This window comes from Methylorubrum sp. SL192, assembly GCF_026672325.1.
Classification (GTDB): Bacteria; Pseudomonadota; Alphaproteobacteria; order Rhizobiales; family Beijerinckiaceae; genus Methylobacterium; species Methylobacterium extorquens.
This window is the reverse complement of sequence record NZ_JAPPQV010000003.1, coordinates 967,330-1,022,711: the sequence shown is the minus strand read 5'-3', so window position 1 is coordinate 1,022,711 and position 55,382 is coordinate 967,330. Positions and strand designations below refer to the sequence as shown.

Sequence of the window (55,382 nt, the reverse complement as noted above, 5' to 3'; positions counted from 1 at the left end):
TTCGAGGCGGCCGACTTCTCCATGAAGGTCGGGTTGGAGCCGGGAACCGCGAGTTCCGAGCGGTGCAGGCGCGGGGTGGCCTGCTGGATCAGGGTGAAGCTCATCGGAAATCCTCCGTTCTGTGAGACCGTCTTGTCGTGCGCGCGGTCACGCGTGGGAGTCGCGTGCCGCACTTGAAAAGCATCGTCCTTTTCCGAAAGCCGGCGGCCACCTTTCGGGACGATGTTCTATCTCGCGCGTCCGAGCCGGCCGTCCAGCCGGTCCCGGAACACGTCGCCGAGATTGTATGCATTATCCAGTCGCGCCGAAGCCGACGGCGATGCAGTTGATCGACAGCAGCAGCGCGGACTTCACCGCCTCGCGCTTGTCCTCGTCGGTCTCGCTGCGGTAGCGGCGCAGCAGCTCGACCTGCTCGCGGCTGACCTGATTGATGGTCGGCAGCCGCCCGCGCAGGCGTTCGCTGAATTGCGGGAAGCGCTGGGCGAGTTCGCTGTCGCCCGACACCCGCAGCACCATCTCCCGCGTCAGCGCGTATTCCGCCTCGATCAACCCGAAGATGCGCGCGCGGATGCCCGCGTCCTCGACGAGGCCGGCATAGTCGCGGGCGATCTCGAGATCGACCATCAGCAGCGTCTTCTCGACCTCGTCGAGGACGAGGCGGAACACTCGGCAATCCCGGAACAGGCGCCTCAGCAGGGCTTCGCCCGCCTCGCCGCGCACGTCGATGAAGCTCTTCAGCCCCGAGCCGACGCCGTACCAACCGGTGATGACGTGCCGGTTCTGCGACCACGCGAACACCCAGGGGATCGCGCGCAGATCCGAGAGCGACTTGGCGCCGAAGCGCCGGGCCGGGCGCGAGCCGATATTGAGCAGCGAGATCTCGTCGAGCGGGCTCGCCGCCTGGAAGTAATCGACGAGGCCCTCGGCCTGGAGCAGGTTGACATAGGCCGCCCGCGAGGCGCCCGACAGCGCCTCCAGCGCGTCGTCGAATTCGGCGCGCGAGCCGTTGCCGTTGCCCTCCGAGAGCAGGGCGTGCTCGAACACCGAGGCCGCCAGCAGCTCCATCTGGTAGGCGGCGGTGCCGCGGTTGGCGTATTTGAACGAGACGACCTCGCCCTGCTCGGTGATGCGGAAGCGGCCCTGGATCGAGCCCGGCGGCTGGGCGGCGATGCCGCGATGGGTCGGGACGCCGCCGCGGCTCACCGAACCGCCGCGGCCGTGGAAGAAGGCGATCGGCACGCCGAGATGGTTGCCGAGCGTGGTCAGCCGCACCTGCGCCTTGTAGAGTTCCCAGTTCGAGGCGATGAAGCCGCCGTCCTTGTTGGAATCGGAGTAGCCGATCATCACTTCCTGCACCCCGCCCTGCCAGCGGGTGGAGCGGCGCACCACGGGGATGCCGAGCAGTTCCTTCATGATCGCCGGGGCGGCGCGCAGGTCGTCGATGGTCTCGAACAGCGGCACGATCGGCAGCGGGCAGATCTCGGTGCCGGTCGTGTCGAGGAAGATGCCGGCCTCCTTGGCCAGAAGGTAGGCGCCGAGCACGTCGACGGTGGAGCGCGTCATCGACAGGATGAAGGCGCCGAAAGCCTCGCGGTCGAGGGTGTCGCGCATCTCGCCGACCAGCGCGAAGGTGGCGAGCGTCTCGCGCGCGTCGTCGGGCAGACGGTCGGCGAAATCCTCGAACGAGGTTTCGGGCGTGCGCGGCCTAGCCAGCTCGGTGAGCAGCCAATCCTTCCAGGCCGGCGAATCCAGCGCCGGCGGCTCGCGGTCGCCGTTGCGCAGCTTCCACAGCGCGTGCAGCGTCTTGGTGGTGCGGGTCGAATTCTCGCGCAGATCGAGCCGCACGGTGGAGAAGCGGAAGATCTCGACCATCCGCCGCACGGGCCGCACGATGTCGGTGGCGAGCGCGCCGCATTTGGCGTCGGCCAGCCCCTTCTCCAGGGTGCGCAGATCGTTGATGAGCCCGTCGGCGCTCGGATAATCCGGCCCGACCGAGCGGGCGCCCTTGTTGCGGGCGATCGTCGCCTCGAGCTTGCGCAGCACGCAGGAGAGGAACTGGCGATAGGCCTCGCCGGGATTGCGGTTGGCGATGGCGCGCGCGTCGCCGGACTCGGCCAGCATGTGCGCGAGTTCGCTGCGGAAGGTCTCGGGCACCGGCAGCGAGCGCTCGGTGATCGAGAGCACCCGGCCGAGATGGGTGATGCCGTCGCGGTAGCGGCGGAGCGACGCCAGCGCGTTGCGCTGAAGCGTCTCGCGGGTCACACTCGCGGTGACGTAGGGGTTGCCGTCGCGGTCGCCGCCGATCCAGCTTCCGAACTGGAAGAACGGCGGCACCTCGAAGGTTTCGTCGGGATAGTACTGCGCGAGGCTCTCTTCGAGCGAGAGCAGCATCTCGGGCAGCATCTCGAACAGGGTCTCGTCGAAGAAGTGCAGGCCCCAGGCGACCTCGCGCTCGACGGTGGCCTTCTCCAGATGCAGCTCGCCCGTCATCCAGATCAGCTCGATCTGGTCACGCAGCTCGTTCATCAGGCCGTTGCGCTCGCGCTCGGTCCAGCGCGGCAGCTCCAGCTCACGCAGCACGAGGTAGATCCGGCGCAGCTTCTCCAGCACCGTGACGCGCTTGCCCTCGGTGGGATGCGCGGTGATGGTCGGGCGGATGCGCAGATCCTTGAGCAGCGTGTGGATCTGCTGCGGGCCGATGCCCCGGGCGGAGGCCTCGGCCAGAACCTTGGCGAAGGAGCCGTTCAGCGCCTCGCGGCCCTGGTCGCGCTCGACGTGGCGACGGCGGCGCATGGCCGCGTTCTGCTCGGCGATCGAGACGAGCTGGAACCAGATGCCCTGCACCTGAAGCGCGCGCGCCAGCATCTCCGGCGTGAAGGAGGAGATGTCGGCGCGGCCATGCAGCACGTCCTCCAGCTCGGGATCGTGGCGGCGGGCCACGTCGAGCAGGGCGTGAAACAGAATCTCGAGGGCGTCCTCGGTGGCCGTGCCGGTGATGACCGGCGGCGCGAAGGTCGTGTCGGTCGCGGCTGACGGCCGGGCGTGCAGCGTCTTGGTCATGGGATCCCCCCTGGCGAGGTTCTCTTTTCGGAGTTCCGCAGGCTGATGCCTTCGGGCGGGCAGATGGATTCGATCGTCGGGGCGCTTCCTCCCCGCAGGCCGGAATGGAGACCTCGTGCTCGTTTGCCCCAACCCTCACCCTCATCGTGAGGTGCTGGAGCGAAGCGGAAGCCTCGAAGGATCTTCCAGGAATCGCACGCGATCTGGAGGACCCTTCGAGGCCGCGTCGCGGCACCTCAGGGTGAGGCGTCGGATAGGAGAAGCGCCGCCGACGGAGAGTGCCTCAGGCCGCGCGGGCGAGCACGTCGGCCACGGTGCTGCCGAAGGAGCCCGGATCGGGCGCCACGGTCAGGCCGTAGGAGCGCATGATCTCGGCCTTCTCCGCGGCGCTGTCGCCGGTCGCCGAGATGATCGCGCCGGCATGCCCCATGCGGCGGCCCTTGGGGGCAGTCAGGCCCGCCACGAAGCCGATCACGGGCTTGGAAAAGTTCTCCTTGATCCAGGCCGAGGCCTCGGCCTCCTGCGGACCGCCGATCTCACCGATCATCAGCACGGCTTCCGTCTCCGGGTCCTGCTCGAACAGAGCGAGGTGGTCGAGGAAGGAGGAGCCGTTGATCGGATCGCCGCCGATGCCGACGGAGGTCGAGATGCCGATGCCGAGCTCCTTCATCTGCGCGGCGGCCTCGTAGCCGAGGGTTCCGGAGCGGGAGATCACGCCGACCTTGCCGGGCAGGTAGATGTGGCCTGGCATGATGCCGAGCATCGACTTGCCGGGCGAGATGATGCCCGCGCAGTTCGGGCCCACCACCATCGTGCGCTTCTCCTTCGGATAGCGCCGGAGGTAGCGCTTCACCCGCATCATGTCCTGAGCGGGGATGCCATCGGTGATCGAGCAGACGAGCTTGAGGCCGGCATCGGCCGCCTCCATGATCGCGTCCGCCGCGAAGGGGGGCGCCACGAAGGTGATCGAGGTGGTGGCGCCGGTCGCCTCCACGGCCTCTTTGACGGTGTTGAACACCGGCACGCCGCAATGGGTCTTGCCGCCCTTGCCCGGGGTGACGCCGCCGACGACGTTGGAGCCGTAGGCGATCATTTCCTTGGCGTGGAAGGTGCCCTTGTCGCCCGTGATGCCCTGGACCAGGATCGGGGTCTTCTCGTCGATGAGAATGCTCATGGCGTGATTCCTCCCCCGTTCGTCAGTGCTTGGCGCCGTGGCAGGCTTCGACAGCCTTGCGCGCGGCTTCCGTAAGGGTGTCGGCGGTGATGAGGTCGAGCCCGCTCTCGGCGAGGATCTTCTTGCCTTCATCGACGTTCGTGCCGGCGAGCCGCACGATCAGCGGCACGTCGATCTTCACCTCGCGCGCGGCCTTGACCACGCCCTCCGCGACCCAGTCGCAGCGGTTGATGCCGGCGAAGATGTTGACGAGGATCGCCTTCACATTGCGGTCCGAGAGGACGAGGCGGAAGGCCGTGGCGACGCGATCCGGGCTGGCGCCGCCGCCCACATCCAGGAAGTTTGCCGGCTCGCCGCCCGCGTGCTTGATCATGTCCATGGTCGCCATGGCCAGACCCGCGCCGTTGACGATGCAGCCGATTTCGCCCTCAAGGCCGATATAGCTGAGATTGTGCTCGGCAGCCTGGGCCTCGCGGGGATCGCCCTGCGACGGGTCGTGCATGTCCGCGATGTTGCGGCGGCGGAACAGGGCGTTGTCGTCGAAGGACATCTTCGCGTCGAGCGCCAGAACCCGGTCGTCCTTGGTGACGACGAGCGGGTTGATCTCCAGCATGGTGCCGTCGCAGTCGCGGAACGCCCGGTAGGCGTTCATGATGGTCTTCACCGCGGCCGAGACCTGCTTGATGTTGAGGCCGAGCTGGAACGCGATCTCGCGGGCCTGGAACTGCTGCAGGCCGACGGCCGGCTCGACCACGACCTGGATCAGCGCCTCGGGCTCCTTGGCGGCGATCTCTTCGATATCCATGCCGCCGCGCTGGGAGGCGATGACACGGACGCGCTCGGCCTTCCGATCGAGGACGTAGCCGAGATAGAGTTCGCGCTCGAACGGGTCGGCGGTCTCGACGTAGACGCGCTGCACCGGCTTGCCCTCGGGGCCGGTCTGGAGCGTCACGAGGCGCTTTCCCAGCAGGTCGCGGGCGGCGTCGCGCACTTCGTTATAGGTGCGGCAGAGCTTGATCCCGCCCGCTTTGCCGCGGGCGCCGGCATGGATCTGGGCCTTCACCGCCCAGAACGAGCCGCCGAGCTCGGTCGCCGCATAGACCGCTTGATCCGGGCTGAAAGCCACGGCGCCCTTCGGGACGGCGACCCCGAAGCTCGCGAGCAGCTCCTTGGCTTGGTACTCGTGAACGTCCATCGAGACCTCCTTCGCGTTTCCGTCGTTTTTGTTGGGCCGACCTTCGCGGAAAAATTACTTTTCGGGAAGCGGGTCAGCTCTCAATTTTTTCTTTTGTAGTGCTTCAGTTTGCTTGCCCGTCAGTGACTTAGAGCCGTATCCAACCTGATTGCATCAGGCCGGCGCCTCTCGGTCTTTGTTTTGGCGCGCATTCGTTCGACGAACCGGTGACCACTTCGTCGGAATGCGCTCGAGCGGGCTTCTCAACTGCGAATCGTCCGGTGCGGGGACGGAGCATAGCAACGCTCGTCCGATCCGCCTCCTCATCCTGAGGTGCCGGAGCGGAGCGGAGGCCTCGAAGGATCCTCCAGCCGGCCGCGCGATCTCTGGACGATCCTTCGAGGCCGCTTCGCGGCACCTCAGGATGGGGGAGAGGGTGGGACGACAGCCATCCGCTCCCCGCCTTTGCGAGGCGGAGCCGCAGCAATGCAAGGCTCGCCCCGTCCGGAACAGTCGCGCTCGGGAATGGCTTCGCGTCCGCTCGCGCCGACGGCGGGCGGCGCGAAGGTCTCAGTTCACCTTGGACTTCACGGTCTCGTAGATCCGCTCGTTGAGCGCGCCCGCCTCGGCCAGCAGGCCTTCCAGCTCCTTGAGCCGCTCCTCGGCGAAGGCGCGGTCGTCGAGGCCCTTGGCGTTGACGTAGACGTTGAGGGCCGCCGAGCGCAGGCCGGCATAGGCCGAGAGCACGGCGACGCCGGCATCCGAGATGACGTTGAGATTGCCCTTCTCGGCGACGATCTCGGCCAGGTCGATCACCTCGCGGCAGACGCGGCAGCAGGCGAGCGGCACGTCGGTCGCGGTCTTGAGCGCCTCTTGAATCTTGGCGGCGCGGGCGGCCTTCTCTTCGTCGGTGTTCTTCGGCAGCCCGTAGGCGCCCATCACCGCGTCGAAAGCCTCGACGTCGTCGGCGATCATGCCGGTGAGCGTGCGGCGCAGGCCTTCCGACTTCTCCAGCACCTGCTTCAGGTCGGCCTCGACCTCGACATACTTCTTCTTGCCGATGGTGAGGTTGCACACCATCGAGACCAGCGCCGCGCCCATGGCGCCGGAGATCGCGGCGGCACCGCCGCCGCCGGGGGTCGGGGCCGAGCTCGCCAGGCCGTCGAGGAATGTTTCGATCGTCTCGTTGCCGGCCATGGGTCCCTCCCCTGTCAGTTCTTGTTGATTCGCTGGGGCGGCGCCGAAGGCCGGCGCCGCCCATTGAGCTGTGACCCTTTGGGCCGTGAGCCGTCAGGCCATTTCCTTGGCCAGCTTGTAGATCTCCTCGGCGTCGAAGACGCCTTCGCTCGACTCGAACAGCTTGGCGATGCAGGCGCGGTGCAGCTTGAGCTTCAAGCCGCCGATGCCGAGCGCACCGAAGGCGCGCTTTCCGCCGTATTCCTTGCCTTTGTCGGTCGCATCGATCCCGCCGATGCCGAGCGGCGGCTGGGCGTTGTAGTCGGCCACGATCTCGATCGAACTCTCGTTCTGCCAGGCTGCCTGCGGCAGCAGTTCAAGGCCGATCGCACCGGCGGTGAAGACGAAATGGGCGCCCTTCACGGCCTCGGCGCGCGAAGCGTCGTCCGCGGTCTCGGCCGCGGTGACGTTCACCTTGAAGCGCTTGTTCACGGAATCGGCCGCGGCCTGCGCCTTGTCGAGCTTGCGCCCGCACAGCACGACCTCGGCGCCCTCGCCGGCGAGCAGCGCCGCCGAGCGCATGCCGACCGGGCCGGTGCCCGCGAGCACGACGGCCTTCTTGCCCTTGACCGAGCCGCCCGCCGCCTTGACGACGAGCGCCACGCCCGCCGCGGCGGTCGTGTTGGAGCCGTTCGAATCCAGCATGCAGGACACGCGGAACGGGCCGAAGAAGCGCTTCTTCACCGCCTCGAACACCCGCTCGCCGGCCGCCATGTCGCCGCCGCCGACGAAGATCGCCGTCGACTGCTTCTCCTTGCCGCCGCGGGTGTAGATCGTGCCGTCGACATAGGCGCCGACGTTGTCGGGCGTGACGTTGCCGTAGCCGGTGATGTGGTCGGCACCGCCGTCGTAGCCGACGACGACGTCGAAGACGCTCGGCGTGGCATCGGTGTCGAACTGGAAGAGCAGCTTCTTGGACATGATTCCTCTGGCCGGTTGTTCATGGACCGCGGTGACGGATCACGCGGTGCGTCTGCATGGAGGATGCGTCCGGGGCCTTCCGGTCCCGGTCGCCCTCGAGAGTCTTTTCGTAACGCGGCCCCACTCCGAGGCCGGTGCGTTTCTTACGCCTCGACGACGTTCTGCGGCTTGCCCGCGACGAAGGCCTCGACGTTGTCCACGAGCTGGTCGGCGAGGATCTGCATCGCCTCCTTGCTCGCCCAGGCCACGTGCGGGGTGACGATTAGGTTCGGCAGGTCGGCGTCGCAGAGGATGTTGCCGTCCTTCGGGGGCTCCTGGGCCACGACGTCGAAGCCGGCGCCGCCGATGGTGCCGTCCTTGAGCGCCTGGAGCAGGGCCGCCTCGTCCACCAGCCCGCCGCGGGCGGTGTTGATGAGGATCGCGGACCGCTTCATCTTCTTGAGCTGCTCGGCCCCGATCATGTTCTTGGTGTCGGGGGTCAGCGGCACGTGCAGCGTGATGACGTCGGACTGGGTCAGGATCGTCTCGAGATCCACGAGCCCGTCCTGCGGGAACACGTCGAAGGCGAGCACCTTCATGCCGAGGGCCTCGGCCCGCTTGGCGATCGACTTGCCGAGCGCGCCGTAGCCGATGATGCCGAGCGTCGAGCCGGCGATGTCGTAGATCGGGTAATCGAAGTAGCAGAATTGCTTCGACTTGTTCCAATCGCCCCGGCGCACCGAGTTGGCGTAAGGCACGATCGCCCGGCGCAGGGCGAACATCAGGCCGACCACGTGCTCGGGCACGGTGTTGAAGGCGTAGTTGCGGATGTTGACGACCGTGATGCCCTGCGCCTTGGCCGCAGCCTTGTCGACGACGTCCGTGCCGGTGGCAGCCACCGCGATCAGCTTCAGATCGGGAAGCTGCTTCAGCGTGTCGGCGCGCATCGGCACCTTGTTGATCATCGCGATCTCGGCGCCCTGAAGGCGCTCGACGATCTCCTCCGGCGTCCAGGTCGACTCGTATTCCTTGTACTCGTGCGGGAAGTTGAATTCGCGCACGGTCGCGTCGAGCGACTCGCGATCGAGGAAGACGACTTTCTTTGTCATTCTGGACCCCTTCCGGATCGACCGGCGGGCAATCGTGTCGCTCACAAACCCCCTGCCGCCCCGTCGTCGCCGGAGCGAGAACGGTCGGTGACCGGGAGTTTCATGAGGCACCGACGCCGGCCCCGTTTCCTCACCTGTCTCGAAGCGTCTCCCGCGGAACGCCGGCAAGCCGGACGTTCTACGGGGCGCCTTTCTCATGTAGCGGAAGCGGCGCCGTTGGAACCGGCGTCGCCCCCAAAAATCAGGCCAAAGAATGAGCCCCCAAGATCAGGCCTTGGCGAGCGGGTTCTCGCGCAGGTAGCTGGAAGCGGCGGCAACACCCGAACCGGGGGTCACCTTCACGCCGTTGTCGATGAGCGACATCTCGGCACCGGCGATGGCGCCGAGCAGCGAGAGTTCGTTCAGGTCGCCGACATGGCCGATGCGGAACACCTTGCCCGCGACCTGGGACAGGCCGGCGCCGAGCGCGAGGTTGTAGCGCACATAGGCGTGCTTGATGATCTTGGCCGCGTCCACACCCTCGGGCGCCAGGATGGCGGTGACGGTGTCGGAGTTCCACTCCGGCGACTTGGCGCAGGTCTTCAGGCCCCAGGCTGCGACGGCCTGACGGGTCGCCTCACCGAGCACGGCGTGGCGGTGGTAGACGTTCTCCAGGCCTTCCTCGAACAGGCAGGCGAGCGCCTCGCGCAGGCCGTAGAGCAGCGGCAGCGGCGGGGTGTAGGGGAAGTAGCCGGTCGGGTTCTGCTTCTTCTGGTCTTCCCAGTCGAAGTAGACGCGGGCGAGCCGGTCGTTGCGGCCGGACTGGCCCTCGGCGGCCTTGAGCGCCTTCTGGCTGACGCAGATCACGCCGAGGCCGGCGGGCAGCATCAGGCCCTTCTGGGAGCCGGCGATGGCGCAGTCGACCTTCCACTCGTCGGCCTTGAAGGGCAGCGAGCCGATGGAGGACACGCCGTCGACGAACAGCAGGGCCGGGTGGCCGGCGGCGTCGATCGCCTTGCGCACGGCGCCGATGTTGGAGGTCACGCCGGTCGCGGTCTCGTTATGGACCACCATGACGGCCTTGATCTCATGGTTCTTGTCGGCGCGCAGGGCCTCCTCGATCTTCTCGGGCTTGGCGCCGGTGCCCCACTCCTCCTCCTGGACGACGACGTCCAGGCCGAGGCGCTGGGCCATGTCGATCCAGAGATGGCTGAACTGGCCGAAGCGGGCGGCCAGCACCTTGTCGCCGCGGGCGAGCGTGTTGGACAGCGCCGATTCCCAGATGCCCGTGCCGGAGGCCGGGAACAGGAAGATCGTGCCTTCGGTCGAGCCGAACACCTTCTTGGTGTCCTCGAACAGCGGCTTCGTCAGCGACGGGAAATCGACCGAGCGGTGATCCTCGGACTGCACCATCATGGCGCGCATCACCCGGTCCGGGATGTTGGTCGGGCCGGGAACGAACAGGTGGTTGCGTCCCGGACGTCTCGTTGCCGCCATGAGAATTTCCTCCAATTAAGTCGTTCTGGGCAGAGCGGCCCTTCGCGGCCGCGATCCCGCCCGATCCTGATGGCGAGCGCAAGCCCGCCGCGAAACGTCGTTCAGTCCCACCGCCGGTCCCAGCGCAAAGCCGCGCGCAACAGGCCTTCCGCCGACCGGGACCGTACCTCTGCGATGTCGGATCGTTGACCGTCCCGGAGCGGCGAAGCGGCCATCATGCCGCCCGCGTCGCGGCGCGTGCAGCCGCGCCGGTCGCCTCCAAAGGACCGAACCCTCGATGCGTCAGCCCGGCGCCGCATTCAAGCGCGCTCCTGCTGCGTGTCCAGCGCTCCCATCCATCGCGGCCATTCCCACACCTCTGCCGGGTGCTGCTGCGCATGCCGGGGCACGCGCGGCGGATGACCTTGGCTGCCGTTATGCCTCCCCCGCCGGGGAATGGAAAACGGAAAAAACTGAACTGAAAAACAAAAAGATTTTCGTATGCACCGGCCGCGGGCAGGGTCTGCGGCGAGCCATGGGCGGGCGCGGTGCCGGAAACCGGGGAGACCGCCCGCAGCGCCGAAGCGGGGCAGAACGATGCACCCCGCCGTCATCAAACTGAGATCGGAATGCGATTTGGCTCTTCCCCGTCGCGGTGCGGTTGTGAAGAGCCGAGGGCGCCAGTGTCACAGGATCCGGAATCGACCATCCGCGTTCGGACGCTCTTCCTGTCCGATCTGCATCTCGGCACCAAGGGTTGCCAAGCGGCCCTGTTGCTCGACTTCCTGCGCGACGTCGATGCCGACACGATCTACCTCGTGGGCGACATCGTCGACGGCTGGCAGCTCCGCTCGGGCTGGTACTGGCCGCAGGCGCATAACGACGTGGTGCAGAAGCTGCTGCGCAAGGTGCGGAAAGGGGCGCATGTCGTCTACGTGCCCGGCAACCACGACGAGTTCCTGCGCGACTATATCGGCATGACCTTCGGCGGCATCGAGATCGCCGACAGCCGGATCCACGTCGCGGCCGACGGCAAGCGCTACCTCGTCATCCACGGCGACCAGTTCGACATGGTGGTGCGCCACTCCAAGTGGCTCGCGCATCTGGGCGACTGGGCCTACACCACGGCGCTCGCGGTCAACACCGTGGTCAACCGGATACGCCGCCGCCTCGGCCTCGCCTACTGGTCGCTCTCGGCCTGGGCAAAGCTCAAGGTGAAGAACGCGGTCAACTTCATCGGGCAGTTCGAGACCTTCCTCGCCACGGAAGCCCGGCGCCAGGGCGCGGACGGGGTGATCTGCGGCCACATCCACCATGCGGCCCACCGCGAGGTCGAGGGGCTGATCTACCTCAACACCGGCGATTGGGTGGAATCCTGCACCGGCATCGTCGAGCATTACGACGGCCGCATGGAGGTGCTGCACTACCCGACCCTGCTGCGCGAGCGCCGCGGGGCCGAGACCTTCGAGCCCGAGATCCGCCGCGCCGTCGCCTAGAGCCCCGCCCCTCACGGACAGACGAGGCCCGCATGAGGCTGCTGCTCGCCACCGATGCGTGGCACCCGCAGGTCAACGGTGTGGTGCGCTCCGTCGAGCGCATGGCCGAGGCTGCCGCCGGCCTCGGCGTCGAGCCGCTGATGCTGACGCCGGCCGACTTCCCCTCCCTGCCGATGCCGGGCTACCGCGAGATCCGGCTCTCGCTGGTCACCCGCGGCCGGGTGCTGTCGCGCTGGGAGCGACTCGCGCCGACCCATGTGCACATCGCCACGGAAGGGCCGATCGGCCACGCAGTGCGCGCCGCCTGCCTGTCGCGGGGGCAGGCCTTCACCACGAGCTACCACACCCGCTTTCCCGAATATCTCGCCGCCCGCGCGCCGGTGCCGGAGGCCTGGAGCTATGCGTGGCTGCGCCGCTTCCACGCCGCAGCGAGCGGCACCATGGTCAGCACGCCCTCCCTGGAACGGGAGCTGGCGGGGCGCGGCTTCACCCACCTGATGCGTTGGACGCGCGGCGTCGACACCGACCTCTTCCGCCCCCGTGACAGCGACGACGGGGCGAATCCGTTTCCCGATCTGCCGCGGCCGATCTTCCTCTCGGTCGGCCGGCTCGCGGTCGAGAAGAACCTTGCCGCCTTTCTCAGCCTCGATCTGCCGGGCTCCAAGGTCGTGGTCGGCGACGGGCCGGACCGGGCGCGGCTCCAGGCGCTGGCGCCGGACGCGCACTTCCTCGGCGCGCTGACCGGCGAGGCGCTGGCGCGGGTCTATGCGCGTGCCGACGCCTTCGTGTTCCCGAGCCTGACCGACACCTTCGGCATCGTGCTGCTCGAAGCGCTCGCCTCGGGCCTGCCAGTGGCGGCCTATCCCGTGACCGGCCCCCTCGATGTGATCGGCGGCACCGGCGCGGGCGCCCTCGATGCGGATCTGCGCGCGGCGGCACTCGCCGCGCTCACGATCCCGCGGGAGCGCTGCCGGGCGGAGGCGATGCGCTACACCTGGGCCGAGAGCGCGCGCCAGTTCTACGACAACATCGCAACCGCCCACGCGCTCGGATCGGTTCAGCGCTCCGCCCGCCATCCGAGCAGCGCCCCGCTGCCGCGCCCCGGCTGAGCGAGGCCGGTAATCCGGCGGGATCGATCGGATATCGCCGGACTCATGGTCGGGTCGCCCCCTTGTCCGCGGGGTTTTGACCCGCCCCGGGATGACGGGGGAGCGCGGGGATGCCAGGGTCCGCGCCATGGCCCCTCGAGCAAAATCCGTCAAAGCCCCGCGCCCGTTCGATCCTGCGCTTGCCGCCACCTATCCGGCGGTGATCGGCTGCGACGAGGTCGGGCGCGGTGCCCTGTGCGGTCCGGTGATGGTGGCGGCCGTGTGGTTCGACCCCGTCGCCTTCCCGCCGGAGATCCTGGCCCGGCTCGACGACAGCAAGCGCCTCGACCGTGCCGCGCGCGAGGCGCTGACCCCGCTGATCCGGGCGCATGCGCGGGTTTCGCTCGCGGCGGGCTCGCGGGCGCTGGTGGACCGGGTGAACGTGCGCGGCGCGACCCTCGACGCCATGCGCCGGGCGGTCCTGGGCCTCGGGCTCGACGCGACCGTGCTGGTGGACGGGCGCGATCCGATTCCCGGCCTGACGCAGGGCTGCCGCGCGGTGATCGGCGGCGACCGCCTCGTGCCGCAGATCGCCGCCGCCTCCATTGTCGCCAAGACGTTTCGCGATGAGATCATGCGTCGGCTCGCCCCGCGCCACCCGGCCTATGCCTGGGAGCGCAATGCCGGCTACGGCACCGCCGCCCACCTCGCCGGCCTCACAGCGCAAGGCCGCAGCCCGCACCACAGGCTCAGCTTCACGGGACGGTTCGAGGCCGCGCGGGGCATCCCGGATGCGTGACGGGTTGCCGGTGGGATCCTCGCCGGTGCCGTCGAGTCCCCCTCTCCCCCGCAGCCACGGCCGTCCAGGGAAACTCGGAAGCCGACGGTTAGCCGAGTCGGATTCTCGGAAGCCCTCGCGACGATCCCCTGTCCCCTTTGGCGCGAGCCGTGGGACCGGATCGGGCTTCTCCTATCATCCGCATGACCCGCCCGCTTAACCGCCCGTTAACCCAAACTTGACTTGATCGATCTCGAGACTGCGCGCTCCCTGCGTGCCTCGATCCGATGCCGCTTCCACCGAGGGAAGCGCCTGCGCGCCGGGCCAGCCCGGGCGGGCATAGGGGCGGGCAAGGGAGCCGGTAGGGAGACCGACATGCCGCACGATCCCATCCGAACGGGGGGCACGACCCGCCGCGCCGCCCTGCTCGGCCTCTCGGCCGGGCTGTCCGGCGGCCTCCTGGCCGGGGCCGCCCCCGCTCTGGCCTATCAGGACGACGGCGTGCGCCCGGACTCGTTCCGCGCCGCCGAGGTGGTCGAGAACGGGCACCGCTTCTTCGGCAGCGTGTCCCGCGGCCTCGCGCTGACCGTCGAGGAGGCGACCCGGCGCTGGGGCGAGCCCAACGGCTACATCCTCGGACAGGAGGCGTCCGGCGCCATCGTCGGCGGCCTGCGCTTCGGCGAGGGCACGCTCTATACCCGCAATGCCGGGCAGCGCCGGATCTACTGGCAGGGGCCGACGCTCGGCTTCGATGTCGGCGGCGACGGCGCGCGCACCATGATGCTCGTCTACAACCTGCCCGCCGTGCGCGACCTCTACCGCCGCTTCGGCGGTGTCGACGGCTCGGCCTACTTCATCGGCGGCTTCGGCATGACGGCGGTGACCGACGGCGGCATCATCGTGGTGCCGATCCGCTCCGGCGTCGGCGCCCGGCTCGGCATCAATATCGGCTACCTGAAATTCACCGGCCGCCCGACCTGGAACCCGTTCTGACCGTTTCACGAACGATTCCGGCCACCGCCTGACGCCGCGCAATCGCCCGGAGAGGGCGGGCTGGGGGCCCTCTGCGACAAGCGCCCGCGGGTGCGATCGCCGACGCTTAAGGCCGGAGGGAAGACACGGCGCTTGCCTCCGCGCGGGCAAGACGGGCAAAAGACGCAGCGGCCGGACCTGCCCGGCCGAGGCGGCGTGAGGGCCCCTTCGTGATCGAGACCGTGATGATCTTCGGGCTCGGCTTCCTCCTGGCGAGCCTGTGCGCCCTGACGATCCTGCCGACCGTGAGCGCCCGCGCGAGCCGTCTCGCCCGACGGCGGATCGAGGCGACCCTGCCGGTGAGCGTGTCCGAGGTCGTGGCCGAGCGCGACCATCTGCGCGCGGAGTTCGCCGTCGTGCAGCGGCGGCTGGAGCGGAAGGCCGAGGCGATCGCCGCCCGGCGCCACGCCGACATGGCCGCCATCGGGACCCGCACCATGGAGACCGAGGCTGCGGTCGCCGCCCGGATCCGCAGCGAGGCCGAGGTGGCACGCGCCCTCGAACGCATCGCCGGGCTCGACCGCGACCTTGCCTCGGCGCGGGCCGAGGGTGAGACGGGGCTCGCCACCCTGCATGCCCTGGAAGAGGCCCACCGCGCGATCCTCGACGATCTCAAGGCGACGCGCCGGATGCAGGCCGCGACCGCACCATCGGGCGCCGAGGGCGAGACCGTCGGGCCTGTCTCCACGGCGGCCGAGATCGAGGCGCTGCGCGCGGAATTGAAGGCAGCTCAGGCGGCGCTGGCCGCACGCGGGAGCGACGACACCGCCGAGCTGCGCCGCCGCATCAGCGAGGTCGCCGACGCCTTGGCGCGGCACGACCGTCTGCCCCAGGATCGCTTGCCCCAGGCCGGAGCCTTTCCGGCCGCGTCTCCCGCGCTCGCTGAGAGCTGAAACGCACCGAGCGGCGTCGGCCGAGGGCCTACTCTGCCAGCATCTCTTGCCCCGTCCCGTACGAGCCCGTAAGCACCGAACCATCTTGCGTTTGCCCCGGACCCGCCTTGTTTCGAACAAGCGGGGGCATCATCGCGCCCGGATCTCCTCTCACGAATCTCTTCCCACGAACCGCGATCGAGCGAACATCATGGCTTTGAAGCTGACGCCCTTGGTTCTCGCCCTCACGGGTGCGGTCGCCGTGTTGGCTGCTCCGGCACAGGCGCAGCAGTCGAAGCGCGGCAACGAGACGCTCAAGAAGTACTGCACCGGCGATTACCTCAGCTATTGCGGCAACCTCGACCCGGACGATCCGGCCACCGATCAGTGCTTCAAGACCAACTGGGCCAAGCTCTCCGAAAACTGCCGCCGGGCGATCGACGCCTACGCGCCGCCGAAGGATTCGCAGCGCGGCAACAAGAAGAGCTGACGACCGCGCGGGGGCCCGGCGGAAGCGGGCGCGCCGCGCATCCATGTCGCGCGCGCCTCGTCCCGCCCGAGACGCCGCGGCCCACCTTTCGGGGCGAGGCTCCAACGGCTAAGCTCGCACCGCCCAGCCGGGAAAGACCGCCGGAAACACCGATGCCCGCCCCTTCCGCCCGCCTCTCGATCCTGATCGCGCTCGGCCTCACCCTGGCCTGCACGGCCTGTGGCCGGCGCGGCAGCCTGGAGCCGCCGGGTGCGGCCCTCTCCGAGACCGCTCCGGGGACGCGGCCCGGCGTTCCCGCCTCGGCGCGGAGCCTGCCGGGCAGCACGGTCTCCGTGGGTGATCGCGGCGCGGCCCCCGATCCGGAAGCCGTGCAGGCGGGCGACGAACTGAGCGCCGCGGCGATCCCCGCGGGCGGCGACGGCGTTCCGGTCACGACCTCCCGCGGATCCAAGCGCGGCTACCGGATCCCGAAAGAGCCGTTCATCCTCGATCCGCTTCTGTAGCGGGCCGCCGGAGCGCGCCCGTACCGAGGCCGGTCTCCGGTTCGAGGGGAAGGCCTCACAAAACCTCCGCTATCGGTCCTCACCTCCGGGCATGCCGGTGAAGCGGGAGTTTTGCGAGAGACACGTAGACAGCGCACCGCGCGTGGGGGCATTCGGATGCGCCGATCCCTCATCCGGCGGGCGCGGCGGCGGATTCTCCTGACATGCACCATTTCCACTACCGGGACGGGCGCCTCCATGCCGAGGACGTCGATCTGACCGCGCTGGCCGAGGAGGTCGGCACACCGTTCTACTGCTACAGCACCGCGACTCTGGAACGGCACTACCGCGTCTTCGCCGAGGCCTTCGCGGGCGACGATGCGCTGGTGTGCTTTGCCATGAAGGCGAACTCGAACCAGGCGGTGCTCGCCACCCTCGCGCACCAGGGTGCGGGCATGGACATCGTCTCCGAGGGCGAATTGCGCCGGGCGCTCGCTGCGGGCGTGCCGGGCGAGCGCATCGTGTTCTCCGGCGTCGGTAAGACCCGCGAGGAAATGGCTGCGGCGCTCGACGCGAACATCCTCTGCTTCAACGTTGAGAGCGAGCCGGAACTCGCCGCCCTATCCGAGGTCGCCGTCGCGCGCGGGCGCAAGGCGCCGGTCTCGATCCGCGTGAACCCGGATGTCGATGCGCTGACGCATGCCAAGATCTCGACCGGCAAGTCCGACAACAAGTTCGGCATCCCGATCTCCCGCGCCCGCACGGTCTATGCCGGGGCCGCCCGGCTGCCCGGCCTGGAGATCGTCGGCGTCGACGCGCATATCGGCAGCCAGATCACCGACCTGACCCCGTTCGATAATGCCGCGCGCCTGCTCTGCGAGCTGGCCCGCGATCTGCTCGCCGACGGGCACCGGCTGCACCACGTCGATTTCGGCGGCGGCCTCGGCATCCCCTATCGCGACGACAACGCGCCCCCGCCCGATCCGGCGGCTCTGGCCGCGATCCTGCGCCCGCATTTCAAGCCGCTCGGCCTGCGCCCCGTCTTCGAGATCGGGCGGATGATCGCCGGCAATGCCGGCATCCTCGTCACCCGCGTGATCTACGTGAAGCCGACGGACGAGAAGACCTTCGTCATCGTCGACGGAGCGATGAACGATCTGATCCGCCCGACGCTCTACGAGGCCTTCCACGCTCTGCGCCCGGTGCGCGAGCCCGCGCCCGACACGCCCCGGCTGACGGCGGACGTGGTCGGCCCGGTCTGCGAGAGCGGCGACTATCTCGCGCTTGGGCGCGAGATGCCGATGGTGGCGCCGGGCGACCTCATCGCGGTGATGAGCGCGGGCGCCTACGGTGCGGTCCAGGCCTGCACCTACAACAGCCGCCGCCTCGTGCCCGAAGTGCTCGTGACCGGCGACCGCTCGGCCGTGGTGCGCCCGCGCCCGAGCTACGACGACCTGATCCGCCTCGACCGCCTGCCCGACTGGCTCGCGTGACGCTCCCGGCGGAGCCCGTGTGGCCCGCCGCCCGTTGCGTGAGGACGCCGCCCGTCCGAGAACACTGACGATGAAGACTGCCGATTGCGACATCCTGATCCTGCCGGGCTATGCCGGCTCCGAGGAGGAGCACTGGCAGGCGCGCTGGGCGGCCCGGCTCAAGACCGCGCGCATCGTCGCGCAGGATGACTGGCACCGGCCCGACCCGGAGGCGTGGCGTGCCCGCGTCGCGGAGGCGGTGGCGGCGGCGACCCGGCCCGTGATCCTCATCGCCCACAGCCTCGGCGTGGTCGCGGCGGTGGAGGCCGCGCCGCGCTTCCCCGAAGGCGTCGTGCGCGGGGCCCTGCTGGTGGCCTTCCCCGACATCGAGGCGGGGGCCGACCTGCCCGAGAGCGTGCGCGCCTTCGCGCCGGTACCGCGCGATCCGCTGCCCTTCCCGTCGCTGCTGGTGGCGAGCCGCACCGACCCGCACTGCACCTACGAGCGGGCGGAGGACTACGCCTATGCCTGGGGCTCAGCGCTGGTGGATGCGGGCGAGGCCGGCCACATCAACGTCGCGAGCGGGCACGGGCCCTGGCCGGAGGGCCTGATGCGGCTGGCCGGCTTTCTCGCGCCGCTTTAGTCGGGCCGATCCGCCGGGGAGCCGAATAGGGTATTGCCGACCAGGGGGTTGCCCGATTTTGCGTCAAATGCAGGGGCCGATGCATGGGCAAACGGATGGGAATGCAGTTCTAAAAAGTTTCTTCGATCCGGGGCGAATCGGGAACTTAAATTTCCTCAATTGCTTTCTCCGGGCAGACCGGCCGGCAGTGTCGGTCGGATAATTTCGGAGGGACGCCATCGTGACGCTCACGAAGACCATCGCTACCGCCACCGCTTTCGCCTTCATCGCCGGCTCTGCGCTCGCCGCTCCGTGCAACACGGGCAGCACCAACGCCAAGGCCCCCGGAGATTCCGCTGCTGCCAACAGCAGCACCGGCAGCGGCGCCGATGCGGGTTCGAAGAACCTCGCGGGTGGCCAGCAGCCGGCTTCGCCCGGCACCGTCGGCGCGATGAACAATGTCGGCGCCGGTCAGGGCGTCGGCAACAAGCCGGGCTCGGACCAGACCAGCTCGGCCAAGAACACCGCCGGCGGCGACCAGCCGGCCGCCCCGGGCACGGTTGGCGCGATGAACGCCGCCGGCCATGACCAGAAGCTCGGCGAGAAGAAGGGCGGCGACGACTGCTGATCGCCGCACTCACTCAGCCGTAACGAAAAGAAGCTCCCAGGCCGCCCAGCCTGGGAGCTTCTTGCTTTCGGGGCGCTGCCCCGGTCCCCGCCCAAGGGATGATCCCTTCGGGGATCATCCCTTGGGAATCGCGTTATTCCTTTGGTTCGCTAGTCCGGAAAAGCTGGCCGGCGACGTCGTTGACCGTAGGTGGGCTGACGCGGACGAAGGGTAGAGGCCGGCAGACGGCCACCGCCGCGAGGCCGAAACGCGCGGTCATCAGGCCGTTGAGCACGCCCTCACCGAGCTTGGCCGAGACGCGGGCGGCGAGCCCGAGGCCGAGCACCTGGTGCAGCATGCCCTCTCCCACCGCCATGCCGCCGGTGACGGTGAGATGGGCGAAGGCGGCGCGGGCGAGCCGAAGGAATCCGAGCAGGCCCGGCCGCCCACCGTAGATCGCCGCGATCCGGCGCAGCAGCCGGGCGGCGGAGAACACCACGAAGGCGACATCGACGATGGCCCGTGGGCTGAGCGCCGTGACCGCCGAGACCTGGCTCGCAGCCTGGGCGATGGCCGCCTTGGCCTGCCGGTCGAGGGGCGAGAGCAACTCGCCCTCGGCCAAAGCCAGCCGGTCATCCACGTCGAGGATCGCGTCGCCCACCGCATCGAGCCGGCGGATGGCGCCTGCCAGCGCCGGCCGGTCGGCGTAGAAGCCGCGCAGCTCCTGCACCACGCCCTGCGCCGCGGTGTGGTCGCGGGTCGTAAGGGCGGCCAATGCGCGCTCGCGCAACGCCTCGATCTTGCGCTCGCGCCAGACCCCGAGCGCCTCGCGGGCGACGATCGCCGTGAGCGCGATCACGGCGACGGCGAGAAGGGCGAGCGCGACCCCGCCGAGCCAGGGCGCGGTGGCGAACAGGTCGGCGATCAGCCGTTCCAGCGAGAGCCCGACGGCGATGGTGACGAGGCCGCCGAGTGCGCTGAACAGGATCGACAGCCACGGCGCCCGCCGCTTGGGCGCCACCGGCACGGCAACGCCGTCGGCGGCGTCCAAGATCTCGTAGGGCTCGTCGACGAGGCGCACTTCGGGCCGCGGCGGGGCTTCGGCGGTCGCGGCCTCCGGCGGAGGCGGGTCTGCGGTGGGGATGCGGAAGGCGCGCGGGCGCTGCGGGTTGGTCACGTCAGCTTGTCCCCGATCAGGAACTGCATGGCCCGGTCGAGCCGGATTTGCGGCAGGTGGCCCGCTCGGCCGAGCGCGTCGGGCTTCACCGGCGGCGGGCGGAAGCGAGGGAAGCGGAACGAGCCCGCCGGAACCGCGCCGTCGAGCACCGCCTGCGGGTCGGCGGGCAACTCGCCGGGAAACACCGCGGCCTCCGACAGCCCGTCGAAGATCTCGTCGCCGACATGCTCGCCCGCCTCCGGCGTGCCGGAGACCGCGCGGAGCACTTCGCCGCCGTCATGGACTGTGGTCTCGCGGGTGGCGCGGACGGAGGCGAGCGCCACGGTGCCGACCCGCGCGCCCGCAGCCTCGGTGCGGCGCATCGCCCGCGAAACGAGGAGGCGCAGCAGCGCGTCGAGCCGGTCGTGGCTCGATTGGTGGAGATGGTCGGCCTTGGTCGCGGCGAACATGATCCGCTCGGCCCGCGGCGCGAAGAAGCGCGAGAGCAGGCTGTTGCGCCCGATCCGGAAGGCGAGCAGCACCGCGTCCAGCGCCTCCTCCAGTTCAGCGAGGGCTGCCGGACCGGAATCGACCGCCGAGAGCACATCGACCAGCACGATCTGCCGATCGACGCGCTGGAAATGCTCGCGGAAGAACGGCTCCACCACCTTGCTCTTGTAGGCCTCGAAGCGCCGCTCCATCAGGGCGCCGAGGCTGCCGGGCACCTGGGTTTCCGCCAGACGGTCGAGGGGCGCGAAGGTCAGCATCGGCGAGCCGGCCAGATCGCCCGGCATTAGGAAGCGCCCCGGCGGCGTGGTGGCGACCGATTCCGCCCCCGCGCGCAGCGCCCCGAGATAGGCCTTGAAGGCGTTGGCGGCGCGCTCGGCCAGCACCTCGTCGAGGGGGGCCGCGGGGTCGAGCTCCTGCATCAGCGCGAGCCAGGGCGCGGCGATCTCGGCCCGCCCCGTCCGGCGGGTGCCGGCGATGGTCGCGCGCGACCACGCCACGTAGCTCTGATCGACCAAAGCGAGGTCGAGCAGCCATTCGCCGGGATAGTCCACCACGTCGAGCATCAGCGTGCCCGGGCCCGAGCGCCAGCCGCCCGCGCGCTCGTACTCGATCTCCAGGCGGAGCTGGCTGATCCGGTCAGTCGAACCCGGCCAGCGCCGGGCTTCGGTGAGCGCGGAAAAGTTCTCCTCGAAGGGGAAGCGCGGCACGTCGTCGTCGGGTTGCGGCACGAGCCGTGCCCGGCGCAGCCGGCCCGCCTGCGCCGGCTCGAAGGCCGGCAGGGCGTGGCCCTCCACGAGATGGTGGATCAGCGCGGTGGTGAACACCGTCTTGCCGGAGCGGGCGAGACCGGTGACGCCGAGCCTCAGCGTCGGCTGGATCAGGAGATCGCTGGAGGCTTCGGCGAAGGCCTTGATCGCGGAGCCCGCTTGCGCGGCGTAGTCGAAGAGGGGCGGCAAGGCAGGCTCTGGCGGCAGGCTTCGGCGGGGAAGCGGGACGGGCTGTCAGGTGGCGCGGGAAGGCTGCGATCTCAAGACGCGGAAAGGCCTCGGAGGCATCTCACGCCGCCCTGAGGGCCCTGATCGTTCCGAGCGTATCCGTCCGCAGCGTCGCGAGGCGGCGGATCAGGGCGGGAAGCGCGCCGCCGTCCCGGCAGGCGTCCTCGATCTCCCGGCACAGCCCGGACAGGGCGAGGAAGCCGAGGGCGCCCGCCGCGGCGACCATGGCATGGGCGTCGTAGGCGAGTTGCTCACGGTCGAAATCGGTCCGGCTCGGCTCGGCCCCCTCCGGGAGGAAGCGCAGCTCGAGGTCGAGTTCGAGCAGGGACAGCAGCGACAGCACGCGCTCGCGGCCCATCGTGGCCTGCACGGCGGCAAAGGCGGCGCGGTCGAGCAACGGCTCGCTGTCGCCGTGCCCGCGATCCACGAAATCGTGCGGCCCGGTTTCGGGGCGACGCCCGAGGATGTCTCCGGGCGGAGGCGCCGGGGATGCCGCCTCCCGCGCCCGCTCGGCGCCGACGACCCGCCAGTGCTCGATCACCGCGCAGAGCTGGGCGCGCTTGAACGGCTTGCCGACATGGTCGTCCATGCCCGCCGCGATGAACTCCTGCACCTGCCCGTCGAGGACGTTGGCGGTCATCGCCACGATCGGCAGGCGGGCGGCGGGCCCCGTCATGGCGCGGATGCGGCGGGTCGCGGTGAGGCCGTCCATGCCCGGCATCTGCACGTCCATCAGCACGACGGCGTAAGGGTCGGTGCCGGCCTCCTCCGGGCCATAGGTGGCCTCGACGGCCGCGATCGCCGCGTTCCCGTCACCCGCCACATCGACGCGGTAGCCCTGCACCTCCAGCACGGCGCGGGCCAGCGTCTGGTTGATCGGCACGTCCTCCACGAGCAGGAGCCGGGCCGGCCGCGCCGCCTCTGGGCGATGTGGGCTGATCGCCGGTTGCGCGGCGGGCGGCTTGGTGGCGCGCGGCAGGGCCAGGGTGAACCAGAAGGTCGAGCCGGCCCCCTCCCGGCTCTCGACGCCGATCGCGCCCCCCATCATGGTGACGAGGCGATGGCAGATCGCGAGCCCCAGGCCCGACCCGCCGAAGCGCCGGCTGATCGAGCCGTCGACCTGGCTGAAGGGCTTGAACAGCCGGTGCCGCTGCGAGGGCGCGATGCCGATGCCGGTGTCGCTGATCTCGAAGCGCAAAGCCTCCGCAGTGCCGCCGTCGGCGCCCGGGACGGAGCCCTCGTAGCGGGCGGTGAGGACGACGGAGCCGGCCGGCGTGAACTTGACCGCGTTGTTGAGCAGGTTGAACAGCACCTGCCGCAGGCGGTTCGCGTCGCCGACCACGCTCGCGGGCAGATCCGGATCGATCCGCGCCTCGACGGTCAGCGCGCTCTTCAGGGCGGTGCCGCGCATGATCGCGACCGTGTCCTCGATCAGCTTGCCCAGGGCGAAGGGAAGCGGGTCGAGTTCGAGTTGGCCGGCCTCGATCTTGGAGACGTCGAGAACGTCGTTGACGACGGTGAGCAGGGACTCGCCCGAGACGCGGATCAGCTCCAGGCGGCGCTGATCCTCCGGATCGTGGTCCCTGCGGTCGAGGAGCAGGTCGGCATAGCCGAGGATCCCGTTCAGCGGCGTGCGGATCTCGTGGCTCATGGCCGCGAGGAACTCGCTCTTGGCCGCACTCGCCCGCTCGGCCTCGACCGTGGCGGCGCGGGCTTCGGCGGTGGCGGCGCGCAGGGCCGCCTCGGCCGCCTTGCGCTCGGTGATGTCGAGATGCAGCCCGAGCATCCGGTAGGGGCGGCCGTCGCTCTCGTAGAGCGTGCGGCCGGAGGTGTAGAGCCAGCGCTGGCCCACCCGGTATTCCGCGATGAAGCGGGACCGGGAATCGACGGCGTGGTGGATCCGGTTCCACGCCTCGACGACGTCGTCGGGGTGGATGGTCGCGGTCCATTCCGTCGGCGACAGGGCGCGCGGTTCACCGGTCTCGGGCAAACCGTAGAGGCGCACGCTCTCCGGCGACAGCACCGTGATGCCGGTGCGCAGGTTCCAGTCGAAGGTGCCGGCCTCCGCGCCCTCCAGGGCGATGCCGAGCAGGCGGCTCGTATCCTCCACGGCCAGCCGCGCGGAGACGATCTCGTCGATGTCGAGCGCGGTGCCGATCCACTCGGTGATCCCGGCCGGGTCGCCCGCGTTGCGGATCGGGGTAATCGACATCTTGTGCCAGCGGTAGGAGCCGTCCCGCGCCTGCAGGCGCCACTGGCCGTCATAGCCCTGGCCGCTGGCCTGAGCCGCCTGCCACGCCGCCTCCATGGCGGGCGCGTCGTCGGGATGGTTGCGGGCGAGCCGCTGCACCCGCGCGGCGCCGATCGGGCCGTAGTAATCCTCGAAGCGCGTGTTGACGTAGGTCGCCTCGCCGCTGTCCGGATCGACGGTCCAGACGAGCAGCGGCAGGGCGTCGGCGAGGCTGCGGTAGCGCATCTCGCTGCGGCGCATCTCCGCCCGGATCTGCACCCGGTCGGTCACGTCCATGAGGATGCCGAACAATCCGATCGTCCGGCCCGCCTCGTCGGTCTTGCAGGTGCCGCGCACCATCACGTCGCGGATCGTTTTGTCGGGCCGCACGAACCGCGTCTCGACCTCGAAATCCTGCCCGCCCGCGATCGCCGCGGCGATGATGGCCTCGACGCGCCCGCGATCCGCGGGATGGCACAACTGGGCGAGGCCGGGATGTCGGGTCGTCGGCGCCGCGGCATCGAGGCCGGCGATGCGCAGGAGACTCTCGGAGTAGATCGGTTGGCCGCTGGCGAAGTTGAGGCGCCAATGCCCGACCTGGGCGATCTGCTCGGCCATGGTGAGGAGGGAGTTGGCGCTTGCCCGCCGCTCGATCTCCACGCCCTGGGCGCGGATCGTGCTCTCATGGATCTGCCGCAGCGCCCGCTCGCTGGCGAAGGCAAGGTTGTCGCGCCGCAGCCGCATCTGCGCCGTCACGATCTCGGCGAGGTCGCGCAGGGCTGCCGCGTCCTCCGAGGTGAAGTCGCGTGGCTGCGAATCGGCGAGGCAGAGGGAGCCGAGCCGCACGCCCGGCCGCAGGATCAGCGGTGCGCCGGCGTAAAACACGATGTGAGGCGGGCCGGTCACGATCTCGAGACCGGAAAAGCGCGGGTCGCGGCGGGCATCGGGAACGACGAGCATCGCATCCTGCGCGATCGTCCGATCGCAGAAGGAGCCTGCGCGCGATGTCTGCGTCGGCATGATGCCGACGCAGGCCTTCAGCCATTGCCGCTCGGCATCGACCAGGGAGATGTAGGCGATCGCGACCCCGAACAGGCGCTGCGCCGTCCGGCACACGGCGTCGAACTGCGCCTCGGGATCGCTATCCAGAATGCGCAGCGCGTGCAGGGCCGCGAGGCGCTCGGCCTCGCTCGCCGCTCCCGTGGTCACGGCCTCACCTTCGTTCCGGACACCTCGCCCCGGCCTCCGATCCTCTTCTCGCGCGCTCCGCCTGCCCCGCTCGGCGCTGCAACGCTCGGATGTCCTCCGATGCGCCGCGGGAGGGGGTGGGTCAAGGGCGCGGGTGCCGCGCGCAGGCGAGCTACCTCCAGTGCCCAGACCATCCCCAGCATCATGTAGACGTGGCGCCACTTCTCCACGTCGATCTGCATCGCCTGGAGGAAGAACATCAGCAGCGCCGGGAACACGATCTGCGCGTAGGCCCGGTAGGGCGAGGGACGCAGCATCAGCCGGAAGCCGACGAAGGAGGTCGCCGCCACGAGGGCAATGAAGGCGGCGCCGGCGAGCCAGCCGCCATTGGCGAAGCTGCCGATGTAGGAGTTATGCGGCTCCAGATTGAAGATCTGGCGCCAGCGCAGGGGGCCGAGGCCGAGCGGCTCCTCCAGCAGCATCCCCATGCCGCGGATCTGGTTGCCGAAGCGGCCGGTCTCGCCCTCGTCGTAGTCCTGCGTGACCGCGGCGCGGGTCTGGAAGGTCTGGGCGACGCTGTCGATCGAGAGCAGCCCCGCGAGCGCGACCGCGCCGAAGCCGATGGTGACGAGACCGAGCGTCACGATCCGCCGCCGCAGGGCCCGCGAGCGGCTCGTCGTGTAGAGCGCCACGACCATGACGGCGACCGCCACCACCGTCCCGCCCCAGGAGCCGCGGGAGAAGGACAGGAAGATGCCCGCCATCACGACGACGAGGCTGAGCAGCGACAGGATCGGCCACCGGGTCGCGCCGGAGAGGAGGCGGTGGATCAGGTAGAGGGCGCCGAGCGTCAGGAACGAGCCGAACACGTTCGGGTCCTGGAAGGTGCCCGAGGCGCGGCCGTACTTGTAGAACAGATCCTCGATGCCGAGCAGTTGCAGGTAGCCGACGATGCCGAGACCCGCCGAGAGCACGCAGCTCGCGGTATAGGCCTTGAGCGCGACCTCGATGCGCGCCTGCGTGTCGTCGGCGTAGAGCATCGCGAAGAAGATGCAGGTGGCCGCGAGGTAGAAGAGCTGCACGGTCCAGGTCACGGACAGCGGCTCGTTGAGATAGGGCAGCAGCGCGATCCCCATCGCCGTGAGGTAGGCGAGGAGCAGGAGCACGAGGGGCAGCGCCCCCCGGTGCAAGCGGATGCCGAGCGCCAGCCACAGCACGATCGTCGGAATCGCCACGAGGTCGTAGGGCGAGGCGTCCGAGAAGGCGAAGCAGGCAAAGAAGATGAACGCCGCGTGGAGGCCGCTCGCCAGGCCCTGGACCGCGCGGAGGGCGGGGACACGGCCCCAAGCGCCTGCGGCCCAGGGTGACGCGCCTGCGGCCCAGGGTGACGCGCCTGCGGCCCAGGGTGACGAGCCCGCAGCCCATGGCGACGCGGCGGCCGTCGCACCTGTCGGCGCGGCTGTCATGGAAGACATCGGCGAACTCGAACTCTCGCGGGGCACCGCGCACGCCACCCGCCCGAGCCCCGCGACGCGGCACCCGGCGGGATTGCGGACCCCTCAACCGGGCTGATCGAACCACCGAAAGGTTGCGTTTTAACCAACAGCTCCGGATGCGCAGCTCGCTGCCCTCCTTTCGAGGTGCGGAACGTGACGGCCGGCAAACCTGAGATCGTCGTTCCATGCGTGCAGGGCGTCAGCCGCCGCTGCCTGCGAGCGATGCCCGGGACGGGGGCACAGCGTATTTGGAATGACAAGTCCGAGACGGTGCACTCGATCATCGCGGACACATCGCGACGGCTGATGTGCCCACGCTATCTGTTGGAATAATAGTTCTACTCGAAAAGGAATGGTCTAGCGGTAATTTTCATCCGGATCGGATCGATCTCGACTTTAACGGGACGGCGCCGAAAAATCAGACGCGAAGTTGTTCCGTCTCACCGCGTGCGCCACGGCACGTCACTGCGGACAATCACTCCCCATATTCAATTTACCGAAGAACAGGAAGGTCTGGATCGCCAGACTATCCCGAGACCGATTGTTGGAGAGATTAATGAACACTCGTATCGCCGCTGCCGTCGCCGCCATCGTCCTGGGTGTCGCCCCGGCTACGTCGGCTCTGGCCTTCAGCCAAAGCCATGCCCGCCCGATCCCGATGACGTCCGGCTGGACCGGCTCCCTCGGCGTCCATGATGGCCCGTCCTACGCGGCCTGCCCGATGAACTCGGCCGCGGAAGGCAACGCCAACCAGCAGAACTTCCCGGTCAAGCAGTACGGCCAGACCGCGGGCGGCAACCGCTGCTGAGTTCCCGGCCCGATCCGGCCGGATCGCGCATGGTCACTCAGGCCTTATTTCTACGCGCTCCCTCTCGCCGCACCGGCATCGGCGATGAGCGTTCCGATTGGATACGAATGGAGGATTTCGACAGATGCGGATGATGCAGGCGTTTTCTTACGGGATGATCGGTGCGCTCGCGCTCGGCCTCGCGACCACCGTGATCGGTTCCGCGAACGTGTTGCTCAACCTTTGACGCCGAACGCTTCCCCCTGATCGAATCGATCCGGCCGGCAGGCCGGCTCGGAGATCGGTAAGAAGAAAGGGCCGCCCGCGAGGGTGGCCCTTTTTCGTGCGCGTTTTCTGATCGGCGGCGCGCCACCCTGGAGCGCATTCCGACGAAGTGGCCGCCGGTTCGTCGGAATCCGCGTCAAAACAGGGACCGAGAGCCGCCGGCCTGATGCCGTCAGGTCGGATACGGCTCTAGACCTTGCAGGCGAAAAAGCCTTCGCGGATCGCTTCCGGATCGAGGTTGCGGCCGATGAAGACGACGCGGGAGACGCGCGGCTCGTCGACGCCCCAATCCCCCTGGACGTCGCCGTCAAGGATCATGTGAACGCCCTGGAAGACGAAGCGCTTGGGCTCGTCGGGAAAGGCGACGATGCCCTTGCAGCGCAGGATGTCCGGCCCCTGAACCTGGGTCAGGTTCGAGATCCAAGGCATGAACTTCTCCGGATCGACCGGGCCGTCGATCTTGGCCGAGACCGACTGCATCTGCTCGTCGTGGTGATGGTGGTGGCCCTCCTCCAGGAAGTCGGGCTCCACGTCGAGAATGCGCGCGAGGTCGAAGGCGTTGCGGTCGAGCACCTGATCGAGCGGGATCGCGCAGCGCTCGGTGCGATGGATCTTGGCCCAGGGGTTGATCGCGCGGATCTGGCCCTCGACCCGGTCGAGGTCTGCCCCTGAGACGAGGTCGGACTTGTTGAGCAGAATCACGTCGGCAAAGGCGATCTGGTTCTTGGCCTCGGGCGCGTCGGCGAGCCGGTCGGTCAGCCACTTGGCGTCGGCCACCGTCACCACCGCGTCGAGCCGGGCGGCCTCGCCGACATCCTGATCCACGAAGAAGGTCTGGGCCACGGGGGCCGGGTCGGCGAGCCCGGTGGTCTCGACGATGATCGCATCGAACTTGCCGCGGCGCTTCACCAGCCCGTCCATGATGCGGATCAGGTCGCCGCGCACGGTGCAGCAGACGCAGCCGTTGTTCATCTCGAACACTTCCTCGTCGGCGCCGACCACCAGGTCGTTGTCGATGCCGATCTCGCCGAACTCGTTGACGATCACGGCGTAGCGCTTGCCGTGCTGTTCGGTGAGGATGCGGTTGAGCAGCGTCGTCTTGCCGGCGCCGAGATAGCCGGTGAGCACGGTCACCGGGATCTTTTGCGAGGCGGCGAGGGGGGAAGCATCGGACATGGAAGGCCTGGGTCGATTGCGCGGTGACGGAACGTCAGGCTGTTATATTGTATCAACGGGGTCGGATGGAAGATCGCCGGCCTGCGCCTGAAGCGCTTCGACGGCGATGCGCAGGCGCGGCAACTCATCGACGACCACGTTCCAGAGAATCCGCTCGGACAAGCCGTGATACTCGTGCCGCAGGATGTTCCCGATGGCGCGCACCTGATGCCAGGGAATCTCGGGCCTCAGTGCCTTGACGGAATCCGGCAAGGCGCGGCTCGCCTCCGAGATGATCTCGATGCCTCGCTCGACGCCGTGCTTCAGCAGCCAGTTCCGGCAAAAGGCGTCGAAGTCCTGTCCTGCCGTCGCTTGAGCGATTCCGTCGAGGGCAGCCAGCATGTCGTCCAGAGCGTGGCGGTAGTCACGCCGAGCCATCAGAACACGCGAAGCGCCGAGGCTTCGATCCGGTCACGTAACCGAGGGTGCAGCCCGTCGCGGGTTGTGACGTCGATCGCGGTCCCGAGCCGGTCTTCCAGCAGCAGCTTGATGCCGACGAGGTCGAAGGCGTTGAAGCGGCTCGCGGGATCATAATCGATGAAGAGGTCGAGGTCGCTGTCGGCGCGCGCCTCGCCCCGAGCCGTGGAGCCGAACAGGTAGAGCGATGTGGCGCCCATGGTGCGCACCGCGTCGGCACTGTCGCGAAGGCGGGTAATGGCCTCCATCCTGTCCATCGGGCGCTCCCTCCGGCGCGAGTCTATCAGGACTTGTTCACCGGCCGCAGCCCCTCGCTGAGGGCCGCCAGCGTCCGCCCGAACCCCTCCGGCCCGGCAAGGAACCGCTCCAGCAGCAGCGAACCCTCCAGCGTCGCCACGATCATCCGGGCATGGGCCTGCGGGTCGAGGCCGGCGCGGACGCTGCCGGAGATCTGCCCCTCCTCGATCACGCCGGCGAGCCATGCGATGTGCTTTTCGAAGAAGGCGGTGATGGCGCGGCGCAGGGCCTCGGGCAGCGTCTCCAGCTCGACGGCGAGCGCCGCGCAGAGGCAGCCGAGCCCGCGCTCGACCCCGCCGAGATAGAGCCGGCCATAGGCTTCGATCCGGGCGACCCCGTCGGCGGTCTGGCCGGAGATGTCGTCGAGCGCCGCGTCGTAGCGCGCGTCGTAGGCCTCGATCAGCGCCTGGGCGAGCGCTTCCTTGGTGCGGAAATGGTGGTGGATGCTCGCCTTGCGGATGCCGACCGCCTCGGCGAGATCGGCGTAGCTGAAGCCGGAATAGCCTCGGCCGCGCACCAGAATCTCGGCCTCGCTGAGGAGCGATGCGCGCGTGTCTCTCATCATCCGTCCGTTCGTATCGGGCCGATCACGTGCTCGCGACGGCTCCGCCCGTTCGCGATGGTGGCACTTGACGGCACAAAAATCTACCTACTAGATGGTTTGCACTATATCGATAAATTCACCGGGAGGAAGCGGCCGATGGCGGCACGGATGTGCCCAGGTGACGAGTCCGGCGGAGGCGGGCGTTGAGCGCCCCCGTCACACGCCGCGCGGCTCTGTTCGGCGGGTTCTGCCTGTGCTGCCTGCCGCGGGCGGGCTTTGCCGTCGATGCCATGACGATGGAGGAGGTCGCACCCGGCACCTTCATCCGGCGCGGGCCCGATGCCGAGGCGACGCCGGAGAACGCCGACGGTATCGCCAATATCGGCTTCATCATCGGGCGGGACGGGGTGCTCGTCACCGAATCCGGCGGCAGTCTCGCCGACGGGCAGTGGCTGCGCCGGGAGATCGCCCGGCGCACCGACAAGCCGGTCCGCTACGTGATGCTCACCCACGTGCATCCCGATCATGTCTTCGGCGCTGCGGCCTTCCGCGGCGACAACCCGACCTTCGTCGGACATGCCGGCCTGCGCGGCGCCCTCGATGCGCGGGGCGCGTTCTACCGCCAGCGGCTCGCCGAGATCCTCGGGGAGGAGAAGGCGGGAGAGGTGGTCTACCCGACGATGGAGGTGAAGGAGGGCGCCGAGATCGATCTCGGCGACCGCACCCTCCGGCTCACCGCCCACGGCAACGCGCATACGGGTTGCGACCTGTCGATGCTCGACACCGGCAGCGGGCTGCTGTTCCCGGCCGACCTGCTCTTCGTCGGCCGCATCCCCTCGCTCGACGGCAGCCTGCTCGGCTGGTTCAAGGAGATCGAGCGGCTGAAGGCGGTGGGCGCCACCGACGCCGTGCCGGGCCACGGCCCGACCCGGGTGGCGTTCGCGCCGGCGATGGCCGACCTCGCGCGTTATCTCTCGGCACTGCGCGACGAAACCCGCAAGGCGGTGGCCACAAGCGTGCCGATCGAGACCGCGGTTCGGACCGTTGCGCTGGGGGAGAAAGACCATTGGGCGCTGTTCGACACCTATAACGGCCGCAACGTCACCCAGGCTTACCAAGAACTCGAGTGGGAATAAGTTCGCCCCTGTCTCGGGGGCTTCCGGGAAGGAAACGCGCCATGAAACGCCTGATGCTTGCCCTCAGCCTGACGCTCTCCGCAGCGGCGCTCGCGCCCGCTCCGGTGCTGGCTGGCGCCACCGACACCGACGAGGAGCGCGCGGCCCGCTGGACCGAGATCAAGACGTCGATCTTCGGTGACCGGAAAGTCGAGGCCAGCGAGAGCGCCGTGACCATCGACGCGCCCGCCCGCGCCCTCGACGCCGCCCTGGTGCCGATCGGCCTGACGCTCGCCGACAAGGACAGCGTGAAGGGCCTCTACTTCATCATCGACGACAACCCGTCGCCCTACGCGGCGCACTTCACCTTCGGCCCGGCCGCCGACCCGGGCGAGATCAAGATGCGGGTGCGGGTGAACAACTACACCAACGTCCACGCGGTGGTGGAGACCAAGGACGGGCGGCTCCTCGAATCGGCCAAGTTCGTCAAAGCCTCCGGCGGCTGCTCGGCGCCGATGGGCATGAGCGACGAGGAGGCGATGAAGGGCATGGGCGAGATGCGCATGAAGTTCGTCGGCGACGTCCAGCCCGGCAAGCCGGCCGAGGCGACGCTGATGGTGCGCCACCCGAACTTCTCGGGGATGCAGATGAACCAGCTCACCCGCGACTACACCCCGGCCCGCTACATCCAGAAGCTCGATGTGACCTACGGCGACAAACTCGTGTTCAGCCTCGACGGCGACATCTCCATCGCCTCGAATCCGGTCATCAACTTCGCCTTCAAGCCCGAGGGGCAGGGTGCGCTCAAGGTCACGGCCGCGGACAACCAAGAGGGGCGCTGGGCGCAGTCCTTCCCCGTTCCGTCCGCGAGCAACTGACGCCGATGGGGAGAAGCATGCGGGTGATCGCGAGACATGCGGCGTTCGCCGCCCTCGGCCTGATGCTGGGCGCGGCCGGTCCGGCCGACTCGCCGGTCAACGTGCCGGAGCCGGAGGGGCTCTATACCGGGCCGCCGAAGGGCTATACTCCGGCGACGCTCAAGGGGGCGACGGTCATCGACCTGAAAGGGCTCGAAAAGCTGCTCCCGGAGGGGCCGGTCCTCATCGACGTGGTGCTGGCCGACCGCCGGCCCGAGGGCCTGCCGGCCGACCGGCCCTGGCTGCCGACGCACCGCTCGCTCCCCGGCGCGGTCTGGATGCCGGGCGCGGGCGGCGCACCGCTGGCGCCGGAGAAGGAGGAGGCCTTCCTGCGGCGGGTCGCCGAACTGACCGGCGGCGACCGGACCAAGCCCGTCGTGACCTTCTGCCGGCCGGAATGCTGGGGGAGCTGGAACGCCGGCAAGCGGCTGGTCGCAGCCGGCTACAGCCGCGTCCACTGGTTCCCCCCCGGCGTCGAGGGTTGGCAGGACGATCACGACACCGCCGTCGCCAAGCCCGATCCGGCCTGGACGCACGCGGACAGCGCGCGCGCGCCCCAGCGCTGAGCATGTGAGCGAAATGGCGTGAGGACACCGATGACGAACCGCCGGCACGTTCTCGTCCTCGCGGCGGCCCTCCTGGCCGGCGGTCGGCCCGGCGCCGGACATGCCGCCGATTCCACCGCCTACGACCAGAGCGCCTTCGAGGCGGCGCAGGCGGCGGGGCGGCCGATCCTCGTACAGATCTCGGCGCCGTGGTGCCCAATCTGCCGCGCGCAGAAGCCGATCCTGGCCGCGCTCTCCGCCGACCCACGCTTCAAGTCTCTTGCCGTTTTCACGATCGACTTCGACGCTCAGCGCGACCTCGTGCGCCGGTTCGGGGCGCAGATGCAGAGCACGCTCATCGTCTACAAGGGCGGCACCGAGGTTGCCCGCTGGGTCGGCGAGACCCAGCCCGAATGGATCGAACAGCTCCTCGAAAAAGCCCTCTGACACGTTTTCGCCATGATTCGGCCAAGTGCTCTCAAGAGTCTAAATTTCCAGCAATCTCAATCGCCTCGATCTTCAGGCTATACCATTGACACCGGCCGAGATGTGGCGGAAAAATGGCAAGCCCGGAGGCGGCCTGAAGTCTAGGGAGGAAACGCCCGAAAAGGGCGAGCAGGGCGACCGAAGCGCATTTCACGTTGATGTCCGGCCGCCGCTTTCGGCGGCCGTCGCGTGACGGCGCCGGAACGCCGCAGGAGAAGGCAGGCCCCTCCGGGCGATCCTTCTCGTCGTGACACTTCGCATCCGATCCACCGGAACCGACCCAATGACCTCCTGCGGGGCGGCGCGAACGGGCTTATAGAGGCGTTCCGCACGCCGCGCCCGATCCGACGGGCGCCCCCGGGAACGCCAGACTCCGGATCACGAGCCATGTCGCAGGTCGTTCAAACGCGTCGTCTCCAGGCGGTCGATCTGATCAAGCGCAAGGCCGAGGGGCGCAAGATCATTTCGCTCACCGCCTATCACGCCCACACCGCGGGCATCGTCGATGCCTATTGCGACTTCGTACTGGTGGGTGATTCCCTCGGCATGGTCATGCACGGCATGGAATCGACCCTGCCGGTGACCCTGGAGATGATGATCCTCCAGGCCCAGGCCGTGATGCGCGGCACCTCCCGCGCCCTGGTCGTGGTCGACATGCCGTTCGGCTCCTACGAGGCGAGCCGCGAACAGGCCTTCCTCAACGCCGCCCGCGTCCTCAAGGAGACGGGGGCCGGAGCGATCAAGCTGGAGGGCGGGGCGCGCTTTGCCGAAACGGTCGCGTTCCTGACCGAGCGGGGGGTGCCGGTGATGGGCCATATCGGCCTGACCCCCCAATCGGTGAACACGATGGGCGGCTTCAAGGTGCAGGGGCACGGGGCCGGCGACGAGGACCGCCTGCGGGCCGATGCCCGCGCGATCAGCGATGCGGGCGCCTTCGCCATCGTGCTGGAGGGCATCGTCGAGCCGGTGGCGCGGGCCATCGCCACCGACCCCGCGATCCGCGCGGCGACCATCGGCATCGGCGCCACCGCCGCCTGCGACGGGCAGATCCTCGTGCTCGAAGACATGCTGGGCTTGAGCGATCGGGTGCCGCGCTTCGTCAAGAGCTACGGCTCGCTGCGCGCCCATATCGAGGAGGCCGTGCGCGCCTATGCCGACGAGGTGCAGGCGGGCCGCTTCCCGGCCGAGGGGCACACCTACCCGCCGCGGTGAGTGGGTCGTACGGTCCGTGGCTTGACGAAACGCCCCCCATCGGGCATTGACCGCGCCGGAATTCGGCCGGGGCTTCCCGGCCTTTTGCGTTTCGCCCGCGCTGGCGCCGCCACCAGCGAATCGCCCCTCGACCCGCTTTAGGAGCGCCACGCCATGGCCAAGGCCGTTACCGTCAAGATCCGCCTCGTCTCGACCGCCGACACGGGCTACTTCTACGTCACGAAGAAGAACTCCCGCACGCAGACCGAGAAGATGGTCATGAAGAAGTATGACCCGGTCGCGCGCAAGCACGTCGAGTTCAAGGAAGCCAAGATCAAGTAAGGCGGTCGCGCCGAACGCCCGGACGCCGACCGCCTTCGGGCCGCGTCGGCGCAACCGGGGGCGAGACACGAATCGTCTGCTTCTCCGCGAAGCGACGCGGCAGAGCCGCTCCGGCATCGGAGCGGCTTTTTCGCATTCCGGCGCCGCCTCAGTCCGGCCTCGCCGCATCCTCATGGATTGCTGACGAAACGGGGCGGCGCGGCGTAACGCTCGCGCAAGCGATCGCGTCTAGGGTCGGCGCATGAACGCCTTGCCCAGCTGCCTCGCTCCGGCCGGTATCGGCCTCACCATCGCCTCGGCCGCCACCGTCCTGGAACGGTCCGGCTACGCGCATTCAGCCGAGATCACCGTGGGGGCCGCCCTGGTGGCGACCGCGCTCGTGGTGCTGATGCGCGCAGCCCCGACGTGGTTCCGGGTGAGCTGACGTTTTCGCCAGTACGCTTTCGCCAGGACGTTTTCGCCGGGACGCTGCCAGTCGTGGGACTCAGGCGCGGTCGAGCCGGGCCGTCAGCATCCGCACCTTGAGGCGGGGCGAGAACGGCAGGCCCGCAAGCACCCGCTCCCGGCGCACCACATCGCCCGCCCGCAATCCGCGCGCGCCGACGACGCCCTCCCCTCGCGCGGCGATCCGAGCCGGTAGCGCACTGTGCGCCCGCCGCATCCGGCCGAGCGCCATGTCCGGCCGCGCCGTGCCGACGAAGCGGTCGAGGCTGCGGATCCAGCCCTCCGCCGGGATGTCGCCGGGCTCCAGGCACAGCAACCACTCGCGCCGCGCCACCCGCGCGCCCGCGCCCCAGGGGTTGGCGCCGGGCGGGCGCACCACCAGGGTCGCGCCGCTCCCCTCGGCCACCGTCTCCAGCGCCGAACAGGCCTGAGCCGTCACGATCACCGCATCGCCCACGAGCCCGGCCGCCACGCCCGCGACGAGTGCGCTCAGCGTGTCGGCGAGGCACTCGATCGCGGCGGGGTCGGCGGATCGCGCCACATGGATGAGGCCGGAGATCATGCGGGGGCGAATACCCGATTTTCCGCCCTCGCAAAGCACTCCTTGCGCTGTTCCGGCCTGCGACGGCCCCGGAGGACGGACAAAGCCCGCACCTGCACGAAACTTGTGCATCCCCGCTTTCCATGTTCGCGCTATGTTCTTAAGACGAACGCGAGCGTGGCAGACGGTGGGGCTCGGGGTGGGGAACGGACAGACGCCGCTTCGGGGTAAACCGGGCGGCTTCTCACATGACGGCTCCCGGGTCGCGCCGGAGGCGCGGCGCGGTCGCGGGGCGACCGCCAACCCGGAGGGGCGCTTCGAGGCGACCCGGCACGAGACCTTCGACGATGGCTGGCCGGAAGAGGCGGAGCGTGTCCGGCGCACGGAGGTGACGCCGGAACGCGCCCGCCACATCATCACCCGCAACGCCTCGCCGGACATCTCGTTCGACCGGTCGATCAATCCGTATCGCGGCTGTGAGCACGGCTGCGTCTACTGCTTCGCCCGGCCGAACCACGGCTATGTCGGGCTCTCGCCGGGGCTCGATTTCGAGACGCGGCTGTTTTCCAAACCCGATGCGGCCGCCCTGCTGGAGCGCGAGCTGTCGGCGCCGGGCTACCAACCGCGGACCATCGCGCTCGGCACCGCGACCGACCCCTACCAGCCGATCGAGCGCACGCACGGCATCACCCGCGCCGTGCTGGAGGTGCTGGCCCGCTTCCGCCATCCCGTCGGCATCGTCACGAAGTCGAACCTGATCCTGCGCGACCGCGATCTCCTCGCCGCGATGGCGGCGCAGAACCTCGTGAAGGTGGCGATCTCCGTGACCACCCTCGACCCGGATCTCTCCCGCCGCATGGAGCCGCGCGCGCCGCATCCGCGCAAGCGCCTGGAGGCGATCCGCGCTTTGAGCGAGGCGGGCGTACCAGTGATGGCGATCGCCGCGCCCATCATCCCCTCGCTCAACGATCACGAGATTGAAGCGATTCTCGAAGCGGCCCGGACGGCGGGGGCGCGAGAGGCCAACTACGTTCTGCTGCGCCTGCCGCACGAACTCGACGAGTTGGTCGGCGACTGGTTCTCGGAGCATTATCCGGGGCGCAAGGCGCACGTCTTCTCCCTGCTGGGCGGGGCGCGCGGCGGCAAAACCTACGATGCCGCCTTCGGCACCCGCATGATCGGCCAGGGCCCCTATGCCGACCTGATCCGCCGCCGCTTCGCCCTGGCCAAGCGCCGCCTCGGCTATCCGGACGAGCCCGTGCGCCAGACGACGGAGCTGTTCCGCCGGCCGGAGAGAGCGGGGGATCAGCTCGCTTTGTTCTGAAACGCGACTCCGGCCCAACGGCGCGGGCTTTTCGGGGGAACGAAGCGAGCGTGACGGCCCGGCTATGGCCGTCCCAACGCGCCGCTGCGCCGGGGTCATCCGGGCGTTTGCGGTGCGGTTCGCCCACCGCTCGCGGAGGATGCGCGGGGCGATCGATTGAAGGGATGGATTCGCGATCCGGCAAACGAAAAGAAGCGGCGGCCCCGAAGGTCCGCCGCTTCCCGATGTTCGTATCTGGCTGGTTCGTACCAGGCTGGGCTGCGATGGGCCGCCTTAGCGGGCGCCGGGAAGGCGCTGGGCGTGGGCGTAGTGCTGCTGGAGCACCGGCAGGGCCTGCTGGGCGTAGTTGCGCAGGGCCGGGTTCGGGCCGGACTGGGCGTAGGACTGCGCCATGCTGATCGACATCTGGTGCGCCATCACCTGCTGCTGACCGTAGACACGGTCGAAGCGGGCGCCGGGCGGGGTGGCGTTCAGCTCGGCCAGCATCTGCTGCTGCTGCGGGTTCGGCGGCACGACGGTGGTGCCCGCGGTGCTGTCGACATCGAAGGCCTGCGCGCCGGCGGCGGCGCCGCGGCTCAGACCGGTGCCGGCACCCTCGAGCGCGCCGACCGGGCCGCCCTGCAGGGTGCCACCGACCACGCCGGTCGCGACGCCGGTGGCCGCACCGACCGCACCGCCGGCGATGGCGAGCGGAGCCTCGACCAAGCCGCCGACGAGACCGCCGGGGCCGGCCTGACGGGCGGCCATGTAGTTGCGCTCGCCGCCGGCCAGGGCGACGTTGGCGGCCTGATGGTCACGAAGCGCCTCACGGGCATAGGCCCGCACTGACGGGTTGCGGCTCTTCTGAAGCGCGATCTGGGCGGACTGGATCTCGAAGGCATTTGCCTGCATGGCGTCCAGGCGGAAATCGCCTCCGACCTGGGCGAAGGCGGGGGTCGCCATGGCGACGACGAGTGCGGACGCAGCAGCGTATTTCTTCAGCATACCAAACCTCAAATATCGGATTTTCGACATACAAACTGGCCTCAGAAACCGGATGAAACGGTCAAGGCCGTGAAGATCACTTCGACGCGACAACGACGACCTTCCACGGCGGTTCCCGAAATTTGAATAAGCTTTTTCATCCCGACCCCATCCGGGGAAAACTGGTCCTCGTGCAGGGACTACGGGCGCTGGCCGCGCTGATGGTGGTCGTTCACCACGCCCAGAACGAGGCTGCGGCCCTGGCCGGGCGGACGGGAACTGACTTTGTCGCGCGCCACGGGCTGCCCTGGCCGGGGGGCGTCGACATCTTCTTCGTCATCTCCGGCTTCATCATCGTCCACGCGGCGGCACCGCTCTACGGGCGCCCCGGAGCGCGGAGCCGCTTTGCCGCTCACCGCATCGCCCGCCTCGTCCCGCTCTATTGGCTGGTGACCGGGCTCTACCTTGCCGTCGGTCTCGCAGCGCCGGCCCTGCTCAGCGGCGAGGGCGGCGCGCCCGACGTCGCCCGCACCCTCGCCTCGTTCCTGTTCTGGCCGATGGCCCGGCCCGACGGGGCGGTGCTGCCGCTCTACGGCCTGGGCTGGACCCTGAACTACGAGATGGCCTTCTACGCCCTCTTCGCCCTCGGCCTCGGCTTCCCGCGGCGCGGGGCGGTGGCGTGGCTGGCCGGCGCCCTGGTGCTCCTCGTTCTCGTCGGGCGGCTGATGCCCACGCCACCGGTCCCCCTCGCCTTCTGGTCCGATCCGATCGTCCTCGAATTCGCGCTCGGCGCCGGGCTCGCGCTCCTGCGGGCCGAGGGGGTGCGCCTGGGTTCGCCGGTTCGGATCGCGCTCGCCGCGGCGGGACTGTTCGGGCTCGCCGCCAATGCAAGCCTGTCCGCCGAGCCGGTCGCCCGCTTGCTCGGCTGGGGCCTGCCCGCCGCGTTCCTCGTGGCGGCGGCGGTCCTCGGCCGGGACCGGCCCGAGGCCGTACGCGGCGGGATCGGCGCCTGGTTTCTCGGCGCGGCCGAGCGGCTGGGCGATGCCTCCTATGCCCTCTACCTGATCCACCCGTTCGTGCTGCGGGCGGTCCGCGAGGGGCTGCTGCGCACCGGCCTCGCGCCCCTGCTCGGACCCTGGCCGAGCCTCGTCGTGATGGTCGCGCTGACCCTGCCGGCCGCGCTTCTTGTCCACCGGTTGGTGGAGCGGCCCCTGACCCGCCTCGTCCGCCGCGGGCTCGACCCCGCACCCGCTGTCGAGGTGTCGAAAAGCGCCGTGACGCCCGAGAGATGAGGCGGGGATGACAGCGGGATGACGACGTCATGGGCGGTTTTCCCGAACCCCGTTTCGCACTAGCCTCCGGCCGTCACGTCCCTCTCGTTCCTCGCACGCCGCGGAGGCCGGCCATGAAGACCCTGCTCGTTCCGGTCACCCTCCACGACGCCCTGCCCTCCGTCTTCGCCACGGCGGTGCTGGTGGCGCGCCGCTTCGGCAGCCTGATCGAGGGCGTGGCCCTGCGCCCGGCGCTCGCCGAATACGTGCCCGTGGACATGGTCGGCGGCATGACGTGGCTGCGCGACGAGGAGGCCGACCAGGCCGAGGCGCAGGATGCGGGGCAGCGCTTCGTGGCGGCGATGGAGGCGGCCGGCCTGCCCCGGCGCGAACCCGGCGCCTCCTGCGCCCCGGATGCGGTGGCCAATGCCGGCCCGCGCTACCGCTGGCAGCCCGACGTGCCGCCGGGCGACGCCTTCCTCGGCCAGTATGCGCGGCTGTTCTCGGCGACCGTCGTCGGGCGTCCCAGTGCCGATGACGGGTCGCCGCGCATGACCACCTTCGAGACCGCCCTGTTCGAGAGCGGGCGCCCGATCCTGCTTGCGCCGCCCGCCGCCCCGGCTTGCCTGGGCGAGGCGGTCCTGATCGCCTGGAACGGCTCGACCGAGACGGCCAGAGCCCTCGCCTTCGCCATGCCCTTCCTGCGGCGCGCCCGGCGGGTGCTCGTGGTCAGCGCCGAGGGCGGCATGGTGCCGGGCCCGAGCGCCGAGGACGTGGCGCGCTCGCTCGCCTGCGAAGGCATCGAGGCCGCCCACAAGGCGCTGCCCGCCGGTCGCCGCACCCCTGGCGAACTCTACCTCGACACCGCTGAATCGTTCGGCTGCGACCTTCTGATCAAGGGCGCCTACACCCAGAGCCGCCTGCGCCAGATGATCTTCGGCGGGCCGACCAGCCACATCCTGTCCCACGCGACCGTGCCGGTGCTGATGGCGCATTGAGCCGCGCGACCGGCGGCTCCAAAGTTTGGCAGCCGAATTTTGCGTTTTCGGCGAAGGCGTTCGCTCAAATGTGCCCCGGCGGATGACGATCCCGTGGCGCCGCGAGGCCGGCCGCGACGAAGGCTCGTGCCGCATTCAATCGTGCCCGTCAGGAGTTGCCAGAGGCCGGATCGGCGGCTAAAGTCCTGAAAAGCTTTAAGTTTTCAATCATTCTAATCTGCGTCTGCCTCAAATCGGCCGGTTTCCGGTGGCCTTGAGCGGCGCGAATGATCGGAGGCTTCGGGCTGCGCGGCTCTCGCGGGCCGGGCTTCCCCCACAGGCACGACAGGTTGCGATCCCGCATGATTGTCTGCTCTTGCAACGTCCTCTCCGACGGACAGGTGCGCGCGTGCCTGCAGCCGGGTCCGGGCTGTCCCCGCACCCCGGCCCAGGTCTATGGCTGTCTCGGCTGCAGTCCGAAATGCGGACGCTGCGCGCGCACCATCCGCTCGATCCTGCGCAACGCCCTGGACGAAGCGCAGGCGCACACCGCCGCGCATGGCAGTGCACATGCCTGCTCGACGGCCTGTGAAGCGTCTTGCAGTTTGGGATCATTCCAAACTACAAGGGAGCCAGAGGGCGTCGCAGCCTGAGACGATCATTCGTCCCGACGCCTCACGAGGAGAGAGGTGAATGAAGGGCGACGCTAAGGTCATCGAGTATCTCAACCGCGGCTTGCGCAGCGAGCTGACGGCGGTCAGCCAGTACTGGCTGCACTTCCGCCTGCTGAACGATTGGGGCTACGTCGATCTCGCCAAGTTCTGGCGCAAGGAATCCATCGAAGAGATGAACCACGCGGATCGGTTCATCGACCGGATCCTGTTCCTCGACGGCTTTCCGAACCTGCAGGAACTCGACCCCCTGCGCATCGGCCAGAACGTTCAGGAGATCATCGAGTGCGACCTCGCCGCCGAGAACGAGGCGCGCTCCCTCTATCTCGAAGCCGCCAAGTACTGCGACTCGATCAATGACCGCGTCTCCAAGCGGCTGTTCGAGGATCTGGCCGAGGACGAGGAAGGCCATATCGACTTCCTCGAGACCCAGCTCGACCTGATCGGCCAGATCGGCCTGCCGCTCTACGCCCAGCGCCATGTCGGCGGCCTGGAGCAGATCGCGCCCGAGAAGGAGTGATCCTTCTCTTCCCCTCCCCTCTCGTGGGGAGGGGAGAAAGTCGCCTCAAGCCGGCGGGCGGCCCACCAGCACTGGCTGCGCGTTCGCCCGCTCGGGGAACAGCGTCTTCAGATCCCGCAGTTTCGGCGCATCGTTGACGGCGATGTAGCTGTTGGTCGGGTGAAGCGTCATGTAGTCCTGGTGATAGGCTTCCGCCGGGTAGAAGGCGCCGCTCTCGACCTTGGTAGCGATGGGCTTCGAGAAGACCTTCGTCCCGTCGAGCTGGGCGATATAGGCCTTGGCGACCTTGGCCTGCTCCGCATCCGCGGGGAACAGCGCCGAGCGGTATTGCGGGCCGGTATCGGGGCCCTGCCGGTTCACCTCGGTCGGGTCGAGCGCCACCGAGAAGAAGATCTGCAGCAGCTCGTCGTAGCGGACCAAAGCCGGATCGTAGGTGACCTGCACCGCTTCCGCATGCGCGGTGCGGCCGGTGCCGACCTCATCGTAGCGGGCGCTCGCCCGGGTGCCGCCGGCATAGCCCGAGACCGCGTTCGTCACGCCTTTCACGTGCTGGAACACGCCCTGCACGCCCCAGAAGCAGCCGCCCGCGAAGGTCGCCGTGCGCAGGCCCGAACCCTCCTTGGCGGTCATCGCCGCCTCGGGCAGGCGTTGCCCACCCTCCTCCGCAGCGGCGGGCGCCAGGGGCAAGGCCGCGCCGGCAAGCAGGGCGAGGCCGGCCAAGCCGCCGACGAGGCGGGATGTGCGGGGACGGAAGCGTTCGCGGGTCATGATCCTGAATCCCTCTCGATCCACATGTCAGGCCGGGCCGTCGGCGGCGGGCTCGAAGCGCAGGGACACGCCGTTCATGCAGTAGCGCAGGCCGGTCGGCTTCGGGCCGTCCTCGAAGACGTGGCCGAGATGGCCGCCGCAGCGGCGGCAATGCACCTCCGTGCGCCGCATGCCGTAGGCGCTGTCGACCTGCGTGCCGACCGCGCCAGGCAGCGTTTCGAAGAAGCTCGGCCAGCCGGTGCCGCTCTCGAACTTGGTCTTCGACGAGAACAGCGGCAGGTCGCAGCCGGCGCAGACGAAGCGGCCCGGACGCTTCTCGCCGTTGAGCGGGCTCGTATAGGCCCGCTCGGTGCCGTGCTCGCGCAGCACCTGGTAGGCGGCGGGGGAGAGCCGCGCGCGCCACTCGGCCTCGGACTTCTCGACCTCGAAGCCCGCCGCGGAGGCGGGACCGGTCATCACGGATGTCAGGCGGGAGGCCGCGAGGAGGCCGAGCAGCGAGGCTCCGGCACGCAAGGTCTGGCGGCGGTTCATGCGCGAGGACTCCGATGGGCTGCGGTCCGCCGGCTCCGAAGGAAGACGGGCTCCCCCGATGCCGGCGACGTGACGAGGATGATCAATCGCGCGCAATCGATAGCACGAAACCGGTAGGGCCGCCGCGAAGACGAACCGCCGCAGGCCGGTCCGGTCTCGGCGTCACCGGCGCAACCCTCGCGGTCTCTTCGCCCGGTTGTCCCGGATCTGCCCTCCGTGCCGCGTTGACGCTCGGGGATGCGCACATTACCTCCAATGATCAGCCGGCCAAGACAGGCTCCCAATCAGGCCCTCAAGCCATGCTCGCGGGTGCATCGTCTCACCCGCCCGCCCTCAAGACCGGCGGGACCGTCGGTGCCGGGCCGCTTGGGACCGGTTCCAGGGCCGGCACCCGGGACACGCGATGGATTCCACCCTCACCCAGAACGCCGAGCGCGGCGCTGAGAGCGTCCAGCGGGACGATGCGCGCCGTGCGGTCTACGAGGCCTCGCCGGCATCCGACCCGCGCAGCCCGGTGATGCTGTTTTCCGCCGACGAACCGCTCGCGATGGATTCCGGCGCCCGCCTCGGCCCGTTCCAGATCGCCTACCAGACCGCCGGCACCCTCAACGCGGCGCGGTCCAACGCGGTGCTGATCTGCCACGCGCTCACCGGCGACCAGCATTTCGCGCAGCCCCACCCCGTGACGGGCAAGCCCGGCTGGTGGGAGACGCTGGTCGGTCCGGGCAAGCCGGTCGATACCAATCGTTACTTCGTCGTCTGCTCGAACGTCATCGGCTCCTGCATGGGCTCGACCGGGCCCGCCTCGCTCAACCCCGAGACGGGGCGTCCCTACGGGCTCGACTTCCCGCTGGTGACGATCCGCGACATGGTCCGCGCCCAGGCGATGCTGCTCGACCGGCTCGGCATCTCCGACCTGTTCCTCTGTATCGGCGGCTCGATGGGCGGGATGCAGGTGCTGCAATGGGCCTCGCTCTTCCCCGAGCGGGTGTTCGCCGCCATGCCCATCGCCACCGGCGCGCGGCATTCGGCCCAGAACATCGCCTTCCACGAGGTCGGCCGGCAGGCGATCATGGCCGACCCGGCCTGGGAAGAGGGCCGCTATCTCGAGGCCGGCACAAGGCCATCCAAGGGTCTCGGCGTCGCGCGGATGGGCGCGCACATCACCTACCTGTCCGAGCCGGCCTTGCACCGCAAGTTCGGCCGCCGCCTGCAGAACCGGGCGGCGCCGACCTTCTCCTTCAACGCCGACTTCCAGATCGAGAGCTATCTGCGCCACCAGGGGCTCAGCTTCGTCGAACGGTTCGACGCCAACGCCTACCTCTACCTGACGCGGGCGATGGACTATTTCGACCTCGCCGAGGACCATGGCGGCGTGCTCGGCAACGCCTTCCGCGGCTCGAAAACCCGCTTCTGCGTGATGTCCTTCACCTCGGACTGGCTGTTCCCGACCGCCGATTCCCGCGCCATCGTCCACGCGCTGAATGCGGTCGCCGCCCCCGTCGCCTTCGTGGAAGTCGAGAGCGACAAGGGCCACGACGCCTTCCTGCTCGACGAGCCGGCGATGTTCTCCGCCGCCAAGGGCTTCATCGACGCCGCCGCCCGGGCGCGAGGATTGTAGAACACGATGAGCGAGAGCTTCACCGATGCCGCCTCCGGCGTTCCCTGGGAGGCCGCCGAGGCGCTGCCGCGCGGCGAGGGCACGGCGCGCGTCGATCATATCGTCGTGCTCGGCCTCGTGCCGCCGGGCGCGCGCGTCCTCGATATCGGCTGCGGCGACGGCTCGCTGCTGGCGCTCCTGCGCGACCGCCGCGGCGTCGATGGCCGCGGCATCGAATTGTCGCGCGAGGGCGTCAACGCCTGCCTCGCCCGCGGCCTGCCGGTGATCCAGGGCGACGCCGACACCGATCTCGCCAACTACCCCGACGACGCGTTCGACGTCGTGGTCCTGTCCCAGACGATCCAGGCGACCCGCAATCCGCGCATCGTGCTGGAGCACCTTTTGCGGATCGGGCGGCAGGTCATCATCTCGTTCCCGAATTTCGGCCATTGGCGGGTGCGGGCCGAACTCGCCTTCCGCGGGCGGATGCCGGTCACCGAGATCATGCCGGAGACGTGGTACGAGACTCCCAACATCCACCACTGCACGATCCGCGACTTCGTCGGCCTGTGCCGGGATGTCGGCGCCCGCATCGAGAAGGCCACCGCCCTCGACGCGCGGGGACGGCCGATGCGCTTCTCGATGCCGTGGTGGTTCTGGAACCTGATCGGCGCGCAGGGCGTGTTCCTGCTGCGGCGCGGGGCCGGGCGGGGGTGAGACCTTCGCCCCGGCGAATGGTGAGCCTCAGGCCGCCCGGCGGCGGGAAAGCGAGCCTCAGCCCGCCTTCTCCTTCGCTCTCACATAGCTCTTGAGCACGGCATTGATCCGGGATTGATAACCCTTTCCCGTGCCCCGGAAGTGCCTGAGCACGTCGGGATCGAGACGGAGGGTGATCTGCTCCTTGGTCTCTGCCTCGACGGGCTCTGCCGTGTTCCAGAACTCCGCCGGAATCGAACCTGCATCCGGGTCGCCGGCAGCGCGGCGCTCGAGTTCGTCATCGGTCAGCGCCTTGAAGGCGCTGCTCAGCGGCGCGGCGGGCGGCATGTCGTCGAGGCTGTCAAACCGGACGAGCTTGCCGTGCGGTCGCGTAGGCTTTTCGCTCATGTCTGCTCGCCTTCCATGCTGAGATGATGCGAACGTCCCCGTCGCGCAGGGTATAGACCACCCGCAGCACCTCGTTGTCGTATTCCCCAAGGGCGATGAAGCGGCGTTCGCCGTAGTTGCGACGGGTGTCTTCGCGAGTCAGCCGGAAGCCCCGAAAAATTTCAGCCGCCTGCCGGAAGCTGATGAGATGCTTGGCTTGGTTGGCCGCATCCTTCTCAAGGTCCCACTGAAAGCCCATGCCCGATCCGTAACTACAAAACGTAGTTCCAACAAGATCGTTTCACGTCGGCCTTATGAGGCTGATGCCATCCTGTCGATGGCCCGGCTTCACAGCGTCCCGGATGTCTCCGGTGCGGGCGTCGAACCGCCCATCGCCACGGCGATCGGGTGGCCGTGGCGGGCGAGGTCGTCCCGGCCCTCCGCCAGCAGCGCGTCGGAAGCCGTCTCGATGCGGGTCTGCAGCTCCTTGAGGAAGGCGGGACGCGCCAGCCCCGGCGGGATGACCGGCAGGAACTCGATCACCGTGGTGCCCGGCATCCGGCGAAAGCCGCGACGGCGCCAGTAGAGGCCGGTGTTCAGCGCCACCGGCAGGCAGGGCACGTTCAGCGCGGCGTAGAGGTGGGAGGCGCCCTGCTTGTACGCGGGCGGGGCGCCGGCCGGGCGGCGGGTGCCCTCGGGGAAGATGATGAGCTGGCGCCCGTCGCGGATGGCCTGCGCCGCCGCCTTGTTCATCGCCGCCATCGCCCTTGTGCCCTTCGAGCGGTCGATCGGCACCATGCCACCCCGGGCGAAGTACCAGCCGACCACCGGAATCCACATCAGCTCGCGCTTGAGCACGTAGCCGAAATCATCGAACGGGATCGTGAGCGCCAGCGTCTCCAGCGCGGATTGATGCTTGGCGGCGACCAGCAGCGGGCCCTTGGGAATGTTCTCCAGGCCGCGGAACTCCACCCGCGTCCCGCCGACCACGCGCAGCAGGAACACCACCGTGCGGCCCCAGAACTGGGCCACCCGGATCGTGGCCTTGCGCCAGGCAAGCGCCGGACTCCCCAGGATCGCGATCAGGCCCGTCGCGACGTAAAAGGAGAGGTTGAAGGCGAGCGAGCGGAAGAGGAGCATCGGTGGTCCGCGTGAGGATGGCGCTCCTTTACCGTGTGCGCCTGCGCTTGCCCACCGCCGGGCCGAGGAAACCCGTCGCGCGGCGTAGCACCCGCCTCCACCGCTTTTCCGGCCAGCCGCCGATCCGATGAGAGACATTCATCAGGGGGGATTCAGCGCCCGGTGCCATGATCGGCGATCGATGCAGGGCAGGCCGCGGAGATCCTCGGCATACAATATGGTGTCATCTTAGTTTTTGTAATTATAATTATAAAAAATTACTTTTGTTACTGAACTTTGGCGACACTGAACGCCTGCAACCGACACTTATTCGAATTAGCAAATGAGATTTGCCGACGAATAGCCTGGCTGTATCAAGGTAGCGAGGGGGACGGATGGGCTTGTTCGCATGCGAGCGGGCCTGTCTCGGAGCGTGCTCGGAGCCGCAGCCATGATCCGTGCCCTGTCGATCCGTGCTCTGTCGTTGCCTGGACAGGCCCCTTCCGCCGCGGCGCCGGATCGCATCGGGGCCGGCCGCAGTTCCGAGGTGTTCGCTGCAGGGCCGGACCGGGTGGTGAAGCTCTACCGGCAGCCCTTCGAGCCGGAGGCGGTTGCGAACGAGTGGGCCGCGAGCCGCCTCGCCCATGGTTTCGGCCTGCCGGTGCCGAAGGCGCTCGGCATCATCCGACGGGCCGAGCGCACCGGGATCCTGTTCGCGCGCCTCGATGGTTCGCCGATGACGGTGCGCTATGCCTACAACCCGGTCGGGCTGATGATAGCGCTGCGCCGCGTGGCACGGATTCAGCACGCGATCCATGCCTGTCCCGCCCCCGGCCTGCCCTCGCAGCATGACGGTCTCCGGACCCAGATCGAGGGCGCACGGGTGCCGGAGCCCCTGCGGCAGGCGGCGCTCGCCGCCCTCGACCGCCTGCCAAGGGGCGATCGCCTCTGTCACGGCGACGTGCATCCCGGCAACGTGATCGCGACCTCGGCCGGGCTCCGCTTGATCGACTGGCAGAAGGCCGCCGCGGGCGATCCGGCCGCCGACGTGGCCCGCTCCGAACTGATGCTGCGCTACGGCCGGCTCGGCCCGGCCTGGTTCAGCCGGCTTCGTCCCGTGCGGATGGCGCGCCGGCTGATCGCGGCGTGGTACGTGCAGGCCTACCGCGCGGCGAGCGGCCTGCCGCGGGAGGCCATCGCCGCGTGGCGCCTGCCGGTCGCGGTCTCACGCCTGTTCGGGCGCCCCTCCGACACCGACGCCGATTTGCTGGCGGCGATCGAAAGGCTGGCGCGCAAAAAACCGGATTTCGAAAAGGCGAGCCTTTTCGCGGGTCCAAGGCAGAGCCCTGGTCGAGGGCAGCCGGAGCAATCTCCCTAAGGCCCCTCGGCCAGCGTCCCCCGCTGACGCGGGTCGGAGGCGCCGGCGAGCAGGCCATCCTCGGCCATCACCGAATTGGCCGAGCCCGAGGTCGCGCCGACCTTCACATTGTGGCCCTTGGACCGCAGCAGGGCCAGCGTATCGGGCGAAATGCCTTCTTCCGCCATCAGCACGTCGGGCTGCCACTGGTGGTGGATGCGCGGCGCCGCGACGGCTTGGGCGAGGTTCATGCGGAAATCGAGCACGTTCACGATGACCTGAAGCGTGGTCGTGATGATGCGGCTGCCGCCGGGGCTGCCGGTGACGAGAAACAGCTTGCCGTCCCGGAACACGAAGGTGGGTGTCATCGACGAGAGCGGGCGCGCGCCCGGCGCCACGGCGTTGGCCTCGCCGCCGACGAGGCCGTAGGCGTTGCGCGCCCCGGTCTTGGCGGAGAAGTCGTCCATCTCGTTGTTGAGCAGCACGCCCGTCCCTTCGGCGACCAGTCCGATCCCGTAGGAGAAGTTCAGCGTGTAGGTGTTGGAGACGGCGTTCCCCTCCGCGTCCACCACCGAGAAATGCGTGGTCTGATCGGACTCGTATGGCAGCGGGTTGCCGGCGCGCACCTCGGCGGCGGTCTTCGCCCGCTCCGGATCGATCTTTTCGCGCAGGGTGGCGGCATACGGCTTGGCGGTCAGCCCCGCGACGGGAATCTGCGTGCGCGACGGGTCGCCGAGCCAGGTGGCGCGGTCGGCATAGGCCGGCTTCATCGCCTCGGCGAGCGTGTGCAGCGCCCCCGCGCTGCCCGCGCCCATGCCGGCGAGGTCGTAGCCTTCCAAAATGTTCAGGATCTCGATGAGATGCACCCCGCCGGAACTCGGCGGCGGCATCGAGACGATCTCGTAGCCGCGATAGGTGCCGCGCACCGGCGTGCGGATCTCCGGCCGGTAGGCGGCGAGGTCGGCCGCGGTCATGATCCCGCCCGCGGCCTGGACGGAAGCCGCGATCTTGTCAGCGATCGGCCCCTCGTAGAAGGCGTCCGGTCCCCGCTCGGCGATCGCCTTCAGGGTGTCGGCCAGATCGGTCTGGCGCAACGTCGCGCCGCGGGGGAGCACGTGGTCGCCCTCGAAGAACACCGCCCGGCTCGACGGCCATTGCCCGAGCAGGCCGGACGCCCGCGGCAGGGAATCCGCCAGCCCCGATTCGACCGGGATGCCGTCGCGGGCGAGCTTTTCCGCTGGGGCGATGAGGTCGGCCAGCGTGAGCTTGCCCGAACCGTAGCGCCTGTGGGCCTCGGCGAGGCCGCGCACCGTGCCGGGCACGCCCACCGCCTTGCCGGTCCGGGTGGAGGCGGCGCGGTCGGGCTCCCCTTGCGGGTTCAGGAACATGTCGGCGGTGGACGCGGCCGGGGCGGTCTCGCGGTAGTCGATCGCGATGGTTTCCCCAGCGGCGTCCTTCGCTGCTTGCTGACCCGTTTCCTTGTCCGCCTCCTTGGCCGCGGCGCGGTGCACCATAATGAAGCCGCCGCCGCCGAGATTGCCCGCCCGCGGCAGGGTGACGGCGAGCGCGAAGCCGACCGCCACCGCCGCATCGACGGCGTTGCCGCCTTTCCTCAGGATCTCGACGCCGACGCGAGTGGCCAGTGCATCCTGCGACGACACCATGCCGCGCCGGGCGAGAACCGGCAGCAGGCGGGCCTCATCCGACTGGATCGGCGGCGGTTCGGGCGCGGGCGGCACCGCTTGTGCCTGGGCCGGAAACGGCACCGCCAGGGAGGCGACGAGAAGGAGTGCGAGGGCGGAGCGAACGGGTGAAGTCGGGCTCATGCCCCGAGCTTATCGCAAATGCGGGGCGCAGCCACGCTCCCCGCGAACGACCATTTGTCCTTCGGCGCGCCCCACGCGGGACGAGGCGCGCCTGGTTCGGGCATCGTTGCATGCAACGCCGGCCAGCGCCTGCCGCGGCAACGTTCTATCGCCCGCTCAAGGCCGGCCCGCCCGCAGTGCCGCCGGTGCCGGGCGGTCCGCTGGTGGGCGTGCCGCCGATCACGGCGCCCGGCGTGCCGCCGACGACGGCCGGCTTGTTGGGGGTGCCGACCGGGGCGCCGGCCGTGCTCGGGCCGGGCACCGGCTGCGACCCCGTGGCCGAAGCCTTCGGGCTCGGCGGCGAGGGCTGTGCATCCGCGCCGGCCTGAGCCATGGCGGCCGCCGGGAGGCTGACTATCAGAGCCAGCGCGATCGTCGTGAGCCGCATGAGATGTCCTGTCCGAGGCATAGGGTGTCCCTCAACCCGGCGGAGCCGGGAAAGTTCGCCTCGGCCGATCACGCTTGTCCTCGGTTCGAGAACGCGCCTCGACGCGGTGGACACCGGTTCGGCGATCGGACAGCGCGCCGAAGCAAAAGCCGCCGGACGCCGACCTGATGGCATCAGGCCGGCTCCGCTAACCCATTGTTTTAATGGGTATTTTTCCGAAGGAGCGGTGACCGCTTCGTCGGAATCCGCCCTAGCGATAGCCGAGCCGGTAGCGGGGGGCGGACCCGGCCGGGTCGTACAGGTGCGGCTCCGTGCGCCGCATACGGCGGATCCGGTGCTCGGCTTCCGTCGGCTGGTGATAGCGCAGCGATTCCTGATGCGCGTGGAAGTGATGATCCCAGTGACTCGTGCTGGGATGCCAATCCACGCTCTGGACCGGGGTACCGGCGATGACGTCCGGCTGAGGCAGGGCGGGAGCGGCAGAGGCCGCCGTTACACCGAGGGAGCCGAGCACGAGGCTGGCTGCGAGGATGAGGACGATCCGCATCGCTTTGTGTCTCCTCCACGCACGATGATCGCGCGTTCCAATATGTCATAAAACGTTCACAAACCGACTTTTCGTCCCGTGCGATCGGATGGAGCCGTGACAAAAATCTTAAAAATGATCGGAATTTAATGGGCGGCGTGCCGTGCCGCACCGGCTCGGCCCCTCCATCTCGCGCGCCGGACGATTCGCGCGCTGCGTGTCCCGCCGGATCGGCGTGCAACGCGTATTGGAATTCACCGGAAGGCTTGGCCGAATGCCATCCCGCCGTCGCTCGGCGGCTGGGAGGCAGGCATCAGAATGCCGGCGCCTGCCCCCGAACATGCGGAGGCGTGACGCCGGCACCGGTCGTGATGATGTGGGGGGATTGTGACGGCTGGCGCCGGGCTCAGACCTTCGCCAGCCGGACGCGCGGGTTAGGCGGCGTCCTCGGTGTCGTCGCCGTCGAGGATCGTCTCCAGATCGCCGGTGAGCGCATCGAGTTGATCGGCGCTCGCGCGGATCTTGAACTTCGTTCCGTCCTCGGCTTCCACCGCGATCTCGATGTGGTCCTCGACCTTGGCGGCGAGCGCCTGCTTGAGCGTATAGGTGGTCACGTCCTTGGCCATTCGGCTTCCTGTCGGCGGTGTGTCGTGGGGAGGGGGGAAGCGCCGTAAGCCCGAGTCGTTCCCTCGATCGTCCCGTCATCGGCGTCTGCGGCCTGCGATCCGTTAAGTCGGCCTTGATGGCTTCGGGGGCATCTCGCCGGCATGAACGCGCCACGGCTTCTCCTTGCCCTGTTCGTGATCGGCGGCAGCCTGGGCGCCGACGCCGCGGCGGCGCGCACGCGCGATCTCGGAGATCTCGAAGCGGCCTGGCATGACTGCGTCCGCGAGGCCTATATCCGGCAACCGCCGGGCCAGAGCCGGGCCGGGGCGCAGCGCAACGTCCTCGACGAGTGCCGGGAACACGAGGACCAGTTGGTAGCCGCCACCATGCTCGAACACGCCCGTGAGGACGAGGCCGCGCGACGGGCCGGCCTCCCCCTGACGGCCCGAGCGGGCGCCTGGGCCGCCTCCGTCGCGGCCTACGTCGTCGATCCCGTCACATCCTGGCTGCAGGGGTGGCGCTAGAGCGCATTCCGACGAGGGGGCCACCGGTTCGCCGAGAGAAGGCGCGTCACGACAAGGACCGGTGGCCGGACACGGCCCTGGCGCATGACCCCGGCCGTCGTCGCCCGCTTTCGCGAAGAACGATGCGTCCGGGACAGGCTCCGATCGGGCCGCGCCGAACCCGGCCGCCGATCAGAAGCGGTAGCCGATGCCCGCGCCGATGATCAGCATGTCGAGCCGCACGGTGGTGGTGCCGGAACCGATCCGGGAGACCTGCGGCGGCAGGAAGATCTTCTTGATCTCCATGTTGGCGTACCAGTTGCCGCCGAGGTGATAATCGAAGCCGGCCTGAAGCATGGGCCCCAGTTGCGGGTCGGCCTTCATCTCGGTGATGAGAGGCTTGGCCGGCTCGTAGGCGATCGGGTGGGTGTAGCCCGCGCCCGCGCCGATATAGGGGTTGAAGGGGCCGTGCGGGAGGAAGTGGAACTGGACCGCGCCGGTCATGGCGAAGCTCCAGGTCGAGCCGATCGTCAGGTCGCCGATCAACGACCCGCGGATCGAGGTCTTGGTCGAGACCACGCCGAGCTGACCGGCCACCGCGAAATGATCGGACAGGAAATACGTCACGTCGAGATCCGGCAGGGCGCGTGCCGGGGTGATGACGCGGCCGCCGATCGGCTCGACCCGGGAGAACTGGCCGACCGGGATGGAGCCGACGACGCGGCCGCGGACCAGGAAGCTGCCCGCGGTCAGCCCGCTTTCGGGAACCGTCTTCATCGCGGGCTCGGCGGCCTGAGAGGCGGCGGAGACCCCGAGCAGGCCGACCCCGAGAACGCCGAACACGGCTGCGAGACGACTCGATCGCGCCGCCATCGGCTTCGCCCCCGACGCCCCGCGCCGAACGGGTCTCCGCCTGCGCGGCGCGCAGGCGAGACGACGGTCCCGCCCGGAGGACGGAAGGGACGAGGCAGGCTGGTCGAGCATGAGTTCTGTTTTTCGAATCTCGAGGAAAATCGTTTCGGCGCGCCTCACGACAGGCCCGCGCACGGACCGTTTTTCTGGGGCCGCGGCGGTTCGACGGTCGTTCCGTGAGGGACGGTCAGGCCGGTTCGGATCGCGGCTGGCCGACGACCTGGATGGCCTCCATGGCCTCGCGAAGCCCGGAGGACGGCTCCGCTCGGACGGCTCGGGTGTCCGGCGGAGGCGGTGACGGGGCGAGACACACGCGATTGCGGCCGGCTCTCTTGGCGGCGTAGAGGGCCGCGTCCGCTCGGGACAGGGCGGCGTCGATCCGCTCCTCGCCGGCGGCCACGACCGCGACCCCGATACTGGCGGTCACGGTCACGGCCGCTCCGTTCACGGTGAAGGGCTGCCCGGCGGCGGACTTTCTCAGGCGCTCGGCGACGGTGACAGCCGCGGTGGCATCGGCTTGGTCGAGCACGACCAGGAACTCCTCGCCGCCCCAGCGGGCGACGAGGTCATCCTTGCGCATCACGCCGCGTAATCGCTCGGCGAAGCCGACCAGGGCCGCGTCGCCGCCGTCATGGCCGTAGGTGTCGTTGATCGCCTTGAAGTGGTCGATGTCGGCCAGCAGGATCGCGCATCGCGGCGGGGAAGGCGACAGGCCGGCCCGCTGGCTCAACGCCGCGAACAATCCGCGCCGGTTCGCCAGCCCGGTGAGGGGGTCGGTGTCGGCCAAGCGACTGAGCTTCAGGTGCGCGCGCTCGCTCACCATGGCGAGATAGCCGACCTGGATGAAGACGCCGCACCACAGATCGAACAGCAGCGAGTAGATACCGCTCTCCGGCGATGCGAGGCGCTCGTTCGCGAAATGGATCACGCCGATCGTCAGCAGGAAGGCGATGAAGTATCCGCCGAAGCCCAGGAGGACGATGTACTGTGTCCACAGGCGCATCGAAGCGGGTGTTCTCAGGATTTCCCACATACACAGAGCTGTGCTCAGCGCGATGCACACGAACACGACGCTCAGTGCCCAAGTCACCGACGCCCCGATCTGGGGCAGGATGCCGTAGGACAGGCCGCTGAGGAGGGCGAGCCCGAGGGTCTGCGGGATGAGGAGCGCACGCTCATGGAAGAGGCGCAGGCCGGCCCAGGACACGGCGAGGCTCGCCCCGTACAGGATGTAGACGATGCTCCCTTTGACGGCATTCAGCGGCACGCTCGGCGGATCTCCGAGCATCAGCAACGACCCGATCAGCGAGCAGCAGAGCGCGCCGGCCCAGACCCCGAAATAGATCTCGCGCGGATGCCGCAGCAGGGTGACGAAGAACACCAGAACAAAAGCAAGGCGACTGCTGATGCTGGCGACCTGAAGGGTGTTTAAGTCGAGCATGACCGTCCAGGCCCTTTACGGATGACCCGCGCGTGGGAGCGCTCCTGCCTCGGAGCGGATTGCCCGTTCGGCGAAAGGCCCATCGGAACAGCGGTCCGGAGCCGATCCCGGTTGTCCCGGCCGCGGGAGCTGGGCGGCAAGGCGCATCATGGGACCGGGTGATCCGACGATTTCGCGGGTGGTCCGGCCTCGCCCGATCGCAGTCTGTGCGCCTGCTCGCTCAGGAGCGCCGTCGCGACCGCGCCCGCGACGGGCCGGCTGAACAGGAATCCCTGCAGCTCCGTGGCGCCGATCTCGCGAAGCATCCGGGCTTCGTCCTCGGTCTCGATCCCCTCGGCGGTCACCGCCATCCCGAAATGACGGGCGATGTCGTGCATCGTCCGGACCAGGAACCAGCTCTCGCGCGCCTCGCCGAGGCCTCGGATGAACGTGCGATCGATCTTGAGCCGGTCGAAGGCGAAGCGCTGCAGGTAGCCGAGGGACGAGAAGCCGGTGCCGAAATCGTCGAGGGCGATGCTGACGCCGAGGGCACGGAGGGCCGCGACGCCCTCGAGCGCGACGGCGACGTCCCCCATCAAGACGCCTTCGGTCAGCTCCAGTTCGAGCCGGCCCGCCGCCAGTCCGCTGGCCCGCAACGCGGCGACGACCCGACCCGCGAAGCCCGGATCCTGCAGTTGAACCGGGGAAACGTTCACCGAGACCCGGCAGAAGTCCGGCCAGACCGCCGCCTGCCGGCAGGCGGCTTCGAGAACCCAGGCTCCGATCGGGCGGATCGCGCCGGTCTCCTCGGCCAGGGGGACGAAGTCGGCTGGGGATACCGGCCCCAGGAACGGGTGCTGCCAGCGCAGCAACGCCTCGCAACCGGTGATCGCCCCCGTCGCCGCGGACACGATCGGCTGGTAGGCGAGCGAAAACTCTCCCCCGGCCAGGGCCGCCCGGAAATCCTTGGCCTTCAGATCCTTGGCTTTCAGATCCTTGATGCGAGCCGGGACCCGCGGAGCGCCCCCGCGGCCTGTCGCGGAGCGCTCCAAGTCGAGACGCGGCGCCGTCACACCGGCCACGCCCGAGAGCTGGACCGGCTCGATGCACGGCCTGTCTTCCGCACGATGCAGGCGCTGCGACGAAACAGCGGGCTCGCTTCTCATGGAAAGAGCTTCATGAAGAATGCTGTACGCATCGGGGGTCGAGCCGCTCTCACGCTTGTTTCGA

Annotated in this window: 57 protein-coding genes (1 of these 57 running past the window's edge); 27 read left to right on the top strand and 30 right to left on the bottom strand. The window is 69.2% G+C overall.

The genetic code is table 11. The features are described from left to right. From OVA30_RS05515 to OVA30_RS05480, 8 genes are all read right to left on the bottom strand, one after another. Positions 1-104: the 5' end (the start) of an HpcH/HpaI aldolase/citrate lyase family protein gene (locus tag OVA30_RS05515; RefSeq protein ID WP_003597628.1), read on the bottom strand. The gene continues 871 nt to the left of window position 1, outside the view; the window shows 104 of its 975 coding nt (coding positions 1-104); its start codon is at positions 102-104; its stop codon lies beyond the left edge, outside the window. A gap of 187 nt (positions 105-291) precedes the next feature. Continuing rightward, entirely contained in the window at positions 292-3,060 is a 2,769-nt protein-coding gene (locus tag OVA30_RS05510; RefSeq protein ID WP_268174843.1) for a phosphoenolpyruvate carboxylase, read from the bottom strand. Between the two features lie 283 nt (positions 3,061-3,343). Further along, positions 3,344-4,234: a succinate--CoA ligase subunit alpha gene (sucD, locus tag OVA30_RS05505; protein ID WP_003597632.1), complete on the bottom strand. Its 891-nt coding sequence runs from the start codon at positions 4,232-4,234 to the stop codon at positions 3,344-3,346. Between the two features lie 22 nt (positions 4,235-4,256). Beyond that, positions 4,257-5,429, bottom strand: coding sequence for a malate--CoA ligase subunit beta (locus tag OVA30_RS05500; protein WP_003597633.1), 1,173 nt, complete (start codon positions 5,427-5,429; stop codon positions 4,257-4,259). Between the two features lie 549 nt (positions 5,430-5,978). Further along, positions 5,979-6,605, bottom strand: coding sequence for a methenyltetrahydrofolate cyclohydrolase (gene fchA, locus OVA30_RS05495; RefSeq protein WP_003597635.1), 627 nt, complete (start codon positions 6,603-6,605; stop codon positions 5,979-5,981). Between the two features lie 93 nt (positions 6,606-6,698). Continuing rightward, on the bottom strand, positions 6,699-7,565 hold the full coding sequence (locus tag OVA30_RS05490; RefSeq protein ID WP_003597637.1) for an NADP-dependent methylenetetrahydromethanopterin/methylenetetrahydrofolate dehydrogenase: 867 nt from the start codon (positions 7,563-7,565) through the stop codon (positions 6,699-6,701). A gap of 143 nt (positions 7,566-7,708) precedes the next feature. After that, a complete protein-coding gene (locus tag OVA30_RS05485; RefSeq protein ID WP_003597638.1) occupies positions 7,709-8,653 on the bottom strand; it encodes a D-2-hydroxyacid dehydrogenase in 945 nt (314 codons plus the stop codon). A gap of 267 nt (positions 8,654-8,920) precedes the next feature. Then, positions 8,921-10,129, bottom strand: coding sequence for an aminotransferase class V-fold PLP-dependent enzyme (locus tag OVA30_RS05480; protein WP_003597639.1), 1,209 nt, complete (start codon positions 10,127-10,129; stop codon positions 8,921-8,923). Positions 10,130-10,791: 662 nt separating this feature from the next. Between OVA30_RS05480 and OVA30_RS05475 the strand changes: the two genes are divergently transcribed. The 10 genes from OVA30_RS05475 (at position 10,792) to OVA30_RS05430 (ending at position 19,068) form a co-directional block, all read left to right on the top strand. Then, positions 10,792-11,604, top strand: a complete 813-nt coding sequence (locus OVA30_RS05475) for a UDP-2,3-diacylglucosamine diphosphatase (RefSeq protein WP_238507060.1) — start codon at positions 10,792-10,794, stop codon at positions 11,602-11,604. 32 nt (positions 11,605-11,636) lie between these two features. Then, positions 11,637-12,713 (top strand): glycosyltransferase family 4 protein, encoded by a 1,077-nt coding sequence (locus tag OVA30_RS05470; RefSeq protein ID WP_268174841.1) that lies wholly within the window; start codon positions 11,637-11,639, stop codon positions 12,711-12,713. A 127-nt stretch (positions 12,714-12,840) separates the two neighbouring features. After that, positions 12,841-13,491 (top strand): ribonuclease HII, encoded by a 651-nt coding sequence (locus OVA30_RS05465; RefSeq protein ID WP_147016863.1) that lies wholly within the window; start codon positions 12,841-12,843, stop codon positions 13,489-13,491. A gap of 354 nt (positions 13,492-13,845) precedes the next feature. Continuing rightward, entirely contained in the window at positions 13,846-14,463 is a 618-nt protein-coding gene (locus OVA30_RS05460; RefSeq protein ID WP_268174840.1) for a DUF1134 domain-containing protein, read from the top strand. A 224-nt stretch (positions 14,464-14,687) separates the two neighbouring features. Next, positions 14,688-15,395 carry a hypothetical protein gene (locus tag OVA30_RS05455; RefSeq protein ID WP_082291286.1) on the top strand — a complete coding sequence of 236 codons (708 nt, stop codon included), beginning with the start codon at positions 14,688-14,690 and terminating at the stop codon, positions 15,393-15,395. 190 nt (positions 15,396-15,585) lie between these two features. Next, complete coding sequence (locus tag OVA30_RS05450; RefSeq protein WP_003597646.1) at positions 15,586-15,864, top strand: hypothetical protein; 279 nt, start codon at positions 15,586-15,588, stop codon at positions 15,862-15,864. Between the two features lie 152 nt (positions 15,865-16,016). Then, positions 16,017-16,367, top strand: a complete 351-nt coding sequence (locus OVA30_RS05445; RefSeq protein WP_012253357.1) for a hypothetical protein — start codon at positions 16,017-16,019, stop codon at positions 16,365-16,367. 203 nt (positions 16,368-16,570) lie between these two features. Continuing rightward, on the top strand, positions 16,571-17,839 hold the full coding sequence (lysA, locus tag OVA30_RS05440; protein ID WP_268174838.1) for a diaminopimelate decarboxylase: 1,269 nt from the start codon (positions 16,571-16,573) through the stop codon (positions 17,837-17,839). 70 nt (positions 17,840-17,909) lie between these two features. Next, a complete protein-coding gene (locus tag OVA30_RS05435) occupies positions 17,910-18,461 on the top strand; it encodes an RBBP9/YdeN family alpha/beta hydrolase (protein WP_003597653.1) in 552 nt (183 codons plus the stop codon). 220 nt (positions 18,462-18,681) lie between these two features. Continuing rightward, entirely contained in the window at positions 18,682-19,068 is a 387-nt protein-coding gene (locus tag OVA30_RS05430; RefSeq protein ID WP_003597654.1) for a hypothetical protein, read from the top strand. A gap of 133 nt (positions 19,069-19,201) precedes the next feature. Here the strand turns inward: OVA30_RS05430 and OVA30_RS05425 are convergent, their stop codons facing one another. The 4 genes from OVA30_RS05425 to OVA30_RS05410 all read right to left on the bottom strand — a co-directional run bounded on the left by OVA30_RS05425 (position 19,202) and on the right by OVA30_RS05410 (position 26,601). Beyond that, entirely contained in the window at positions 19,202-20,224 is a 1,023-nt protein-coding gene (locus OVA30_RS05425; protein WP_268174837.1) for a YcjF family protein, read from the bottom strand. Beyond that, positions 20,221-21,669: a YcjX family protein gene (locus tag OVA30_RS05420; protein WP_056111347.1), complete on the bottom strand. Its 1,449-nt coding sequence runs from the start codon at positions 21,667-21,669 to the stop codon at positions 20,221-20,223. The genes OVA30_RS05425 and OVA30_RS05420 overlap by 4 nt, the downstream gene beginning before the upstream one ends. Before the next feature lie 100 nt (positions 21,670-21,769). Beyond that, positions 21,770-25,147 (bottom strand): PAS domain-containing protein, encoded by a 3,378-nt coding sequence (locus tag OVA30_RS05415; protein ID WP_268174836.1) that lies wholly within the window; start codon positions 25,145-25,147, stop codon positions 21,770-21,772. After that, positions 25,144-26,601, bottom strand: a complete 1,458-nt coding sequence (locus tag OVA30_RS05410) for an O-antigen ligase family protein (RefSeq protein ID WP_268174835.1) — start codon at positions 26,599-26,601, stop codon at positions 25,144-25,146. The genes OVA30_RS05415 and OVA30_RS05410 overlap by 4 nt, the downstream gene beginning before the upstream one ends. Positions 26,602-27,178: 577 nt before the next feature. Between OVA30_RS05410 and OVA30_RS05405 the strand changes: the two genes are divergently transcribed. Next, positions 27,179-27,430 carry a hypothetical protein gene (locus OVA30_RS05405; protein WP_268174834.1) on the top strand — a complete coding sequence of 84 codons (252 nt, stop codon included), beginning with the start codon at positions 27,179-27,181 and terminating at the stop codon, positions 27,428-27,430. Between the two features lie 453 nt (positions 27,431-27,883). On the opposite strand, the gene OVA30_RS05400 is transcribed toward OVA30_RS05405, so the two are convergent. From OVA30_RS05400 to OVA30_RS05385, 4 genes are read right to left on the bottom strand one after another with little or no spacing between them, the layout of a single operon-like run. Then, on the bottom strand, positions 27,884-28,870 hold the full coding sequence (locus tag OVA30_RS05400; RefSeq protein WP_268174833.1) for a CobW family GTP-binding protein: 987 nt from the start codon (positions 28,868-28,870) through the stop codon (positions 27,884-27,886). Between the two features lie 42 nt (positions 28,871-28,912). Continuing rightward, positions 28,913-29,287, bottom strand: a complete 375-nt coding sequence (locus OVA30_RS05395) for a HepT-like ribonuclease domain-containing protein (RefSeq protein WP_253388887.1) — start codon at positions 29,285-29,287, stop codon at positions 28,913-28,915. After that, on the bottom strand, positions 29,287-29,583 hold the full coding sequence (locus tag OVA30_RS05390) for a nucleotidyltransferase family protein (protein WP_003602564.1): 297 nt from the start codon (positions 29,581-29,583) through the stop codon (positions 29,287-29,289). Before OVA30_RS05390 ends, OVA30_RS05395 begins: the two co-directional genes overlap by 1 nt. 26 nt (positions 29,584-29,609) lie before the next feature. Then, complete coding sequence (locus OVA30_RS05385; protein WP_003602565.1) at positions 29,610-30,185, bottom strand: TetR/AcrR family transcriptional regulator; 576 nt, start codon at positions 30,183-30,185, stop codon at positions 29,610-29,612. Between the two features lie 185 nt (positions 30,186-30,370). Here OVA30_RS05385 and OVA30_RS05380 point away from each other — a divergent pair, with 185 nt between their 5' ends. From OVA30_RS05380 to OVA30_RS05350, 7 genes are all read left to right on the top strand, one after another. Then, positions 30,371-31,303 carry a quinoprotein relay system zinc metallohydrolase 2 gene (locus OVA30_RS05380; RefSeq protein ID WP_268174832.1) on the top strand — a complete coding sequence of 311 codons (933 nt, stop codon included), beginning with the start codon at positions 30,371-30,373 and terminating at the stop codon, positions 31,301-31,303. Positions 31,304-31,344: 41 nt separating this feature from the next. Then, complete coding sequence (locus tag OVA30_RS05375; RefSeq protein WP_012253347.1) at positions 31,345-32,160, top strand: quinoprotein dehydrogenase-associated SoxYZ-like carrier; 816 nt, start codon at positions 31,345-31,347, stop codon at positions 32,158-32,160. Between the two features lie 17 nt (positions 32,161-32,177). Continuing rightward, positions 32,178-32,765 (top strand): rhodanese-like domain-containing protein, encoded by a 588-nt coding sequence (locus tag OVA30_RS05370; protein WP_268174831.1) that lies wholly within the window; start codon positions 32,178-32,180, stop codon positions 32,763-32,765. Between the two features lie 30 nt (positions 32,766-32,795). Beyond that, entirely contained in the window at positions 32,796-33,191 is a 396-nt protein-coding gene (locus OVA30_RS05365; RefSeq protein WP_268174830.1) for a thioredoxin family protein, read from the top strand. 426 nt (positions 33,192-33,617) lie between these two features. Beyond that, positions 33,618-34,442, top strand: coding sequence for a 3-methyl-2-oxobutanoate hydroxymethyltransferase (gene panB / locus OVA30_RS05360; RefSeq protein WP_003602574.1), 825 nt, complete (start codon positions 33,618-33,620; stop codon positions 34,440-34,442). Between the two features lie 153 nt (positions 34,443-34,595). Further along, entirely contained in the window at positions 34,596-34,763 is a 168-nt protein-coding gene (rpmG, locus tag OVA30_RS05355) for a 50S ribosomal protein L33 (protein WP_003602581.1), read from the top strand. A 241-nt stretch (positions 34,764-35,004) separates the two neighbouring features. Further along, positions 35,005-35,187 (top strand): hypothetical protein, encoded by a 183-nt coding sequence (locus OVA30_RS05350; RefSeq protein WP_056464766.1) that lies wholly within the window; start codon positions 35,005-35,007, stop codon positions 35,185-35,187. Between the two features lie 60 nt (positions 35,188-35,247). On the opposite strand, the gene OVA30_RS05345 is transcribed toward OVA30_RS05350, so the two are convergent. Then, entirely contained in the window at positions 35,248-35,769 is a 522-nt protein-coding gene (locus tag OVA30_RS05345) for a hypothetical protein (RefSeq protein ID WP_268174829.1), read from the bottom strand. A gap of 166 nt (positions 35,770-35,935) precedes the next feature. Between OVA30_RS05345 and OVA30_RS05340 the strand changes: the two genes are divergently transcribed. Beyond that, positions 35,936-37,072: a PA0069 family radical SAM protein gene (locus tag OVA30_RS05340; protein WP_268174828.1), complete on the top strand. Its 1,137-nt coding sequence runs from the start codon at positions 35,936-35,938 to the stop codon at positions 37,070-37,072. Between the two features lie 273 nt (positions 37,073-37,345). Here the strand turns inward: OVA30_RS05340 and OVA30_RS05335 are convergent, their stop codons facing one another. Next, positions 37,346-38,056, bottom strand: a complete 711-nt coding sequence (locus OVA30_RS05335) for a DUF4142 domain-containing protein (RefSeq protein WP_012253342.1) — start codon at positions 38,054-38,056, stop codon at positions 37,346-37,348. Positions 38,057-38,226: 170 nt separating this feature from the next. Between OVA30_RS05335 and OVA30_RS05330 the strand changes: the two genes are divergently transcribed. The 4 genes from OVA30_RS05330 to bfr all read left to right on the top strand — a co-directional run bounded on the left by OVA30_RS05330 (position 38,227) and on the right by bfr (position 41,474). Next, on the top strand, positions 38,227-39,327 hold the full coding sequence (locus tag OVA30_RS05330) for an acyltransferase family protein (RefSeq protein ID WP_268174826.1): 1,101 nt from the start codon (positions 38,227-38,229) through the stop codon (positions 39,325-39,327). A 113-nt stretch (positions 39,328-39,440) separates the two neighbouring features. Then, positions 39,441-40,304, top strand: a complete 864-nt coding sequence (locus OVA30_RS05325; protein WP_268174825.1) for a universal stress protein — start codon at positions 39,441-39,443, stop codon at positions 40,302-40,304. Positions 40,305-40,645: 341 nt separating this feature from the next. Then, a complete protein-coding gene (locus OVA30_RS05320) occupies positions 40,646-40,936 on the top strand; it encodes a (2Fe-2S)-binding protein (RefSeq protein WP_012253339.1) in 291 nt (96 codons plus the stop codon). Between the two features lie 40 nt (positions 40,937-40,976). Then, positions 40,977-41,474 (top strand): bacterioferritin, encoded by a 498-nt coding sequence (gene bfr / locus OVA30_RS05315; protein ID WP_003604433.1) that lies wholly within the window; start codon positions 40,977-40,979, stop codon positions 41,472-41,474. Positions 41,475-41,519: 45 nt separating this feature from the next. On the opposite strand, the gene msrA is transcribed toward bfr, so the two are convergent. Together msrA and msrB are read right to left on the bottom strand one after the other, a co-directional pair. After that, complete coding sequence (gene msrA / locus OVA30_RS05310) at positions 41,520-42,242, bottom strand: peptide-methionine (S)-S-oxide reductase MsrA (RefSeq protein WP_268174823.1); 723 nt, start codon at positions 42,240-42,242, stop codon at positions 41,520-41,522. Positions 42,243-42,269: 27 nt separating this feature from the next. Next, positions 42,270-42,773 carry a peptide-methionine (R)-S-oxide reductase MsrB gene (gene msrB / locus OVA30_RS05305; RefSeq protein WP_056155397.1) on the bottom strand — a complete coding sequence of 168 codons (504 nt, stop codon included), beginning with the start codon at positions 42,771-42,773 and terminating at the stop codon, positions 42,270-42,272. Positions 42,774-43,176: 403 nt separating this feature from the next. On the opposite strand from msrB, the gene metX reads away from it, so the two are divergent. Further along, positions 43,177-44,394: a homoserine O-acetyltransferase MetX gene (gene metX, locus OVA30_RS05300; protein ID WP_056155400.1), complete on the top strand. Its 1,218-nt coding sequence runs from the start codon at positions 43,177-43,179 to the stop codon at positions 44,392-44,394. Positions 44,395-44,400: 6 nt separating this feature from the next. Next, complete coding sequence (metW, locus tag OVA30_RS05295; protein WP_003604426.1) at positions 44,401-45,090, top strand: methionine biosynthesis protein MetW; 690 nt, start codon at positions 44,401-44,403, stop codon at positions 45,088-45,090. Positions 45,091-45,147: 57 nt separating this feature from the next. Here metW and OVA30_RS05290 read toward each other — a convergent pair whose 3' ends face one another. The 3 genes from OVA30_RS05290 to OVA30_RS05280 all read right to left on the bottom strand — a co-directional run bounded on the left by OVA30_RS05290 (position 45,148) and on the right by OVA30_RS05280 (position 46,596). After that, on the bottom strand, positions 45,148-45,477 hold the full coding sequence (locus tag OVA30_RS05290) for a BrnA antitoxin family protein (RefSeq protein WP_268174821.1): 330 nt from the start codon (positions 45,475-45,477) through the stop codon (positions 45,148-45,150). Continuing rightward, positions 45,431-45,715: a BrnT family toxin gene (locus OVA30_RS05285; RefSeq protein WP_012253335.1), complete on the bottom strand. Its 285-nt coding sequence runs from the start codon at positions 45,713-45,715 to the stop codon at positions 45,431-45,433. Before OVA30_RS05285 ends, OVA30_RS05290 begins: the two co-directional genes overlap by 47 nt. A gap of 89 nt (positions 45,716-45,804) precedes the next feature. Continuing rightward, positions 45,805-46,596: a lysophospholipid acyltransferase family protein gene (locus tag OVA30_RS05280; protein WP_147016846.1), complete on the bottom strand. Its 792-nt coding sequence runs from the start codon at positions 46,594-46,596 to the stop codon at positions 45,805-45,807. Positions 46,597-47,026: 430 nt separating this feature from the next. Here OVA30_RS05280 and OVA30_RS05275 point away from each other — a divergent pair, with 430 nt between their 5' ends. Next, positions 47,027-47,953 carry a phosphotransferase family protein gene (locus OVA30_RS05275; protein ID WP_268174820.1) on the top strand — a complete coding sequence of 309 codons (927 nt, stop codon included), beginning with the start codon at positions 47,027-47,029 and terminating at the stop codon, positions 47,951-47,953. Here the strand turns inward: OVA30_RS05275 and ggt are convergent. The 4 genes from ggt to OVA30_RS05255 form a co-directional block, all read right to left on the bottom strand. After that, positions 47,950-49,758 carry a gamma-glutamyltransferase gene (gene ggt / locus OVA30_RS05270; RefSeq protein WP_268174819.1) on the bottom strand — a complete coding sequence of 603 codons (1,809 nt, stop codon included), beginning with the start codon at positions 49,756-49,758 and terminating at the stop codon, positions 47,950-47,952. The genes OVA30_RS05275 and ggt overlap by 4 nt on opposite strands. A 145-nt stretch (positions 49,759-49,903) precedes the next feature. Then, on the bottom strand, positions 49,904-50,185 hold the full coding sequence (locus OVA30_RS05265; protein WP_012253331.1) for a hypothetical protein: 282 nt from the start codon (positions 50,183-50,185) through the stop codon (positions 49,904-49,906). A 250-nt stretch (positions 50,186-50,435) separates the two neighbouring features. Next, positions 50,436-50,732, bottom strand: a complete 297-nt coding sequence (locus OVA30_RS05260; protein WP_268174818.1) for a hypothetical protein — start codon at positions 50,730-50,732, stop codon at positions 50,436-50,438. 413 nt (positions 50,733-51,145) lie between these two features. Then, positions 51,146-51,337: a hypothetical protein gene (locus OVA30_RS05255; RefSeq protein ID WP_003603979.1), complete on the bottom strand. Its 192-nt coding sequence runs from the start codon at positions 51,335-51,337 to the stop codon at positions 51,146-51,148. 141 nt (positions 51,338-51,478) lie between these two features. Between OVA30_RS05255 and OVA30_RS05250 the strand changes: the two genes are divergently transcribed. Next, positions 51,479-51,841: a hypothetical protein gene (locus tag OVA30_RS05250; protein WP_056111406.1), complete on the top strand. Its 363-nt coding sequence runs from the start codon at positions 51,479-51,481 to the stop codon at positions 51,839-51,841. 171 nt (positions 51,842-52,012) lie between these two features. On the opposite strand, the gene OVA30_RS05245 is transcribed toward OVA30_RS05250, so the two are convergent. From OVA30_RS05245 to OVA30_RS05235, 3 genes are all read right to left on the bottom strand, one after another. Continuing rightward, positions 52,013-52,693: an OmpW/AlkL family protein gene (locus OVA30_RS05245; RefSeq protein ID WP_015822317.1), complete on the bottom strand. Its 681-nt coding sequence runs from the start codon at positions 52,691-52,693 to the stop codon at positions 52,013-52,015. A gap of 226 nt (positions 52,694-52,919) precedes the next feature. Next, entirely contained in the window at positions 52,920-54,173 is a 1,254-nt protein-coding gene (locus OVA30_RS05240) for a GGDEF domain-containing protein (protein WP_253395319.1), read from the bottom strand. Positions 54,174-54,319: 146 nt separating this feature from the next. Beyond that, entirely contained in the window at positions 54,320-55,318 is a 999-nt protein-coding gene (locus OVA30_RS05235; RefSeq protein ID WP_268174817.1) for a putative bifunctional diguanylate cyclase/phosphodiesterase, read from the bottom strand. Between the last annotated feature and the right edge of the window lie 64 nt (positions 55,319-55,382).

Coding starts and splice junctions, on each gene's coding strand:
- OVA30_RS05345 (WP_268174829.1), bottom strand. CDS start 35,769: ATGATCTCCGGCCTCATCCATGTGGCGCGATCCGCCGACCCCGCCGCG.
- OVA30_RS05450 (WP_003597646.1), top strand. CDS start 15,586: ATGGCTTTGAAGCTGACGCCCTTGGTTCTCGCCCTCACGGGTGCGGTC.
- OVA30_RS05320 (WP_012253339.1), top strand. CDS start 40,646: ATGATTGTCTGCTCTTGCAACGTCCTCTCCGACGGACAGGTGCGCGCG.
- OVA30_RS05460 (WP_268174840.1), top strand. CDS start 13,846: ATGCCGCACGATCCCATCCGAACGGGGGGCACGACCCGCCGCGCCGCC.
- lysA (WP_268174838.1), top strand. CDS start 16,571: ATGCACCATTTCCACTACCGGGACGGGCGCCTCCATGCCGAGGACGTC.
- OVA30_RS05240 (WP_253395319.1), bottom strand. CDS start 54,173: ATGCTCGACTTAAACACCCTTCAGGTCGCCAGCATCAGCAGTCGCCTT.
- OVA30_RS05390 (WP_003602564.1), bottom strand. CDS start 29,583: ATGGACAGGATGGAGGCCATTACCCGCCTTCGCGACAGTGCCGACGCG.
- OVA30_RS05290 (WP_268174821.1), bottom strand. CDS start 45,477: ATGAGCGAAAAGCCTACGCGACCGCACGGCAAGCTCGTCCGGTTTGAC.
- sucD (WP_003597632.1), bottom strand. CDS start 4,234: ATGAGCATTCTCATCGACGAGAAGACCCCGATCCTGGTCCAGGGCATC.
- OVA30_RS05375 (WP_012253347.1), top strand. CDS start 31,345: ATGAAACGCCTGATGCTTGCCCTCAGCCTGACGCTCTCCGCAGCGGCG.
- OVA30_RS05395 (WP_253388887.1), bottom strand. CDS start 29,287: ATGGCTCGGCGTGACTACCGCCACGCTCTGGACGACATGCTGGCTGCC.
- bfr (WP_003604433.1), top strand. CDS start 40,977: ATGAAGGGCGACGCTAAGGTCATCGAGTATCTCAACCGCGGCTTGCGC.
- ggt (WP_268174819.1), bottom strand. CDS start 49,758: ATGAGCCCGACTTCACCCGTTCGCTCCGCCCTCGCACTCCTTCTCGTC.
- OVA30_RS05370 (WP_268174831.1), top strand. CDS start 32,178: ATGCGGGTGATCGCGAGACATGCGGCGTTCGCCGCCCTCGGCCTGATG.
- metX (WP_056155400.1), top strand. CDS start 43,177: ATGGATTCCACCCTCACCCAGAACGCCGAGCGCGGCGCTGAGAGCGTC.
- OVA30_RS05255 (WP_003603979.1), bottom strand. CDS start 51,337: ATGGCCAAGGACGTGACCACCTATACGCTCAAGCAGGCGCTCGCCGCC.
- rpmG (WP_003602581.1), top strand. CDS start 34,596: ATGGCCAAGGCCGTTACCGTCAAGATCCGCCTCGTCTCGACCGCCGAC.
- OVA30_RS05280 (WP_147016846.1), bottom strand. CDS start 46,596: ATGCTCCTCTTCCGCTCGCTCGCCTTCAACCTCTCCTTTTACGTCGCG.
- OVA30_RS05455 (WP_082291286.1), top strand. CDS start 14,688: ATGATCTTCGGGCTCGGCTTCCTCCTGGCGAGCCTGTGCGCCCTGACG.
- OVA30_RS05350 (WP_056464766.1), top strand. CDS start 35,005: ATGAACGCCTTGCCCAGCTGCCTCGCTCCGGCCGGTATCGGCCTCACC.
- OVA30_RS05285 (WP_012253335.1), bottom strand. CDS start 45,715: ATGGGCTTTCAGTGGGACCTTGAGAAGGATGCGGCCAACCAAGCCAAG.
- OVA30_RS05510 (WP_268174843.1), bottom strand. CDS start 3,060: ATGACCAAGACGCTGCACGCCCGGCCGTCAGCCGCGACCGACACGACC.
- OVA30_RS05385 (WP_003602565.1), bottom strand. CDS start 30,185: ATGAGAGACACGCGCGCATCGCTCCTCAGCGAGGCCGAGATTCTGGTG.
- OVA30_RS05405 (WP_268174834.1), top strand. CDS start 27,179: ATGAACACTCGTATCGCCGCTGCCGTCGCCGCCATCGTCCTGGGTGTC.
- msrA (WP_268174823.1), bottom strand. CDS start 42,242: ATGACCCGCGAACGCTTCCGTCCCCGCACATCCCGCCTCGTCGGCGGC.
- OVA30_RS05335 (WP_012253342.1), bottom strand. CDS start 38,056: ATGCTGAAGAAATACGCTGCTGCGTCCGCACTCGTCGTCGCCATGGCG.
- OVA30_RS05480 (WP_003597639.1), bottom strand. CDS start 10,129: ATGGCGGCAACGAGACGTCCGGGACGCAACCACCTGTTCGTTCCCGGC.
- OVA30_RS05235 (WP_268174817.1), bottom strand. CDS start 55,318: ATGAGAAGCGAGCCCGCTGTTTCGTCGCAGCGCCTGCATCGTGCGGAA.
- OVA30_RS05470 (WP_268174841.1), top strand. CDS start 11,637: ATGAGGCTGCTGCTCGCCACCGATGCGTGGCACCCGCAGGTCAACGGT.
- OVA30_RS05400 (WP_268174833.1), bottom strand. CDS start 28,870: ATGTCCGATGCTTCCCCCCTCGCCGCCTCGCAAAAGATCCCGGTGACC.
- OVA30_RS05490 (WP_003597637.1), bottom strand. CDS start 7,565: ATGTCCAAGAAGCTGCTCTTCCAGTTCGACACCGATGCCACGCCGAGC.
- OVA30_RS05465 (WP_147016863.1), top strand. CDS start 12,841: ATGGCCCCTCGAGCAAAATCCGTCAAAGCCCCGCGCCCGTTCGATCCT.
- OVA30_RS05260 (WP_268174818.1), bottom strand. CDS start 50,732: ATGCGGATCGTCCTCATCCTCGCAGCCAGCCTCGTGCTCGGCTCCCTC.
- msrB (WP_056155397.1), bottom strand. CDS start 42,773: ATGAACCGCCGCCAGACCTTGCGTGCCGGAGCCTCGCTGCTCGGCCTC.
- panB (WP_003602574.1), top strand. CDS start 33,618: ATGTCGCAGGTCGTTCAAACGCGTCGTCTCCAGGCGGTCGATCTGATC.
- OVA30_RS05435 (WP_003597653.1), top strand. CDS start 17,910: ATGAAGACTGCCGATTGCGACATCCTGATCCTGCCGGGCTATGCCGGC.
- OVA30_RS05485 (WP_003597638.1), bottom strand. CDS start 8,653: ATGACAAAGAAAGTCGTCTTCCTCGATCGCGAGTCGCTCGACGCGACC.
- OVA30_RS05445 (WP_012253357.1), top strand. CDS start 16,017: ATGCCCGCCCCTTCCGCCCGCCTCTCGATCCTGATCGCGCTCGGCCTC.
- metW (WP_003604426.1), top strand. CDS start 44,401: ATGAGCGAGAGCTTCACCGATGCCGCCTCCGGCGTTCCCTGGGAGGCC.
- OVA30_RS05410 (WP_268174835.1), bottom strand. CDS start 26,601: ATGTCTTCCATGACAGCCGCGCCGACAGGTGCGACGGCCGCCGCGTCG.
- OVA30_RS05245 (WP_015822317.1), bottom strand. CDS start 52,693: ATGGCGGCGCGATCGAGTCGTCTCGCAGCCGTGTTCGGCGTTCTCGGG.
- OVA30_RS05265 (WP_012253331.1), bottom strand. CDS start 50,185: ATGCGGCTCACGACGATCGCGCTGGCTCTGATAGTCAGCCTCCCGGCG.
- OVA30_RS05325 (WP_268174825.1), top strand. CDS start 39,441: ATGAAGACCCTGCTCGTTCCGGTCACCCTCCACGACGCCCTGCCCTCC.
- OVA30_RS05250 (WP_056111406.1), top strand. CDS start 51,479: ATGAACGCGCCACGGCTTCTCCTTGCCCTGTTCGTGATCGGCGGCAGC.
- fchA (WP_003597635.1), bottom strand. CDS start 6,605: ATGGCCGGCAACGAGACGATCGAAACATTCCTCGACGGCCTGGCGAGC.
- OVA30_RS05275 (WP_268174820.1), top strand. CDS start 47,027: ATGATCCGTGCCCTGTCGATCCGTGCTCTGTCGTTGCCTGGACAGGCC.
- OVA30_RS05500 (WP_003597633.1), bottom strand. CDS start 5,429: ATGGACGTTCACGAGTACCAAGCCAAGGAGCTGCTCGCGAGCTTCGGG.
- OVA30_RS05365 (WP_268174830.1), top strand. CDS start 32,796: ATGACGAACCGCCGGCACGTTCTCGTCCTCGCGGCGGCCCTCCTGGCC.